Raw genomic sequence first — 43,615 nt, 5'->3', positions numbered from 1 at the left:
GGGCCGCTTCACGGTACCTCCGAACACTTACAGACGGTACGGACCGAACAGCCGCATAACGTCCCGCGCGCCACCCTCACCCACAGCCGTACGAACGGCCCGGGAGCAGCTGCTCGGGGCCCTTTCGTCGTACATGGCGCACGCTCGGCGCACACGAGCGGTTACCGGTGGCCACGGATGATCGCGAACGGTCACCAGTGGTCACCGGCGGTGGTGCTCAGGCGGCGATGATCAGGCCGCCGCACCGCCACGGCCGCCCACCAGCCGCGGCAGCACCCGGAAGCCGACGCCGCCCACGATCATGGTCGCGGCGCCGATCACCAGGAAGGTGGTCTCCATGGCGCCGGTCTCGGCCAGCTCGTCGCCACCGCCCTGCGGGACGGTGCTGCCGGCCGGCACCTGCGTACCGGTGTCGGTCAGCGACGAGGTGCCCTGGTTCTGCGCGGACTGGCCGGAGCCACCGTTGAGGTCGGTGTTGTCACCGCCGCCGCCCCCACCGGTGCCGTTGTCGTCGCCGTCGTCACCGGGGTCCTCGGTGGGCTGCTCCGTCGGCTCCTCGGTCGGCTCTTCCGTGGGCTCCTCGGTGGTCGGCTCCTCCGTGGGCTCCGTGGGCTCCTCGGTCGGCTCCGTGGGCTCGTCCGTCGGCTCCGGCGGGTCGGTCGGGAGACCCGTGTCCGTCGGGGTCGGGTCCACGGGCGGAGTCGGGTCCACGGGCGGGGGCGTCGTCTCGTTGCTGCCGCACAGGACACCGACCACGCATTCCTCGTCCGCCGCGGAGGCCACCCCCGCGGCGGTCAGCGAGGCACCGGCGGCGATCACGACGCCCGCCGCCACCCGTGCGACACGCATCCGTGTCTTCTTCGTCATGTAGTTGCTACCCCCATGCAGTTCATCGTCCACAGTTCATCGTCACGTGAGGCGGGCGCTCGGGGCCGTGATCGACAGGGGTCGCTGTGCGAGAACCCCCAGTTCACATGCGCCCCAGAGAAAACGCATGCCACGATTCACCCTTCCGATTTTTCACAGCAACGTCAAGGCCGTTGCGTACGCGATGTCCTGATACGGCGTGAATGCCAGGCGGAGCGGTGTGTGAGTGTGATGTAAAAGCCAGACATCGAGGGCAAACGAAAGGCAACTGCCACCGGAAAGGCGGCAGTTGCCTTGTCGACAAAGCGGCGTTCAGAAGCGCGCCGCGCGCGACGCTACTTCTCCTGCTGCTTGCGCCAGCGAATCCCGGCCTCCAGGAAGCCCTGGATCTCGCCGTTGAACACGGCCTCGGGATTGCCCACTTCGAATTCGGTCCGCAGATCCTTGACCATTTGGTACGGGTGCAGAACGTACGAACGCATCTGGTTGCCCCAGGAATTGCCGCCGTCGCCCTTGAGGGCGTCCATCTTGGCCTGCTCCTCCTGGCGGCGCCGCTCCAGCAGCTTGGCCTGGAGGACGTTCATCGCCGTGGCCTTGTTCTGGATCTGCGAGCGCTCGTTCTGGCAGGAGACGACGATGCCGGTCGGCAGGTGGGTGATGCGCACGGCCGAGTCGGTGGTGTTCACGCCCTGGCCGCCGGGTCCGGAGGACCGGTAGACGTCGATCCGCAGCTCGGACTCGTCGATCTCGACATGGTCGGACGACTCGACCACGGGGAGCACCTCGACACCCGCGAAGGAGGTCTGGCGGCGGCCCTGGTTGTCGAAGGGCGAGATCCGCACCAGCCGGTGCGTGCCCTGCTCGACGGAGAGCGTGCCGTACGCGTACGGCACCTGGACGGCGAAGGTGGTCGACTTGATGCCGGCCTCTTCGGCGTACGACGTCTCGTAGATCTCCGTCTTGTATCCGCGCTGCTCCGCCCAGCGCAGGTACATGCGCTGGAGCTTCTCGGCGAAGTCGGCCGCGTCGACGCCGCCGGCCTCCGCGCGGATGTTCACCAGCGCCTCACGGGAGTCGTACTCGCCGGACAGCAGGGTGCGGACCTCCATCTCGTCCAGCGCCTTGCGCACCGCGGTCAGCTCGGACTCGGCCTCGGCGCGGGTGTCCGGGTCGTCCTCCTCGTCGGCCATCTCGAACAGCACCGCAAGATCGTCGATCCGCCCGCGCAGCGTGTCCGCCTTCCTGACCTCGGCCTGGAGGTGGGAGAGCTTGCTGGTGATCTTCTGCGCCTCGTCCGGGTTGTCCCACAGGGACGGCACCGCCGCCTGCTCCTCAAGCACGGCGATATCTGCCCTCAGCTTGTCGAGGTCCAGGACGGCCTCGATCGACTCCATGGTCGAGGAGAGGGACTTCAGCTCTTCGGAAATATCGACGACTGCCACGTACCCCAGCGTAACGGCTCCGCCGGGAGAGCAGCGCCGGGCGTACGGGCCCGGTCTGCCCGGGGCGGCGGGCACCTGGGGGCGGCGCCCCCAGACCCCCCTTCGGCACTGAAGGGGCCTTGTCCCCAAACGCCGGACGGGCTGGTGGTTGAGGCCGAGGAGGAGGGGAGGATCAAGGGGTCGCGGGGGCCGAGTGCTCGGTGTCGCCCGGGGTGGCGTCGCTGTCGGCGGTGGCCAGCCACGTACCGACACCCACCGCCGCGACCACCGCCACGGCCGCCGCGCCCAGAGCGACCCGGCGGCGGCGTGTGGCGACCCGGTTGCGCGCGGAACCGGGCCGGGGCGCGCCCGGCGCCCTGGGCACCCGTGCCGTACCGTGCGCGCCCCCCGCCAGTTCGTCGGGCGCCGGTACCCGCATCGAGGTGTGGGTGTCCCGGTTGGAGTCCGGCTTGGCGCCGGGGACCAGCGGTACGGCGCCCCGGCGCTCCCGCGCGGCCGGTGCCGGCCGATCCGCCGCCGGGTCGGGCGCGGGCGGCTCCTCCGCCTCGGCGTCCGGCTCGTCCACGTCCAGCGGCGGCAGCCCCGCCAGCGAGGGCAGCTGTTCGTGCAACCGCGCCGCCAGCTCCGAGGCGCGCAGCCTGGACGCCGGGGCCTTCGCCAGGCACTGGACGATCAGCTGCCACAGTTCCTCGGGGATCCCCGGCAGCGGAACGACCGTTTCCGTGACGTGCCGGCGCAGCACCGCGCCGGGGTGGCCGCCGCCGAACGGGGTGAAGCCCGCCAGCAGCTCGTACAGGACGGTCGCGAGGGCGTAGATGTCGACGGCCGCGCGCGGCGGCAGGCCCTCGACGATCTCCGGGGCGAGATAGTCCGGCGTGCCGATGATCTTCGTGGCGCGGGTGCGGCGCGGGGTGTCGATCAGCTTGGCGACGCCGAAGTCGGTCAGCAGCGCGCGGTGCGAGCCACCGGGGCCGAGCGGCCCCTGCATGTCCAGCAGGACGTTCTCGGGCTTGACGTCACGGTGGACGACGCCGGAGGCGTGCGCCGCCGCGAGGCCCTCCGCGACGTCCGCGACGATCGCGACGGCCGCCACGGGGGCCAGCCGCCGCTCGCGCTCCAGCCGGGTGCGCAGATCGGTGCCGCGGACCAGGTCCATGACCAGCGCGAGGTCGTTGCCGTCGACCACGAGGTCCCGTACCGAGACGATGTTCGGGTGCTCCAGACCGAGCAGCGCGGTGCGCTCCTGGACGAAGCGGCCGACAAGCTCCTGGTCGGAGGCGAGATCCTCGCGGAGCATCTTGATGGCGACGGGTCCCTCGGGCCCCTCGCCCAGCCACACCGTGCCGGCGCTGCCCCGCCCCAGGATCTGGTTCGCGGTGTACCGGCTGCCGATCTTCCGTGCCAAGACTGCTCCTACGGACGCGTGTTGTCGCCCAAAACTACGCGTCCGACGAGCCAACCTTCACCGCGGAGGCGGAAATCACCCACCAGATGTCGATAAAGAGATGGACTCGTGTGTGGCGGAGGCGTGGCCGGGGTTGGGGCCGGGGGTTGGGGCGGGAATCGAGGCTGGGGCCGGTGGCGGGACGTCGGGGCTCTCGCCGGTCGCCCTGGGGTCTGTCGCGTTGCCCTTGTGCGCCCGGGCCGGGGGGCGGGACGGGGCGGGCGGCGTCAGGTGCGTTCGCCAGAGGGGGGCCCGCACGGCGAGAGTGTGTGGCGGGCGACAGTCCCCTCTGCTTGGCGTCGCCCGGCAGAGGGGAGGGTGACGACCGGTCCTAGCCCGAGCTGCCGCCGCCCAGGTCGCCGATCCAGCCCGTCACCACGGTGAACCAGTCCGTGAGCTGGTCCCAGTAACCCTTGCCGGTGCCGATCCAGTCCTGCAACGGGCTCAGTTCCCAGACCAGCCAGCCGGCCACGAAGAGGATGACGACCGTGAAGAGGCAGCCCTTGAGGCAGCCCAGGCCGGGGATCCGCATCGGGCTGGAGCTGCGCCGGCGCGGCTCGCGCGGCGGGCGGGTCTGCTGCGGCGGGGAGGGCGGGGCGTACCGCTGCGGCTGGGGCTGCTGTGGCTGGGGAGGCGGGGGTGCGTACTGCTGGGGTGGGTGCTGAGGCTGGTGCTGGGGCAGATGCTGCTGCTGGGGCTGGTGCTGCTGGGGGTAGCCGTATCCGGGCGGCGGGGCCTGTTGCGGCCGGGGCTGTGGCTGGTGAGGCTGCTGGTGGGGCTGTGGCTGGTGAGGCTGCTGGTGGGGCTGCTGCTGCGGGCGGGCGACCTGTCGCTGGGGGCGGCGGCGCAGCGGGTCCTGGCTGGGGTCGAGGTACTGGACCTGCGTCTGTTCGTTGCGGTCCCGCGCGGCGCGCATCTGGTTCTGCCAGGGGTGCGGCTGATCGCCCTGCGGCGGGGTGCCGGGCTGGTTCGGTGGCATCGGCGGCATGACGGCCGTCGGGTCGGCCGCGCCGGTGCTCGGGAGTACGGCGGTGGGGTCGGCGGCGCCGGACGGGCCGCCGGTGTGCGGCAGCACGCTGGTCGCGGCGGCGGGGTCGTAGGCGCCCGCCGGGCTGTGCGGCAGCACCTGGGTGGGGTCCGCCGCGCCGGGCGTGCCGGGCACGGCCGCCGGGGACGGGTCCGGGGCGAGCAGCGCGGCGACGCCCTCGGCGGCGGCGATCTGCGCCGAGTTCGCGTGCACCCCGATGCCGTCGGCGACCGCGCGCAGCCCGCGCGCGAGGCTCACGGCGCTGGGCCGTTCGTCGGGGTTCTTGCGCAGGCAGCGCTCTATGACCGTCCACAGCGGTTCGGGAACGGTCGAGGGGCGGCGCGGCTCGGCGCTGAGGTGCTGGTGCAGTACTTCGAGCGCGCTGCCGCCGGAGAACGGCGGACGGCCCGTGACCAGCTCGTACAGCAGGATCCCGGCGCCGTAGATGTCGACGGCGGAGGTCTGCGGGCGGCCCTCTGCGGACTCCGGCGCGACGTACGCGGGCGTGCCGACGAATTCATGGGTGCGGGTGAGACCGGGCGAGTCGGCCAGCCGGGCGATGCCGAAGTCGGTCAGCATCGGGTGCATCTGGGCGTCGTACTGCTTGAGCAGTACGTTGGCCGGCTTCAGGTCGCGGTGGACCACGCCGTCGGTGTGGCTTGCGGCGAGCGCGTCGGCGATCTGGGCGGTCATCAGGGACGCGGCGACCGGTGTCAGCGGGCCGTTCTCACGCAGGTAGCGGTGCAGGTCGGGGCCGTCGACCAGGTCCATGACCAGGGCCAGCAGATCGCCCTCGACGACCAGGTCGCGCACCCGGACGATGTTCGGGTGGGTGAGCCGGAGCAGCACGGAGCGCTCCCTGAGGAAGCGCATCACCACGTCCGGGTCGCCGGCCAGCTCCTCCTTGAGGACCTTGATCGCGACGGTCTCCCCGGGCTGGCCGGGCACAGCCGCCTCGGCACCCGCTGTCTCACGCTGGCGGGCGCGCCAGACGGTGCCCGTGGCGCCGCGTCCGAGCGGCTCCTCCAGGAGGTACTTGCTGCCTACCGGCCGCACGTCATGCGCTCCCTGCTGCTTGCTGGCTGCTACTTGCCTGCTTGCCTGGTCCGTACACCGTGGTGGGGTGTGCTACGGGTGTTCCGACCCACTGTAGTGCCGCGCTGCCCGCCGCCGGGCTGTCGTGCGTGCTCTGGCCGGTCGGCCTGGAGGTCGGTCGGGTCGGCGTCCTGTGGTCGTCAGGTCGTCGCGTGGTCGTCCTATGGTCGTCTTGTTCGGTCGTCATGGAGGCTCTGAGCGGTTTCGAGGCTGTGCTCTGAGCGGTTTCGAGGCTGTGCTCGGAGCGGATGGAGGCTGTGCTCGGAGCGATTCGAGGGTGTGATGCTCGGAGCGGTTCACGGGTTGTGGTGCTCGGAGCGGTTCGCGGTTGTGGTGCTCGGAACGGTTCGCGGGGCCCGACGGAGATTCCCGGTCAGGAACGGAGATTCCCGCTCGTGTTCGACGGAAAGACGCTCGGGTCGGTCGCTTGGTTGCCGAAGGCGGACGTGACCGATCTCAAGTCGGTCCCAAGCCGACCTCAATCGGTCCAGGGCCGGGCATTGGTCAGGCACTTTTGCGGGCAGAGCCGACCAATCAAGATCACTTGACGGTGGGCGGCGGGCGCGTTGTCAGTGGCAGGTGCGAGGATGCGGGTCAGTACTGGCCGACGTGCTCGTGCGGTGGGGGGAAGTCCGCGGTGGGGGACCGCGGTTCGGCCCGACCCGTCCCGTGGGCGCCCGCGCAGAAGGGACCGCTGACGGCGATGCAGATCCGGCTGACCGTCGTAGACCCGCTCGGCCCGCCCTCCGAGGCCCGTGGCCGCGCCGCGCGCTGCGACGTGCTGGTCACCGCACCGGCCGGGACGGCCCTGTCGGCGGTCGCCTCGGCCCTGGCGTCGGCGGTCGCGGGGGAGGCGGGCGCCGATCGCGGTCCGGTGGTGCTCTTCGCGGGCGCGGAGCGACTGGACGCCCAGCGCTGCACCCTGGGCGAGCCGCCGTTGGTCGACGGCGCCGTGCTGTCCGTGGGCGCCCCGGCCGACCCCGAGCCGCATCCCGAGCTGGACGACGCCCCGGCCCGCCTGGACGTCATCGCGGGCCCGGACGCGGGCGGCGTCCATCTGCTGCACGGCGGACAGGTCACCGTCGGCCGCTCCGCCGGTGCCGACGTGCCCCTCGACGACCCGGACGTCTCCCGGCTGCACTGCGCGGTGACCCTCGCCGCCGACGGCCGCGCGGCGGTCGCCGACCTGGACTCCACGAACGGCACGGTGCTGGACGGCCGCCGGGTCGGCACGCGCGCGGTGCGTTTCGCGCCGGGCGCGCTGCTGCGGATAGGCGAGTCGGCCCTGCGGATCGCTCCGCCGGGCGGACCGGGCGCGCGGCTGCGCACGGAGCCGGATGGGGAGGGGTACGTGCGCGTGTCGCCCTCGACGACTCCGGACCCCGGGACGCCGGCTCCGGGACGCGTGGGGAGCGCGCCGCCCGTCGCCGGGGCGGCCGTCCGGGCCGGTGACACCCCGGTGACGCATACCCCGGCCGGATGGGACTCCCCCGGCGCCCAGGAGCACGCGCCCGTGGCACCGCCGATCGTGCCGGGGCAGAGCGGGGCACCTCGGATCGAGAACCGCCGACGGGGTGGGGATGCGGGGGGATCGACGGGTGGAGCTTCGGGCAGGCTCCCGGGCGGGGCCTCTGGCGGTGAGCGCGGCTACCGCGCTGGTGAACGCCCCGGTGGCCCTTCTGCCGGAAACGCGGGCGACACGCACGGGGCAGGGCTGGGGACGGGCACGCGCGCGGGGGCGCCGGGCTATGGCGGCGGTGCCGGAAGTGGCGCCGGAAGTCCGGTCCGGGACGGGCGCGGGGACTTCACCGCGACGTACGACGACGCCGCTACCGGGTACGCGGGCGGGCACGACCCCGCGACGGGCGGACCCGGACCCGATCCGGACCCGGGGGACGACCCCGTGGGCGGACGCAGGAACACGCCGCTCCACGGCACCGACACCCCCGCACAAGGCGCACGCAGGCGCGGCGGCCTCTCCGCATGGGCACGGCGGCTGGCCGGAGGCAAGGGCGAGCCGCAGCCAGGTGGGATCGACGGGATCGATCCGTACGGCGACGAGGCGCCCCACGCGCGCGGGACATCCCCGTACGCCGCCTCAGCCGCCCACGCCTCCGCCACCACCGTCACCTTCCCGTCGCCGGAGACCTGGCCGGACCCGGCGGCGCTGCTGCTCACCGCGCTGGGACCGGGCCCGCGCCTGTGGGAGCGTTCGCCGGGCCACCCCGAGGCGCTCACGGTCCGGCTGGGCACGACCGACCGTCCGGCGCCGGACGGCTCCGGCCTGCTGCCCGCCGTACCCGTGACCGCCGATCTGCGCGAGGCGGGCGCGCTGGGCCTGGCCGGGCCGCGCCCCCGGCTGGCCGGGCTGGCCCGCGCGGTGCTGGCCCAACTGGCCGCGCTGCACTCGCCGGACGGCCTGGAGATCGTCCTGATCAGCGCGGACCGCGCACGCCCGGTGCGCGACCGCATCGCCGAGTGGTCCTGGCTCGGCTGGCTCCCCCACGTCCGCCCGCGCCACGGCCAGGACTGCCGGCTCCTCCTCGCCTACGACCGTGAACAGGCCACCGCGCGGACGGAGGAACTGCTCCGGCGACTGGAGGACCGGCTCGCGGACGGCACGGTCGGGTACGACGTCCCCGCGCGCGGAGGCGACGGAAACGGTGACCGGGGTGCGGCCAGCCGGCCTTCCTGGGCGAGGGACACGCCGTACGCCGGCGAGGGCGGTGTGCCAGGCCCGTACACGGTCGTCGTGGTGGACGGCGACCCCGGCGGTTCCGGGCTCCAGGAGGCGCTCGCGCGGCTGTCGGTGGAGGGGCCCCGGGCCGGTGTCCATGTCCTGTGCCTGGCGGAGACGGCGGCGGCGTCACCGTCGTCGCCGGTGACGGAGACGTTCGAGGCGGCGTGCGCGGTGGTGCCGCTGTTCCGGGAGTGCGGGGCGGTGGCGCTGCTCGGCGGGGACGTGGCGACGGCGTTGCGGCTGCTGCGAGTGGCGTCGGGCGGCCAGGGGCGCGGCCCGGTGGGTCAGGGCGCGCTGGGCGCGGTGGACGCGGTGTCCCCGGCCTGGTCGGAGCGGTTCGCGCGGGCGCTGGCGCCACTGCGTCCGGAGGGCACGGGCGGTGAGCGGCACGCGCGCGTGTCGGCTCCGCTGCCGCAGACGGCACGGCTGCTGGACGAACTGGGGCTGGCGCGGGCCACCCCGGCGTCCCTGATGGCCCGCTGGGCCGACGCGGCCGACGACGGACAGGCGGTCGGCGGGCGCGCGTGGGCGGTACTGGGGGCGGGCCCGCGCGGGCCGGTCGGCGTGGACCTGGTGGCCGAGGGCCCGCATCTGCTGATCGAGGGGCCGGCGGGCAGCGGTCGTACGGAGCTGCTGCGGGCGGTCGTGGCCTCGCTGGCGGCGGCCGAGCGCCCCGACCGGCTCGGCATGATCCTGATAGACGGGCGCGACGGGGTGGGGGCGGGCGAGGGGCTCGGGGACGGGCTGCGGGTCTGCACCGAGTTGCCGCATGTCACGACCCATCTGACGGCCAATGACCCGGTCCGCATGCGGGCGTTCGCCCAGTCACTGTCGGCGGAACTGAAGCGGCGGGCGGAACTGGTGGGCCGTACGGACTTCACGGGCTGGCACGCGGGGGAGCGGGGGCAGGGCGGGCGGGCCGGGCACGCGATGCCGGGCCGGATCGTGCCCCAGCGCACCCCGGAGACCGGCGACGCGGGGTCGGGCGCCCTGTCCGCGCCGGGGCCTGCGTACGGGTCCTCGCCGGGGTCCGAGTCCGGGTCCTCGCCGGGGTCCGGATCTCTGTCGGGGGCAGGGTCCTTGTCTGGGTCCGGTTCCTCGCTGGGGTCCGGATCTTTGGCGGGGTCCGGATCTTTGGCGGGCTCCGGATCTTTGGCGGGGTCCGGGGACATCGACACGCCGCCCAGCCGGACGCTGCGGCTGCGGCCCGCGGCGGCGCGCAGACGGTCGGAGCCCCCGCCGCCGCTGCCCCGGCTGGTGGTCGTGGTCGACGACCTGGACGCGCTCGTGTCCCCCGCGCTGGGCTCACCCGGCCGCCCGGCGGCGGGCTCGGTGATGCGCGCGCTGGAGGCGGTGGCGCGGGAGGGCGAGCGGCTGGGGGTGCACCTGGTGACGGCGGCGCACCCGGGCGGCCGTACGGCGGAGACCGAACCGGTCCGGCGGGCGGCCCTGCGAGTGGAGCTGGAGGCCCCCGTGGCGGGCCCCGAGGAGCCCGCGCCGGGGCGGGGCGGTCTGATGGCGGGCGACGGCCGGGTCATCGCCTTCCAGGGCGGCCGGGTGACGGGCCGTATCCCGCGTACGGCGACCCTGCGCCCGACGGTCGTACCGGTGGAGTGGGAGCACGCGGGCGACCCGCCGACCCGCCGCCCGGTCCGGGAGTTGGGGAACGGGCCGACGGATCTGGCCCTGCTGGCCAGCGCGTTGGAGCGGGCGGCACGGGAGGTGTCGGCGGCGGAGGTGCCTTCGCTGCTGTAGTGGCGGTGCATTCGGGGTGACGGGAGGCGGGGCGGGGGCGATGGCTCTCGCCACGGGCCGTCGTCGCGGCCGGGAGCTGGGGCGGCCCGCGTCTCAAGGCCGGTCACTCCCACAGCCAGTCGCGCACGGCCGGAGACACCCGTACACGGGCCGCGACTCCCGCTCATGGCCCGCGACGCCCGCCCGCAGCGAGGGTCATCGCCCTCGCCGGGCCTCAATACGCCGCCCCCTCAGGCCGGTTGTCCCCGCCCCGCCAGACCCCATCACCCCCACTGTCAAGCCCCGTAGCCCGCACAGTCACGACGCGGTCACGATCGTGCTCTTGGCACTGCGCCCGCTCTTGCCGACCTCTGGTGCCCGGCGTAAACCAAACCGCACGTAGCGAACGTTCGACGAGATCCGAAGAACGGGGCCGTGATGCACAGCAGGAGCGACACCATCCGCCACCTACGGACGTCCCGCACACGCACTGCCGCCCGTCTCTGTGCCGCCTCCCTCGCGGCGGCGCTCGCCCTCTCGCTGACCGCCTGCGGTGGCGACGACGACCCGGAGTCCGGTGACGAGAACCCCGGCGGCGGGGAGACGGCCGCCACCGTCACCCTCCCGCAGCTCGACGGTCAGAGCCTCGAAGTCGCCGCCGTCTGGACCGGCCCCGAACAGGCCAACTTCAGGAAGGTGCTGGAGGAGTTCGAGAAGCGCACGGGCGCCACGGTCACCTTCGTGCCCGCGCAGGACCCGATCATCAACTTCCTCGGCTCGAAGATCGCGGGCGGTGCCCCGCCGGACGTGGCGATGCTGCCGCAGGTCGGAGCGATCGAGCAGGCCGTGGACAAGGGATGGGCCAAGCCCCTCGGACCGGAGGCCCAGGAGCAGCTCACCGAGCACTACTCCCAGGGCTGGCAGGACCTCGGCAAGGTCGACGGCGAGCAGTACGGCGTCTTCTACAAGGCGGCCAACAAATCCCTGATCTGGTACAACAACCAGGTTTTCGAGAACGCGGGCGCCACCGAGCCGCAGACCTGGGACGAACTGCTCACCGCCGCGCAGACCGTCTACGACTCCGGCGTCACCCCGTTCTCGGTCGCCGGCGCGGACGGCTGGACACTGACCGACTGGTTCGAGAACGTCTATCTGTCGCAGGCCGGTCCGGAGAAATACGATCAGCTCGCGGCGCACGAGATCCCGTGGACCGACCCGTCGGTCACCGACGCGCTGACCACGCTCGCCGAGATCTGGGGCAAGGACGACTACATCGCGGGCGGCGCCGACGGCGCGCTCCAGACCGAATTCCCGGCCTCCGTGACGCAAACGTTCACCGGAGGCGATCAACCGAAGGCCGGGATGGTCTTCGAGGGCGATTTTGTTCAGGTGAACATCGCGGAGACGGACGCTCAGGTCGGGACGGACGCCAAGGTGTTCCCCTTCCCGGCGGTCGGCGACACCGCGCCCGTGGTGTCCGGCGGCGACGCGGCCGTGATCCTGGAGGACTCCGAGGCCGCGCAGGCGCTGGCCACCTTCCTGGCCTCCCCGGACGCGGCGACCGTCCAGGCGAAGCTCGGCGGCTATCTGTCGCCGAACAAGAACGTCGACTCCTCGGCCTACCCGAACGACGTGCAGCGCAGGACGGCCGAGGCGCTCGTCGCGGCCGGTGACGACTTCCGCTTCGACATGTCCGACCAGGCCCCACAGGCCTTCGGCGGCACGCCCGGCAAAGGCGAGTGGAAGATCCTCCAGGACTTCCTGACGGACCCGACCGACATCGCGGCGACACAGGAGCAACTGGAGGCGGAAGCGGCCAAGGCGTACGGGAACTGAGCCGCGATGAAGTCGCCTGCGGTGGCGGGGGGCGGCGCGCCTCCTGCCGCTCCCCGTGGTCGCAAGAGCGTGACCGGGACCCGTACGACGGTGGTGGTGCTGTTCCTGCTGCCCGCCGTGGTGCTGCTCGGGGCGCTCGTGGTCTACCCGATCGGGTACTCGGTCATCCGCAGCCTCTACGACCAGTCCGGCGACGGCTTCGCCGGATTCGACAACTACCGGGCGCTCTTCACGGACGACGGCATCCGCGCGGCGCTGAAGAACAACATCATCTGGATCGTGTTCGCACCGACGGTCGCGACCGCGCTCGGACTGGTCTTCGCGGTGCTGACCGAACGCGTCCGCTGGGGCACCGCGTTCAAGCTGATCGTTTTCATGCCGATGGTGATCTCGATGCTCGCGGCAGGGATCATTTTCCGGCTGGTGTACGACCAGGATCCGGACAAGGGCGTGGCGAACGCGATCTGGGTGGGCGTGCACGACACGTTCGCCGAGTCGTCGGCGTTCCCCAAGGCGCATCCGGGGCGGGAGTCGCCGCTGATCGCCGATCCGGCGTCCAAGGGCGCTTTTCTCACGCGTGAGCCGGTCCGGGCGGGCGAAGTGATCAGCCTGCCCCTGGTAGGAGTCGCCCCCGACCAGCTGCCCGACGCCGCCGCTCCCGCGGCGACGGCACGGGCCGAGCCGGACAAGGTCACCGGCACGGTCTGGCAGGACTTCACCCGTGGCAAGGGCGTCGGCACCCTGGGCGCCCCCGATCCCGCCGAACTCGGCTACGCCGGGATGACGATCGAGGCGGTCGAGGACGGCCGGGTGGTGGCCTCCACCGAGGCCGGCGACGATGGCACGTTCACGCTGCCAAAAGCGGCCGACGGCGCCCATTTGCGGTTGCCCGCCGACAACTTCAAGGAGCCGTACAACGGCCTGGACTGGCTCGGCCCGTCCCTGGTCACCCCGGCGATCATCGGCTCGTACATCTGGATGTGGGCCGGTTTCGCCATGGTGCTGATCGCGGCGGGGCTGGCGAGCGTGCCGCGCGAACTGATGGAGGCGGCGCGGGTCGACGGGGCCGATGAATGGCAGGTGTTCCGGCGGATCACGGTGCCGTTGCTGGCGCCGGTGCTCGCGGTGGTGACCGTCACCCTGATGATCAATGTGCTCAAGGTGTTCGATCTGGTCTTCATCATCGCGCCGGGCTCGTCGCAGGACGACGCGAACGTGCTCGCGCTGGAGCTGTACCGCAAGGGCTTCTCCGAGGACCAGCCGGGCATCGCGAGCGCGATCGCGGTGTTCCTGCTGCTTCTGGTGATCCCGGTGATGTGGTTCAACGTCCGGCGGCTGCGGCGGGAGGGCAGGCGATGACCGTTCAGTCTGAGCGAGTGAACAAAACGTCACCCGCGCGGACGGTGGTCCGGCCGTCCCTGGGCGCACGGATCGTGGGGCGGCTGAGCGGCGGCGTGGTCAGGGTGTTCCTGATCGTCGTCGGTCTGTTCTGGCTGGTGCCGACGTTCGGGCTGCTGCTGTCCTCGCTGCGCTCCCCGCAGGACATGGCGGCGGACGGCTGGTGGCATGTGTTCACCGAGCCGTCCCAGCTCACCCTCCGGTCCTACGAGACGCTGCTGAAGAACGACGACATCACCGGCTCGCTGCTGAACACCATCACCATCACGGTCCCGGCGACCGTGCTGGTCGTGGTGATCGGTTCGCTCGCGGGCTACGCGTTCGCCTGGATGGAGTTCCCCGGCCGCGACTGGTGGTTCCTGGCCGTGGTCGGGCTGCTGGTGGTTCCGGTGCAGGTGGCGTTGATCCCGATCGCCGAACTCTTCGGCGGGATCGGTCTGTTCGGATCGATCCTGGGCGTGATCCTCTTCCATGTCGGTTTCGGGCTGCCGTTCGCGGTGTTCCTGCTGCGGAACTTCTTCGCCGAGATCCCCAGGGAACTGCTGGAGGCGGCACGGCTGGACGGCGCCGGCGAGCTGCGGCTGTTCGCCACCGTGGTGATGCCGCTCGGCGGGCCGGCGATCGCGAGCCTGGGCATCTTCCAGTTCCTGTGGGTGTGGAACGACATGCTGGTCGCGCTCGTCTTCACGGACGCCGACAGCCAGCCGATCACGGTGGCGCTCCAGACGCAGGTGCGGCAGTTCGGCAACAACATCGATGTGCTGGCGCCGGGTGCGTTCATCTCCCTGGTGATCCCGCTGGTGGTGTTCTTCGCGTTCCAGCGGCAGTTCGTGTCGGGGGTGATGGCGGGCGCGGTCAAGTGATCATCGAAGGTCGATCACCCAGCCGGTGATCAAGTCACCACCGGCTCCATGGCGTTGGGGCGGGTCGAAAACGGCCCGTTCCTGTCCCTCGATTGCCGTACTCCGCGTAACTCCCGTGCCCCGCGGGCCGTTCCCGGGCAGAACGCCCGCGACGACCCATGGATGCCCCCTTGCCCAGGTTCAGTGTCATCGTCCCCGCGTACCAGGTCCAGGCGTACCTGCACGAATGCCTGGATTCGGTGCTCTCCCAGTCGTGCAGCGATCTCGAAGTGATCGCGGTGGACGACGGTTCGCCGGATGCCTGCGGCGAGATCCTCGACGAGTTCGCGGCCCGCGACGCGCGCGTGCGTGCCGTACGGCTGCCCGAACACACCGGCCGCGCCCGTACCGCGGGCCTGGAGCGGGCGACCGGTGACTATCTGCTCTTCCTCGACGGTGCCGACACCCTCGCTCCGCACGCGCTGCGCACGATCGCCGACCGGCTGAAGGAGACCGACGAGCCGGACGTCCTGGTCCACGCGCACGCCCGCCTCGACCGCTCGGGCGAGCCGCTCCAGGCCACGGGCCCTTCCGTGCTCGGCGAGCGCGGCCCGGCGCCCTTCGCGCTCACCGATCGCCCCGAACTGCTCGGAACACCGGCCTGGAGCGGGGCGTACCGCCGCGAGTTCACCGAAGCGCTCACGGAAACGCTCACCGCTCCCGCGCCCGCTGATCTGCCCTGCGTCTGGTCGTACGCGACACTCCTCAGCGCCGGGAGCCTCGCCACACTCGATCAGGTCTGCGTGCACCGCAGGAGGCCCCGCCCCGCCGACACGCCCGGCCGAACGAACATCTTCGATCAGTACGATCGCGTCTTCGCGTTCCTCGAAGAGCGCCCCGAACTCTCGCCCTGGCGGCCGGCGTTGTACCGCCGCATGCTCACCCACCTCACGGCGGAGTCCGCCCGTCTCCCGCGCCGCGCGCACGCCGACTTCCTCCGCCGCGCCCACGCCTGCTGCCGCCGTCACCGCGCCCGCGGCATCCGGGTCGCCCCTCGTCACCTCCTGCTCCGCTTCGGCGCGCACCGCACCCTGCGCACACTGCGCCGGATCACCCACGGCACCCACCGCACGGCGAAGCTCACCGCCCGCCTGACCCGCGCCCTGCGCACCGGCGCCCTGCGGCTGCACTACGGCATCCAACGCCGCCTCCCGCTGCGCGCGCACCGGGCGGTGTTCACCGCGGAGGCTGGGTACGGGTGCGAGCCGGGCGCGCTGGAAGCCGCGTTCCGTTCCCTGACCCCGCACTTCCGGACCGCGTGGATCGCCCGCCCCGAGCAGCAGTACACCGTGCCACCGGGCCCGCGCCGCCTCACTCCGGACACGGCCGCCTATTGGAGCGCGCTCGCCCGCTCGACGTACATCGTCACCAACACCGATCTGGACCCCCGACTGATCAAACGATCAGATCAGGTCGTCGTGCAGACCGGCCAGGGCACCCCGCTCGGACATCTCGGCCTGGACCTCCTGGAACACCCGGCAGCAGCCCACGGCACCGACTTCGGCCGACTGCTCCGCGCGGTCGATCAATGGGACTACGTCGTCTCCGCGAACCGGCACTCCACCCTCACCTTCGAGCGGGTCTTCCCCGGCAGCTACCGGACGCTGGAGTACGGCCGACCGCGCAACGACATCTTCCAGCAGGCGGCCTCGGCGGACGTGGCCCGGCTGCGCGAGTCGCTCGGCGTCCCTGGGGACGCGGTGGCGCTCCTGTACGCGCCCGCCCACCGCGACTACCGCCGCGCCCAGCACGCCCGGCTGGACCTGGAGCGGATCCTGCGCCGCCTCGGCCCGCGCTTCGTCGTCCTGACCCGCACGCCTGCGCACGGCCTCGGCGACCGACTGCCCGATCGACTGATCGACGTCAGCGCTCACCCGAACATCCAGTCCCTGTGTCTGGCCTCGGACGCCCTAGTCACCGACTACGCGCCGCTGATGTTCGACTATGCGGGACTCGATCGACCGATCGTGCTCCACATGGACGACTGGGCGGCGTACGACGCGGCCCGCGGCACCTACTTCGATCTGCGCGCCTTCCCGCCGGGCGCGATCGCGCGCGGTGAGGACGAACTGATCGACATCTTCGCCTCCGGCCACTGGTGCGGCTCCCGTTCGACACAGTTGCGCGCGGCGTTCCGTGAGCGTTTCTGCCCGTACGACGACGGACACGCCGCCGAACGGGTCGTACGGCATGTGGTGCTGGGGCAGACGGGCGAGACGGCGGGGTGGCCGGTGGTGGTGCCGCCGCGGGACCGGCATCCTGTGCCCGCGGCGGTCTCGCTCACCCGGCCTCCGCTGGCCACCGTGGCACGGCCCTCGGCTGCCCGCGCCGCCACCGCCACCGCCACCGACGACAGCCGCTGAACCGCTGATGTCCCACCCACTCCGGGAGTCCGTATGAGTACTTCGCGGCCCACGCCGAGCCGACCGTCCACCTGGCGACCGGCCGGACGCCCCGGCCGTCGCCGCGCGGGCGAAGACGCCGCCGGCCCTCCCGAACGGGCTCGGCCATTGCGGTGACAAGGGATCGGTCCGGGTGCCCGGCGGGAAGGTACGGCCAGTGCCCCCGCCTCCGTCGTTCTCCCCGGCCGCCCGGTGAACGCCCCCGTCCTCGCCAGGCGATCCGTGCGCGGCGCGACCGCCCTGCGCGGTGGACGTCCTCGGCGCCCGACGCCGTACCAGGTGTTCGGACTGTTCTTCTGGCTGGTGGTGTCGCTGGCGTTCTGGCGGATCCCGCTGTGCTGCGACGCCGGGCTGGACGCGGCGGTCGTCGAACGCCTCACGGCTGATCTGCTGCACCCGCGCCACCCCACGGCCGCGCTGCCGGGCGAGGGCAGCCCGTTCTATTCGCCCTACACGGTCGCGCAGAGCGTTTTCGCGCGCTTGACCGGACTGGGCGGCTGGGAGGTCGTACGGCTGGCCGGGCCACTGAATCTGCTGGTACTGCTGACGGGCCTGGGCCGTTTCGTGCGGATGCTGACTGCGCGCCCCTGGGCGCCCGTCCTCGCGCTCGCCACGACGACGCTGCTGTGGGGCACCGAGCCCGTGCCGGGCAGCGGATCGCTCGCGCTGCTGCCGCTGACCGGCGGTCTGGGGGACCCGTCGGTGTGCGCGGTCGGGCTGACGCTCTGGGCGTGGGCGCTGACCGCGACACGGGCACGGAACGCCGGGCGGATGCGGTTCGTCGGACCGAACGGGCTGCCCGGTCCGTTCGGATACGCGGCTCTGGGCATGCTGTACGGCACGATCATGCTGATCGACCCCATGGTCGGCGCCGGTGCCGGCGTCGGGGCGGTCGCACTGATCGCGGGGGGACGGGCATGCGCGCTTCTGTACTGGGGGTGGGCTGCGGCGGGCGCGGGGGTGGTGATCTGGAGCTGGCCGTACTACGACGCGTTCGCCGACGGATTCGATCACGCCGGCGCTGATCGGTTCGCCGGGGATCTGCTCGGCGGGTGCTGGCTGGCGCTGCTGACCGGGTTGCCCGCGGTGTGGCTGCGGGCGCGGCGCGGGTCGTGCCGGGATCCGCTGGTGCTGATGACGGTGGCGGGGTGCGCGGTGGTGGCGTACGGCCTGCTGGACGGTGCTCCGGTCGGCGGCGGGGTGCTCGCCCTCGCCCTGGTGGTGCCGCAGACCGCGCTCGCGGTGGAGCTTGCGGCGCCCCGGCCCTGGCCGTCCTGGCGGCGGGCGCTGGGAGTGGTGGTGGCGGGCGGGGCGTGCGCGGGGTTTCTCATGGCTCAGGGCGGGGCGCTGGTGCCGCGATCGTTCGATCAGATCGGTTTTGCGCAGCCGCCGCGCGGTGTGTCGTACGCGTGGGCGGCGGCGCACATCGGCCGCGGTGAGGTGGTGCTCGCCGAGGGGCGCGACACCGTGCATGGTCTGGCCGGGTACGGGGTGGATGTGGCCGCCCCGGCCGTACCGGACCCGGCATTGGACGAGGCCGCGCGAAACGATCGGCTGGCGGATGTTCGTACGTACCTCTCCCCCGGCTCGACCCGCGCCGAGCGCGCTGCCGTCGTCCACCGGCGGCACGTGCGCTGGGTGCTGCTGACGCGGTGGCGCACGGTGCCGGAGGGGGCGGTGGTGGTGGCGTGGAGCGAGCGGACGGGGGAGGTGCTGGCCCGGGTTCGCTGAGGCCGGCTCGGCGGGGGCGCTTGCCCCGGCTCGGCGGGGGCGCTTGCCCCGGCTCGGCGGGGGCGCTTGCCCGTCCGGATTACTCGACGACCAGTTCGACCGGGATGTTGCCGCGGGTGGCGTTGGAGTACGGGCACACCTGGTGGGCGGTCTCGACCAGCTTGCGGCCGGTGGCCTCGTCCACGGTGTCGGGCAGCTCGATGCGGAGCGTCACCTTGAGGGCGAAGCCCTCCCCCTGCTTGCCGATGCCGACCTCGGCGGTGACTGCGGCGTCGCTGACGTCGACCTTGGCCTGGCGGCCGACCACGCCGAGGGCGCTGCCGAAACAGGCGGCGTATCCGGCGGCGAAGAGCTGCTCCGGGTTGGTGCCCTGGCCGTCGCCGCCCAGCTCGACGGGCGGGGCCAGCTTGACGTCGACCTTGCCGTCGGAGCTGACGGCGCGACCGTCGCGGCCGTGGGTGGCGGTGGCGACGGCGGTGTAGAGCGCGTCCATGGGTGAACCATCCCTCTCGAAGTCTGTGCGGTGCCGGGTCCGGCACCGGGCGACCTGCTCGGCCGCCGGCAAGAGCAACTCAAGCACACAATTCAATTGCCCGCAACTCAATGACGGGCAAGAGGTATGCTGGCGGCATGACCCCGCCATCGACACCGTCCCCAGCCACCACCACGCCAGCGACCAATGGGTCCGGCCAGGATCTGCTCCTGCTCGACCGCCAGATCTGCTTCTCCCTGCACGCGGCCTCGCGCGCCTTCAACGGCCTCTATCGCGTGATCCTCAAGGACCTCGGCCTCACCTACCCCCAGTACCTGGTGCTGCTCGTCCTCTGGGAGCACGGCGAGCTGCCCGTCAAACAGCTCGGCGAACATCTGCGCCTGGACTCCGGCACCCTCTCCCCCCTGCTCAAGCGCCTTGAGGCGGCCGGTCTGGTCCGCCGCGAGCGCAGCACCCGGGACGAGCGTTCGGTGGAAGTTCGACTGAGCGAGGAGGGCCAAGCCCTGCGCGAACGCGCACTGGACGTGCCGCGCCGGATCGCCACCGCCACCGGCTGCGACATCGCCGAGATCCGCGACCTGAAGGCCAGGCTGGACGACCTGACGGCCCGGTTGGACGCGGCGGTGACGGACTGAGAACAACCAATGCGTGATCGATCGATCACGGAGCGGGCCATGACCGGTGCGCCCACTTCCGTCCCGACCTCCGCCCGACGCCTTCGCGCCACGTCCCCGGCGCACGGCCGTCCGCCGCCTGCTTCACTGTGTGGCGAGACCGACTGACGAGGGGATCGCGGCAGATGACCTGGCTGATCACCGGCGGCGCCGGATACATCGGGGCGCACGTGGTTCGCGCGCTGACCGAGGCGGGCGAGCGGACGGTGGTGTACGACGACCTGTCCACCGGCATCGCCGAGCGGCTGCCGGACGACGTACCGCTGGAGGTCGGTACGGTCCTGGACGGCGTGCGGCTCAGCAAAGTGATCGCCGGGCACGGGATCACCGGCGTCGTCCATCTGGCGGGGAAGAAGCGGGTCGGCGAGTCGGTGGACATGCCGCTGCACTACTACCGGGAGAACGTCGAGGGCCTGCGGGTGCTGCTGGAGGCGGTGACGGCAGCCGGGGTGACGTCCTTCGTGTTCTCCTCCTCCGCGGCCGTCTACGGCATGCCCGACGTGGAACTCGTGACGGAGGACACGCCCTGCGCGCCCCTGTCCCCGTACGGCGAGACCAAGCTGGCGGGCGAGTGGCTGGTCCGCGCGACCGGCCGGACAACGGGCCTGGCCACGGCCTCGCTGCGCTACTTCAACGTGGCCGGCGCGGCCCGCCCCGAACTGGCCGACCTGGGCGTCCACAACCTCGTCCCGATGGTCTTCGAGAAACTGACCGAGGACGCGCCCGCACAGATCTTCGGCGACGACTACCCGACCCCCGACGGCACCTGCGTACGGGACTACATCCACGTCGTCGACCTGGCCGACGCCCATGTGGCCACCGCCCGCGCGCTGGCCGCCTCCCCCGGCCGCGACCTCACCCTCAACATCGGCCGCGGCGAGGGTGTTTCCGTCCGCGAGATGATCGACCGCATCAACGCGATCACCGGCCACCACCGCACCCCCAGCGTCGCCCCCCGACGCCCCGGCGACCCGGCCCGCGTGGTCGCCTCCGCCGACCGCATCACCGCCGAACTGGGCTGGACGGCCAAGCGGGACGTCCAGGACATGATCACTTCGGCGTGGGAGGGATGGCTTCGGAGGTTCCCGGGGGCGGCACGGCTCTGATCGAACGATCAGACCGGGTCTGATCATTCGGGTGCACCCCAATCCGTGCGGTCTGATCGTTCGGGCATACCCGGCACACCCTTAGCCTGCTCGAATGACCTCACCGTCATCCCCGGGACGCCCCCGCCCTCCTGCCCCTTCCGCCCCTCCCTGCCCCCCGTCCCTCTCCCGCGCCACGGGAGCCGTGCTCGGTTCGGCGGTCGGCGACGCTCTGGGCGCCCCCTTCGAGTTCGGCCCCGAGGGCGCGTTCAGCGCCCGCTTCCCGGTCGCCGGGCACGGCGGGGAGATGCGCGGGGGCGGTGGCTGGGACCCCGGAGAGGCGACGGACGACACCCAGATGGCGGTCCTGGTCGCGGAGTCACTGCTGGAGCACGGGGGCCTGGAACTCCCTGACGTGTTCCACCGGTTCCGGCGCTGGGCGGCGGGCGATCCGAAGGACATCGGCCTCCAGACCGAGGCGGTGCTCACCGGCGGCGACCCCTGGAACACGGCCGCCGCCGCCCACTTCCGGGTCAGTCAGCGCGCGGCGGGCAACGGCGCGCTGATGCGGGCCGCGCCCTCGGCCGTGTACTTCGCGCCCGAGGGCCGCGACGCCACCATGGCCGCCGCCCGCCGCCTGTCCGCCCTGACCCACGGAGACCCGGCGGCCTGGGAAGGCACGGCGATCCTCCACGAGTTGATACGCCTCGCCCTGGCGGACGCCGACCCGCTCACCGTGCTCCCGGCGACCCTGGCCGCCGTACACCCCGATCACCGCGCCCGCTATGCCACCGTCCTTGCTCCCGACTGGCATCCCGATCTCGCCACGGAGTTCAACGGCGCGGTCTGGCCCTGTCTCGGTTCGGCGGTCTGGGCGGTACGGACGACATCCTCGTACGAACAGGCCGTCCGCGCGGCGATCGACCTGGGCGGCGACACCGACACGGTGGCGGCGGTGACAGGCGCTCTGGCCGGCGCGCTGTACGGCGCCGAAGCGATCCCCGCGCGCTGGACGGCCCCCTTGCACGTCCCCCTGCCAGGCTTCGACCGAACCCTGCGCGCGACGGACCTGACGACCTTGGCGAGAAATCTGGCGTCCCGGCGCCGTCCCTGAAAGAGCGCGGGGAACCCGCGCGCCCAGCCACACACAACCCGCACCGGCAAACGATCACGCGCCACCTGATCACCTGATCACCTGATCATCGCCAACCCCCACAACGCCGAGGCGTGCCGACGCCGCCTCACAGCGCCTGCAACGCCACCGCCGTCCCCCGGGCCAGCGCCCCCAGATAGCCCTTCGGCAGCTTCGGGCTGCGGATCACCACGGACCGCCAGTACAAGGGCCCGGAGATCAGATCGAGCGCCAGTTCGTGATCGAACCCGGCGCGCAACTCCCCCCGCTTCGCCGCCGCCGCGATGATCGTGCTGGCCACGCCGTCCTGCCCTTCCCGCAGCGCCTTCTGCATGGCCTGGGCGATGTCGGGATTGCGCGCGGCCTCGGCCTGGAGGTCAGGAATGATCTGCGAGGCGATCGGATGCCGCAGCGCACGGGACATGACCTCGTACAGCAGCCGCAGATCGCCCTCCAGGGAGCCGGTGTCCGGCGCGGGCAGCCCCTGCACGGCGATCGCCGAGACGATGTCCAGCACCAGGTGCAGCTTGGAACGCCACCGCCGGTACACCGCCGTCTTGCCGACCCCCGCCCGCCGGGCGATGCCCTCGATCGACATGCGCGCGTAGCCGACGGCCGCGAGTTCCTCGAACACGGCCGCCCTGATCGCCTCCGTCACGTCCTCGCGCAGTACCGCCGCGCCCGCCGGAGGCCGGCGGCGCGGTCGCGACTGTGGTCCGTCGGCGTTGCTGGTCATGCCGTCCAGCATAGGGCGTTACGACGATACGGTTGCGTCCCGACGCCGATTGGCCCTACGCTCGCGTTACGACGATACGGTCCCGTCCCGACGTAAGAGAACGTGAAGAGACGCGTAAGAGAAGGCGCGTCGAGGAAGTCCGCGGAACGCACGCGCCCGTGCGACCTGCGCGCGCCGGAGCACAGCGCGTACGGAGACGTCGAGGACCGGGCCCGCGTACCCCCACCCCCCGAGCGAAAGCAGCGGATGTGAGCCAGGTCCTCGACACACCGCCCCCGACGGCACAGGCCGCCACGGCCCCCACCGCCGTCACCGTCACCCCCGCCGACATCGACCTCTCGGCGCTCGCCAGGCGTCACGGCCTCGCCGTCAGCGGCGCCCGCCCCACGCTGCCCGCGTATGTGCGCGGTCTGTGGGGCCGCCGCCACTTCATCCGGGCCTTCTCCACCGCCAAGCTCACCGCGCAGTACAGCCAGGCGAAGCTCGGCCAGCTCTGGCAGGTCATGACCCCACTGCTCAACGCGGCGGTGTACTACTTCATCTTCGGTGTCCTGCTCCAGACCAAGAAGGGCGTCCCGGACTACATCCCCTTCCTGGTCACGGGCGTGTTCATTTGGACGTTCACGCAGAGTTCGATTCTCGCGGGCACGCGCGCGATCTCCGGCAACCTCGGTCTCGTCCGCGCCCTGCACTTCCCGCGCGCCGCGCTGCCGATCTCGTTCTGCCTCCAGCAGCTCCAGCAGCTGCTGTTCTCCATGGGCGCGCTCGTGGTGATCCTGCTCGCTTTCGGCGTGCCGCCGGCCGCGTCCTGGGTACTGGCGATCCCGGCGCTGGTGCTCCAGTTCACCTTCAACGCCGGGGTCTCCATGATCCTGGCCCGGGTCGGCGCGAAGACCCCGGACATCGCACAGCTGATGCCGTTCGTGCTGCGCACCTGGATGTACGTTTCGGGCGTCATGTGGAGCATCGATCATCTGCTCGCCCAGCACGACAGCCTGCCGTCCTGGATCGGCACCGCACTCCAGGCCAACCCCGCCGCCATCTACATCGACCTGATGCGCTTCGCCCTGATCGACAGCTTCCACGCGAGCCAACTGCCCCCGCACGTATGGGCGATCGCGACGGGCTGGGCGTTGCTCGCCGGAGTCGGCGGCTTCATCTACTTCTGGAAGGCTGAGGAGACGTACGGCCGTGGCTGATCACTTGAACACCGACACCGAGATCGGTACCAACGCCAACACCCATGCCAACACCAACGCCGGCACTGGCGCCGACGCTGGCACCCGCACCGGCACCGACATCAGCAAGGGCACCGGCACCGGCACCGACGAGCGCATCCCCACCGTCGTAGCCGATGCCGTCGACATCATCTACCGGGTCAACGGCACGGGCGCGGGCCGCGGTTCGGCCACCGCCGCCCTGAATCGCATCCTGCGTCGCAAGCAGGCCGAGAAGGCGTCCGGCGTCCGAACCGTGCACGCGGTGCGCGATGTCTCCTTCGTCGCCTACCGGGGCGAGGCCGTCGGCCTCATCGGCACCAACGGCTCCGGCAAATCCACCCTGCTCAAGGCGGTCGCCGGACTGCTCCCCGTGGAGAACGGCCGGATCTACACCAACGGCCAGCCCTCGCTGCTCGGCGTCTCCGCCGCCCTCATGAGCGACCTCACCGGCGAGCGCAACGTCCACCTCGGCGGCCTCGCCATGGGCATGTCCCGCGAGCAGGTCAAGGAGCGCTACCAGGAGATCGTCGACTTCTCCGGCATCAACGAGAAGGGCGACTTCATCACCCTGCCCATGCGCACGTACTCCTCCGGCATGGGCGCCCGGCTCCGCTTCGCCATCGCCGCCGCCAAGGACCACGACGTCCTGCTCATCGACGAGGCCCTGGCCACCGGCGACCGCTCCTTCCAGAAGCGCTCCGAGGCCCGCATCCGCGAACTGCGCAAGCACGCGGGCACGGTGTTCCTGGTCAGCCACAACAACCGGTCCATCCGCGACACCTGCGAACGTGTCCTGTGGCTGGAGCGCGGCGAACTGCGCCTGGACGGCCCGACCGACGAGGTCATGAAGGAGTACGAGGCGTTCACGGGCGACAAGACACCCAAGCCGAAGCCCAAGCCCAAGCCGGTGGCGAAACCGCAGCCCAAGCAGGCGGCGCCGACCCCACCGGAGGCGAAGACCGACGCCCCGGCCACGGAAGCCACGCCGAACCCCGCCGCCCCGAACCCCGCCTCCCCGGCGAAGGGGGAGACCCCGGCGAAGCCCGACGCGCCCGCGAAGTCCGACACCCCGGCGAGGACTGCCGCCCAGGCGAAACCCGCCACCTCGGCGAAGACCGAAACCCTCGCCGAGCCCAAGACCCCCACCGAGCCCGACACCCCCACCAAGACCGACCCCCCGGCCAATCCCACCCCCGACACCGGCCCGACTACCCCGGCCCCCCCGGCCGACCCCAAGGTCCCCCAGCCCTCCTGAGCCCCACCCCACCCCACCCACGTACGCGCAAGCCACACCTCCAGCCCCCCAGCCAGCCCCACACAAACAAAGGCGCCCCGAGCCAACCGGCCCAGGGCGCCTTCACCGTCGTACCACCACGTCAAACCCGCACGTCAGGCCCTCACTTCAGCCCCCACGGGCATCCGCGGAGCCCACCGCCCCGGCACTCACATGAGGCCACCGGTGGCCCCACCCCCACCTCAGGAATGCGACCGCAACAACGTCCGCATCGTCCGCATGGCCACCGACAGATTCGCCAGATCGAACGTGTCCGACGACTGGATCTCCTCCAGCGTCGACCGCGCCCGCCCCAGGATCGCCAGGTTCTTCTGCTCCCAGAGCTTGAACCGCTGCTCGGGCGTCGAGGAACCGTTGCCGACCGCTAGGACATCCGCGGCGACGGCCGCGTGGGCCGCGTACAGGTCCTCGCGGATGGCGGCGCGGGCCATGGACTGCCAGCGGTCCGCGCGGGGCAGTTCGATGATCCGGTCCATGAGGCGGGTGATCCGCAGCCGGTCGGCGAGGTCGTAGTACACCTCGGCGACGGCCAGCGGGTCCTTGCCCGTGCGGTCGGCCACCGACACGATGTCGAGCGCCGGGAAGGCGGAGGAGAACCCGGCGACCCGGGACGCCACCTCGTCGGGGACACCCGCGCCGGTCAGCTCGTCGTAGATCTGCTGCCACCACTCCAGGTCCGCGCCGCGCATGAGCTTCGGCAGCTGCTGCCAGACCTGCTCGACCCGCTCGACGAAGAACTCGACCGTCTCGGCCAGCTCCAGCGGCTGCGGCCGGTTGTTGAGCAGCCAGCGCGTGCCGCGCTCGACGAGCCGGCGCGAGTGCAGCCGGATCCGGGTCTGCACCTCGGCGGCGACCTGGTTGTCGAGGCCCTCCACCGCGTCCCACACCGGAGCGGAGCGGAAGATCGCGCGCGCCGCGGTCTGCGCCCGCACGATCTCCTCCAGCGAGGCGCCGGTCTCCTCGCGCAGCCGGTGCAGATACGTTGTACCGCCCGTGTTGACCGTGTCGTTGACCAGCACGGTCGTGGTGATCTCGCGGCGCAGCGGGTGGTTGTCGATCTGCTCGGGGAACTTCTCGCGCAGCGCGCTCGGGAAGTACGCGTAGAGCAGCCCGCTCAGATAGGGGTCGTCGGGCAGCGAGGTGTGCAGCAGTTCCTCGGCGACCGTGATCTTCGTGTACGCCATCAGCACGGCCGTCTCCGGGCTGGTCAGGCCCTGTCCGGAGGTGAGGCGTTCGCGGATCTGGCGGTCGGTCGGCAGGAACTCCAGCGCCCGGTCGAGGTGCCCCTCGCGCACCAGGTGGCGCATGAAGCGCTGCTGGGCGTTGAGCATGTCCTTGGACTGGGCGAGGGCGTTGGCGATGGCGGTGTTCTGCGCGTAGTTGTTGCGCAGCACCAGTCGGCCGACCTCGTCGGTCATCGTGGCGAGCAGCTTGTTGCGCTGCTTGACGGTCATGTCGCCGTCGGTGACCAGGCCGTTGAGCAGGATCTTGATGTTCACCTCGTGGTCGGAGGTGTCCACGCCCGCGCTGTTGTCGATCGCATCGGTGTTGATCTTGCCGCCGTTGCGGGCGAACTCGATCCGGCCGAGCTGGGTCAGGCCCAGGTTGCCGCCCTCACCGACCACGCTGACCCGCAGATCCTCGCCGTCGACCCGGATGGCGTCGTTGGCCTTGTCGCCGACGTCGGCGTGCGACTCGGTGGTGGCCTTGACGTACGTACCGATGCCGCCGTTCCACAGGAGGTCCACCGGGGCCTTGAGGATCGCCTTCATCAGATCGGCCGGGGTGACCTTGGCGATCTTCCCCTCGATGCCGAGGGCCTCGCGGATGTGCGCGTTGATCGGGATGGCCTTGGCGCTGCGGGGGAAGACGCCGCCGCCCGCCGAGAGCAGCTGCGTGTCGTAGTCGGCCCAGCTGGAGCGGGGCAGCTCGAACAGCCGGCGGCGCTCGGCGTAGGAGACGGCCGCGTCGGGGCGCGGGTCGATGAAGATGTGCCGGTGGTCGAAGGCCGCGACCAGCCGGATGTGCTCGCTGAGCAGCATGCCGTTGCCGAAGACGTCGCCGGACATGTCGCCGACGCCGACGACCGTGAAGTCCTCGCTCTGCGTGTCCACGCCCAGCTCGCGGAAGTGCCGCTTGACGGACTCCCAGGCGCCGCGCGCGGTGATGCCCATGCCCTTGTGGTCGTACCCGGCGCTGCCGCCGGAGGCGAAGGCGTCACCGAGCCAGAACTGGTAGCTGCCGGCGACGTCGTTGGCGATGTCGGAGAAGGTCGCGGTGCCCTTGTCGGCGGCCACCACGAGGTACGTGTCGTCCTCGTCGTGCCGTACGACGTCGGCGGGCGGGACGACCTCTCCGGCCACCATGTTGTCGGTGATGTCGAGCAGCGCCGAGATGAAGGTCTTGTAGCTGGCGATGCCCTCGGCGAGCCACGCGTCCCGGTCCACCGACGGATCGGGCAGCTGCTTGGCGACGAAGCCGCCCTTGGCGCCGACCGGCACGATGACCGTGTTCTTCACCATCTGCGCCTTGACCAGGCCGAGGATCTCCGTACGGAAGTCCTCGCGCCGGTCCGACCAGCGCAGCCCGCCGCGCGCGACCTTGCCGAACCGCAGGTGCACGCCCTCGACACGCGGGGAGTAGACCCAGATCTCGAACGCCGGGCGGGGCGCGGGCAGGTCCGGGATGGCCTGCGGGTCGAACTTCATGGACACGTAGTCGTGCGCCCGGCCGCCGACGGCCTCCTGGAAGAAGTTGGTGCGCAGGGTGGCCTTGATGACGGTGAGGAAGGCCCGCAGGATGCGGTCCTCGTCCAGGCTGGCGACCTGGTCGAGCGCCGCGTCCAGCTCCTCCAGCAGCGCGTCCACGATCTCGCGGCCGGCGCGCTGGCGGTCCGGCGACATCCGCGCCTCGAACAGGGAGACGAGCAGCCGGGTGGTGTGGACATTGTTGCGGAGGGTGTCCTCCATGTAGTCCTGGCTGAACGTGGAGCCCGCCTGGCGCAGATACTTCGCGTACGCCCGCAGCACCATGGCCTGGCGCCAGCTCAGCCCGGCGCTGAGCACCAGCGCGTTGAAGCCGTCGTTCTCCGCCTTGCCGGTCCAGCTCGCGGCGAACGCCTCCTGGACCCGCTCGCGCGCGTCGTCGCCGAGGAACTCGCCGTTCTTGAACTTCGGCAGGCGCAGCCCGAAGTCGTAGATCCAGGCCACGCTGCGGTCGGCGCAGCGCAGTTCGTACGGCCGTTCGTCCACCACCTCGACGCCGAGGCGGTTGAGGACCGGCAGCACCGCGGACAGGGAGATCGCGTCGCCCTTGCGGTAGATCTTGAAGCGGCGCTCCTCGGGGGCGGCGCCCACCGGCTCGTAGAGGCTGAGGGCGAAGCTCTGCTCCTCGGTCAGCCGTTCCACGTTCACCAGGTCGGCGACCGCCGCGCGCGGGGTGTGGTCGGCCTTGTAGCCCTCGGGGATGGAGTTGCCGTACTTGCGCAGCAGTTCGGCGGCGCGCTCCTCGCCGCACTCGGCGTTCAGCGCCTCCGCGAAGCCGTCCGCCCAGGAGCGCGCGGCCTCCACGAGGCGGGCCTCGATCCGCTCCCGGTCGCTGTAGGACAGCTCGGGCAGATCGGTGCCCTGCGGGACCCGGACCACGAAATGCAGCCGGGACAGGATCGACTCGGTGTTCCAGGCGGTGAAGTCGACGCTGATCCCGTCCAGCTCCTCCTTGAGGATGTCGATGATCCGCAGCCGGACGCCGGTGGTGTAGCGGTCGCGCGGGAGGTAGACGAGGGCCGAGTAGTAGCGCCCGTACTCGTCCTGGCGCAGGTAGAGCCGCAGTCGCCGGCGCTCCTGGAGGTAGAGCACGGAGGTGACGATGCTCTGGAGCTCGTCGACCGGTGTCTGGAACAGCTCGTCGCGCGGGTACGTCTCCATGATCTGGAGCAGATCGCGCCCGTCATGGCTGTTGGGCGAGAAGCCGGCGCGCTTGAGGACCGCCTGGACCTTGCGCCGGATCACGGGGACACGCCGCACGGACTCGGTGTAGGCGGCGGAGGAGAACAGGCCGAGGAACCGGCGCTCCCCCACGACATTCCCGTCCTTGTCGAACTTCTTGACGCCGATGTAGTCGAGGTAGGAGGGCCGGTGGACGGTGGACCGGCTGTTGGCCTTGGTCAGGACGAGGAGCTTGTGCTCCCGGGCCTTGGCGCGGGCGTCGGCGGGCAGCCGCTCGAAGGACGGGCTGACCGGGTGCGCCTCGTCACCGGAGTGGTGCGGATCGGCGCGCAGAATGCCGAGGCCGGTGCCGGGGACGGCGGCGAGGGAGTCGTCGTCACGCAGCTCGTACTCGCGGTAGCCCAGGAAGGTGAAATGGTCGGCGGCGAGCCAGCGCAGCAGCTCGCGGGCCTCCTCGGTCTCGTCGTCGCTCAGATCGGCGGGGGCGGGTTCCGCGGGCAGCTCCTCCGCGAGCCGCACGGCCGCGTCCCGCATCTTGCCCCAGTCCTCGACGGCCTCGCGGACGTCGGAGAGCACCCGCAGCAGATCCGTGGTGATCTGCTTGAGGTCGGCGCGGTCGGTCTCGCGGTCCGTCTCGACATGGATCCAGGACTCGATGTGCGCGTCATGGGGAAGATCACCGACGGGCGGGCCGGTGAGCACCTCGATGAGCTTGCCGGTGACATCACGCCGCACCACGATCTGCGGGTGGATGACGACATGGATGCCGCGTCCCTGCCGGGTCAGCTCATTGGTGACGGAGTCGACGAGGAAGGGCATGTCGTCCGTGACGACTTCCACGACGGAGTGACTGCACGTCCACCCGTTCTCCTCGACGGTCGGGGTGTGCACGCGCACATTGGCCGTGCCCTGCGGGCGGTTTTCGGCCAGCCGGCAGTGGGAGTAGGCGGCTCCGAAGATGTCGACCGGGTCGCGGTCGGCGAGATCCTCCGGGGCGGTGTGCAGGTAGTAGCGCTGGAGGAACGCGAGCACGGCGGCCCGGTCAGGGGTGCCGCGGTCCGTCGTCCCAGTCGGTAGGTGCCCCCCGACCGGGCTGTTCTCAGCTACCCGGGCAGCCCGATCGAGCAGCTCGGCCTTGGCTTCGTCCAGCTTGGTCTGCATTGTCCTCTGGCTCCTGTCGCGCGCCGTTGCGTGACGTAGAAGGAAGTACGTGGAAGTACGGTCTCCACCCTTGCGGGGTCACGCCGAGACGCGGGGTGTCCGGTCTGTTCCGACGCTATGCCGCCAGGGGAGAGGGGCGGGGGGATATCAGCCATTCCCGACGCGCCCGGGGGATGTGACGCTGCTCTCGGCGACGCCACGGCCCGAGGTACCTCCGGGGATATGTCCCGGGATGTAAGGGGCGCCGCGAAGCGCCCGCGAGGACCAGCGACCGTCGCCCGACCACGGATGTCGTCCGTGCACCTCGGGCGCAGAACGGAGGCACGAGGGCCCCCGCGAACTATCGCGCTGATCACGCCACCCAGGCTATCTCGCCCTACCGGCCCCCCGTCATGAGCCGTATGTGTACAAAACCACACCCGGAACTTTGACGTTCTGCACAGATGTGGAGCACCCGTGCCGTGTGAGCGTGGCCGCCGTACGGTGATCGGCGTAGGAAGGCCGGGTGGGGGCGTGCGGGGCCGGAGGGTGTTCGGCGTATCGCCTGCGCGCGGACCGGCGCACCACCCCCTGCCCGGAAATCGGCGCGTCCCCTTGGCAAGCACCGCAGGACACGGCACGTTCTCGACAGTACGAACCGATCCGAAGGAGCCCTCATGTCCCCCGCTTCCACCGCGTCCCCGCATTCCCCCACACCCCCCAAGATCCTGATTCTCACCGGCGACGCCGCGGAATCCCTCGAAGTCCTCTACCCCTACCAGCGTCTTCTGGAAGAGGGCTACGAGGTCCACATCGCCGCCCCGACCCGCAAGAAGCTCCAGTTCGTCGTCCATGACTTCGAACCCGGCTTCGACACCTACACCGAGAAGGCCGGCTACACCTGGCCCGCCGACCTGGCGTTCTCCGAGGTGGACCCCGGCCAGTACGTCGCGGTGGTGATCCCGGGCGGCCGGGCCCCCGAGTACCTGCGCAACGACGCCGAGCTGCGCAAGATCCTCAAGTCGTTCTTCGACGCCGACAAGCCGGTCGCCCAGATCTGCCACGGCCCCCTGCTGACCGCCGCGATCGATGGCCTCCGGGGACGCCGCGTCACCGCGTACCCGGCCCTGGAGATCGACATGCAGTCCGCCGGCGCCACCTTCCAGGACACCGAGGCGGTCGTCGACGGCACCCTCGTCTCCTCCCGCGCCTGGCCCGACCACCCGGCCTGGATGCGGGAGTTCCTGAAGGTCCTCCGCGCGAAGTCGCCGGTGACCTGATCCGCGGGGCGGCGGCGCGTCGCAACAGGCGCGCGGCACCTCACGCAGGTACGCGACGCGTCACGCACCTGCCAGGTATCGCACCTGCCGCCCGTCACGCGTCTGCCGCTCGTCACGCACCTGCCGCCCGTCACGCGCCTACCACGGCGTCAGGCACCCGCCGCGCGTCACGCACACCCGGGGCACATCAGGTCACCCCGCGCACAACGCACGACGCCCTGCATCGCTACGTCGCTATTCGGCCCGCCTCCGCGACAGCCTCCGCCAGCGTGTCCACCACCGGCACCCCCGTCTCCTCCAGGCTGGCCCGGCTGTGCGACCCCCCGGTGTAGAGCACGGCCCGCGCCCCCGCGTGCCGTGCCGCCACCGCGTCGTCCGCGGCGTCCCCGATCACCACCGTGCGCCCCGGCTCCACCCCGCCGAGGGCGGCGAGATGCCGCACCATGTGCTCGGCCTTGCTGCCCCCGGACGGCCCGGTCCGCCCGTCGACCCGCAGGAAGTGGCTCTCGATCCCGAACCCGCGCACCAGCGGGACCAGGTCGTCATGCCCGTACATGCTCAGGATCGACTGGCTGCGCCCCGCCGACCCCCACCCGGTCAGCAGGTCCCCGACCCCGTCGGTCAGCCCGCACCCGACCCGGTGCTCCGTGTAGTACCGCTGGAAGGTCACGTCCATGACCTCCCACTCCGCCTCGGTCGGCAGCCGCCCCATCAGCCGCTCGTAGAACTTCGGCACCGGCACGCAGTACAGCGCCCGGTACTCCTCCATCGTGAGCGGTTCCAGGCCCAGCTCGGCGAACGCCGCGTTCGTCGCCCCGATGATCGCGTCATTGTCGTGGAACAGCGTGCCGTTCCAGTCCCAGACGATGTGCGCCCCTGTCTGCATCCCCATGCCAGAAAACGTACCCCCCGCCACTGACAATCATGAGAACCCCAGCTCAGAGGCGATCCGGTGGCATCCGGTGACAGCCCGTGGCACGGGACCCCACCGCAGAACGGCCCGGCCCAGCCCCGCCCGCACCCACCGAAAACCCCTCAGTCCCCCGACCCCACCAGCTGAGCGATCTCCTGCGTGGCGAACCACAGCAGCTCATGGTCCTCCGCCCCGTCCACCACGAACTGCGCGTCGTCGTCCCCGCCGTCCGCCGCGGCCAGCGCCTCCGTGGCCGCGGCCACGTCCGCCACCGCGTCCCCGGCGTCGACATGCACGGCCGCCGCCCTGTCCAGCGCCACCGCCCCGGCGATCCGCACCTCGCCCAGCACGGCCGGATCCAGCCCCCGGTCGGGATCCGCGACCGCCGTCCCGTCCGGTACGTCCACGGCGACCACGACCCGCCGCCGTACGGCATCCGGGTCGGCCGCGATCAGCCGCAGCGAGGCCAGCGCCGCCCGGTTCAGCGCCGCGTACTCCAGTTCCTCGATGTCGTCGGAGAGGTACCACTCCCGCAGACCGGGCGTCACCGCGTACGCGACGACCGGCCCGGCCCCCAGCTCGCCCGCTTTGTACGCCTCGGCGAGACCGGGGAGGGTCAGGGGGACGTAGACGCGCATGGCTGGCCGCTTTCATGGTCGAAGGGCTCACAACAAGCTCACAGCACCCCGGCAAGAGCCCGAAGAACCACCGGCGCGCCCTTCAGGATACGTCCGGGGAGTCCCCTTTCGAGTCCCTGCCCACCCACCCGGAAGCGTCAACCCGACGCCGCAAAACCACCACCCCACACCCACCCCACCAGGCATGACGCCCCAAAGATCACCCTGATAGGTGACTTGCGAGACGCCCGAGCCCGGCGAGAGGCCCGCTTGCCGCCCCGGCCTCATCCGCACAAGATCCCCAACAGGAAGTTACCGCCCAGTAAGAGACGGGCGGCCGACCGAACGGGGATCACCATGAACAAGGTCATGACCAGGGCCCAGGCACACGCACAGCGCCCCTCACGCACCCGCCCGCCGGGCCGCCGCGACTCCCGCCGCCCCGGCACCGCCCCACCCCGCTTCCCGGGCGTCAGGCGCCCGGGCCCGGGCACACCGGCAGGCACCACCACCCCGACCACACCACCGGCCTCACCCCTGACCCCCATGCCGACCTCACCTCCGGCCCCCATCACCACCCCTGGCACAGGCACGGGAGCCACGCCCACCACCCCCACAGTCCCCCACCAGGCCCCACGCGGGCCCCGGCCCGCCCTCCCCACCGAACCCTTCGCCGAGCGCCTCCTGGCCGTCCTCAGCGGCGCCCGCCCCGTTCACTACATGCTCGGCCTCACCTCCGGCCGCGCCTACGACGAACTGGCCTGGCTCGCCGAACGCGGCCCGTTGCGCACCACCCGAGGCGTCCGCCCCGTCCTGCGCGAGATCGGCTGGTACGAGGCCGGACCGGGCGCCATCGAGGTCTTCGCGCGGATCGGCGCCGGCGACCGCCTGCGCGCGATGGCCTTCCGCCTGGAACTGGGCGACGACCGCCGCTGGCGCTGCACCGCGGTCGACCTCGGCGGCCCCCCGCTCCCCCAGAACCGGAGCGACTGACCACACCCGGCACCAGAACGGCTAAGGGCACCCCGCCCCATCACACGAGCCGGACCAAGACCGGCCGACGCGGAAGAAGGTGATTGGCAAGGAGCCGATGACAAAGGCCCCGAACAGGCCGACGGCAAAGGGGCGATGACGCCCGACACAGAAGGGCCGGCCTCCCCAGGAGACCGGCCCACCCATTCCGCTACGACGCTGTGCCGCTACACCGCCACGACGCCCCAGGCGCCGCCACGATCACGCCGCGCGGCGCCTACTTCTTCCGACGCCGCCCACCCCGCGCCTGCTTGCGCCGCTCCGCGCGGGTGAGGCCGTCGGCCTCCGACCGCACCGGCTCGTCGTCGTTGGTGAAGTCACCCTCGATGGTGCCGCCCTCGCCGTCCACGGTCGGCGCCGAGAAGTGCAGGTTCCGCCGCTGCGGGGCGTCCAGGCCCTTGGCACGGATCTCGGGACGCGCGCCCGCCTGTGCCGGCACGGCGTCCTGCTTCTCCAGGGACGGCTTGGCGTCCTCGACGGGGACCTCCTCGACCTGCTGCTCGACCTGGACCTCCAGGTTGAACAGATAGCCGACGGACTCCTCCTTGATGCCCTCCATCATGGCGGTGAACATGTCGAAGCCCTCGCGCTGGTACTCGACCAGCGGGTCCTTCTGGGCCATCGCGCGCAGGCCGATGCCCTCCTGGAGGTAGTCCATCTCGTAGAGGTGCTCACGCCACTTGCGGTCCAGCACGCTGAGCACCACCCGGCGCTCCAGCTCGCGCATGATCTCGGAGCCGAGCTGCTCCTCACGCGCCTCGTACTGCTGGTGGATGTCGTCCTTGATGGAGTCGGCGATGAACTCGGCGGTCAGCCCGGCCCGGTCCCCGGCCTCCTCCTCCATCGCGTCGACGTCGGCCTTCACCGGGTAGAGCTGCTTGAAGGCGCCCCACAGCCGGTCCAGGTCCCAGTCCTCGGCGAAGCCCTCGGCGGTCTCGGCGCCGACATAGGCGTCGATCGTGTCGTCCATGAAGTGCCTGACCTGCTCGTGCAGGTCCTCGCCCTCCAGGACACGGCGGCGCTCGCCGTAGATGACCTCACGCTGCCGGTTGAGGACCTCGTCGTACTTCAGGACGTTCTTACGGGTCTCGAAGTTCTGCTGCTCGACCTGTGACTGCGCGGACGCGATCGCGCGCGTGACCATCTTGTTCTCGATCGGCACGTCGTCCGGGACGTTCGCCATGGACATCACGCGCTCGACCATCTGCGCCTTGAACAGCCGCATCAGGTCGTCGCCGAGGGAGAGATAGAAACGGGACTCGCCCGGGTCGCCCTGACGGCCGGAACGACCGCGCAGCTGGTTGTCGATACGGCGCGACTCGTGCCGCTCGGTACCCAGCACATACAGGCCGCCGAGGTCCTTGACCTCCTCGAACTCGGTCCGCACCGCCTTCTCGGCCCGCTCCAGGGCGGCCGGCAGCGCGGCGGCCCACTCCTCGATGTGCTCCTCGGGGTCGAGCCCGCGCTGACGCAGGTCGGCCTCGGCGAGGTCGTCGGGGTTGCCGCCGAGCTTGATGTCCGTACCACGGCCGGCCATGTTGGTCGCCACGGTCACCGCGCCCTTGCGGCCGGCCTGGGCGACGATCTGCGCCTCCCGGTCGTGCTGCTTGGCGTTGAGCACCTCGTGCTGGATGCCGCGCTTGGACAGCTGCTGCGAGAGGTACTCGGACTTCTCGACCGAGGTGGTGCCGACCAGGATCGGCTGGCCCTTCTCGTGCTTCTCGGCGATGTCGTCGACCACCGCGTCGAACTTGGCGACCTCGGTGCGGTAGATCAGGTCCGACTGGTCCTTGCGGACCATCGGCTTGTTGGTCGGGATCGGGACCACGCCGAGCTTGTAGATCTGGTGGAACTCGGCGGCCTCGGTCATCGCCGTACCGGTCATGCCGGAGAGCTTGTCGTAGAGGCGGAAGAAGTTCTGAAGGGTGATCGTGGCGAGCGTCTGGTTCTCGTCCTTGATCGGCACCCCTTCCTTCGCCTCGATCGCCTGGTGCATGCCCTCGTTGTAACGGCGGCCGGCGAGGATACGGCCGGTGTGCTCGTCGACGATCATGACTTCGCCGTCGATGACGACGTAGTCCTTGTCCTTCTTGAACAGTTCCTTCGCCTTGATGGCGTTGTTCAGATAGCCGACCAGCGGCGTGTTCACCGACTCGTAGAGGTTGTCGATGCCCAGCCAGTCCTCGACCTTGCTGACGCCGGACTCGTGGATGGCGACCGTGCGCTTCTTCTCGTCGACGTCGTAGTCGCCGGTCTCCTCAAGGCCCTTGAGGGGCTGGCCGGCCTCGCCGCGCTTGAGGCGCGTGACCAGCTTGGCGAAGTCGCCGTACCACTTGGTGGCCTGGTCGGCCGGGCCGGAGATGATCAGCGGCGTGCGGGCCTCGTCGATGAGGATGGAGTCGACCTCGTCGACCACCGCGAAGTTGTGACCGCGCTGGACGAGTTCGTCCTTCGACCAGGCCATGTTGTCGCGCAGGTAGTCGAAGCCGAACTCGTTGTTCGTGCCGTAGGTGATGTCGCAGTTGTACTGCTCGCGGCGCTGGGCCGGCGTCATGTTGGAGAGGATGCAGCCCACGTCCAGACCGAGGAACTTGTGGACGCGGCCCATCATCTCGGAGTCGCGCTCGGCCAGGTAGTCGTTGACCGTGATCAGGTGCACGCCGTCGCCCGACAGCGCGTTCAGATACGTCGGCAGGGTGCCGACCAGGGTCTTGCCCTCACCGGTCTTCATCTCGGCGACATAGCCGAGGTGCAGGGCGGCACCGCCCATGATCTGCACGTCGTAGTGGCGCTGGCCGAGGACGCGCTTGGCGGCCTCGCGCACGGTGGCGAACGCCTCGGGCAGCAGGTCGTCCAGGGTCTCACCGTCGACGTAGCGCTGCTTGTACTCATCGGTGAGGGCCCGCAGCTCGGCGTCGGAGAGGTCGACGAAGTCCTCTTCGATGGAGTTGACCTGGTCCGCGATGCGGTGCAGCTTGCGCAGGATCTTGCCTTCGCCTGCACGCATGATCTTCGAGAGGACGGACACGGGGGTTGGTCTCCTTGCCGGTCGGGCCTGGGACGGTCGGTTTCCATTGGACATGACGGAGCAACGGCCATCGTATGCGAGGACCCGCCCGCACCGGGAGGCCCGCAGAACCGACGGCGGCCATCGTCTTCACTTCCGCAGCTGAAGCCGGGCGCGGATCCCGCCATGACCCGGTCCGGCTGTGTCCCGGATCCGTCGGCGATCCACCCGTTCACAGGGCACAACGGTCGGGATTCGCGGATGGTGCCGGATCACGGCGGGCATTTTCGCGGATGGTGATCACCCGATCACACACGGCAAAGCGATGGCGGCCCTTCCGCCGCCGCGCGCAGAATCTGCCCATGGAACCCGTCACGCTGAGCACCGACCGGCTGCGGCTGCGCGCGGTCGGCCCGGACGACACGGACGTGGTGTACGCCGCGTGCCAGGACCCCGACATCCAGCGCTGGACCACGATCCCCTCGCCCTACCTCCCCGAACACGCCGAGAGCTTCGTCCGGCAGGCGTCGCCGGACGGCTGGGCGGCCGGCTCGATGTTCACCTTCGGCGTCTTCCTGCCCGAGGGCGGCCTGACCGGCATGCTCGGCATCACCATGCGCTCCCTGGGAGTCGGCGAGATCGGCTACTGGGCGGACAAGGACCACCGCGGCCACGGCTACACCACCGAGGCGACCGTCGCCGCGTCCCGCTGGGCGTTCGTCCACGCGCGCGTGGACCGTGTCGAGTGGCGCGCGGAGGTCGGCAATCACGCCTCCCGCGCGGTCGCCGAGAAGGCCGGCTTCACCATCGAGGGCGTCCTGCGCTCCGGCCTGAACAACAACGGCGTACGCCGTGACTGCTGGATCGGCTCCCTGCTCCCGTCGGACCTGGGCCTGCCGTCGACGGCGCCCTACCTCCCGGCCCCACGCACCTGACCTCCACGGCCATACGATCCCGACGCCCGCACCGGCCCGGTTCACGCGCTCCCGGATCAGCCGGTCCGGAAGCACGCGCCATCCCGCAGCCGCCCGATCCCTCGGCCACCGGATTCCGCGGCCACCGGATTCCGCGGCGGCCGGGGTCCCAAAGCGCCGGATCCGGGCGCCTCCGCCCACGAACCCGCAGCTCAGCCCGCGTTGTCAGACCCACCGTCTATCGTGCGGAGGCATGACGACCCCGCGCCCTTTGGCAGAGCTGTCCGCGGCAGAGGCCCGCCGTATCGTCCTGCGCGCCCAGGGCTTTCTCGGCTCCCCCGACCGCAGGGCCGGTGTCCGTGGCATCCTGCGGCACCTCGGCGCGGTCCAGCTCGACACCATCTCCGTCCTCGCCCGTTCCCACGAACTCGTGCCGTACGCGCGCCTGGGCGCGGTCGGCCGCAAGACGGTGGAGCGGGCGTACTGGACCGACACCCACTCCTTCGAGTACTGGTCGCACGCGGCCTGCATCCTGCCCATCGAGGAGTGGCCCCACTTCGCCTTCCGCCGCCGCGCCTACCGCGAGCGCCCGCACTGGGGCCACGACCTGCCGGACGGCGTCTACGAGCAGGTGATCAAGCAGCTCCGCGCGGAGGGCCCGCTCACGGCGACGGAGCTGGGCGGCGCCAAGCGCACCAGCGAGTGGTGGGACTGGTCGGGCGCCAAGGTCGCCGTGGAGCGCGCGCTGATGTACGGCGAGGTGGTGTGCGTCGAGCGCCGCGGCTGGAAGCGGCTGTACGACCTGGCCGAGCGCGCGGTCCCCGAGGCACTGCTGCACGACGATCTGGACGACGCGGAGTGCCTGCGCCGTCTGGTCCGCCTGGCCGGCGAGGCCCTCGGTGTCGGCACCCGCGCGGACATCGCCGACTACCACCGTCTCAAGGGCGAGCAGGTGGACGCGGTGATCGCCGACTCCGGCCTGGTCCCGGTCTCGGTGGCGGGCTGGGGCAAACCGGCCTGGGCGGACCCGGCGGCCCTGGCGACCACACCGCGCGGACGGCACCGTACGACGCTGCTGTCCCCGTTCGACTCCCTGATCTGGGAGCGGGCGCGCACGGAGCGGATCTTCGGCTTCACCCACCGCCTGGAGGCGTACGTCCCCAAGCAGAAGCGGATCCACGGCTACTTCGCGATGCCGGTCCTGTCCGGCGGCACGCTCGTCGGACGCGTCGACCCGGCCCGCGAGGGTCAGACCCTGGTCGCCCGACAGATCACCCTCGACGGCCCCAAGGCCGTCCCTGCGGTCGCGCAGGCCCTGGTGGAGGCGGCGAGCTGGGTGAACTGCACGGACGTACGCGTGGAACGCGTCGACTCCCCGGACCTGCGCGACGCCCTCACCAGCGAACTGGCGGTACTGCTCGGCTGACCACCAGGAAGCGGACGCGGACCTGGTGACCCCGCGCCACCAGGTCCGCAGTCATCGAGTCCGCAGATCACCGAGTCCGGATTCGCCAGTCACCGACTCCGGACTCGCCCAGCCCGCAGAACCCATGAGATCCGCGAGGCCCACCCGTCAGCGGATCTCCAGGATCTTCTCGCGCATCGCGTACACCACCGCCTCCATCCTGGAGTGCAGCTGAAGCTTCTCCAGGATGTTGCGCACATGGTTCTTCACGGTGTTCTCGGAGATGAACAACTCCTTGGCGATGTCCCGGTTGTTCATCCCCGTGGCGACCAGCTTGAGCACTTCCAGCTCGCGGTCGGTGAGCCGCGGCGCGGGCACCAGCCGCCGCTCGTCGGTGCGCTGGATCATCGACTTGAACTCGGTGAGCAGCTTGGACGCCATGGACGGACTGATCTGGGACTGCCCGTCGGCCACCGCGCGGATCGCCGTGGCGACCTCGTCCGTGGAGATCTCCTTGAGCAGATAGCCGGTCGCGCCCGCCTTGATCGCGTCGTAGAGATCCGCTTCCTCATCGCTGATCGTCAGCATGATGATCTTCGCGCTGGGTGCCACCTCCTTGATGGAGGTGCACGCCTCGATCCCGCCGCGCTTGGGCATCCGTACGTCCATCAGCACGATGTCGGGCAGCAGATCGGCCGCTTTGTCGACCGCCTCGGCGCCGTCCCCGGCCTCTCCGATGACCTGGATGTCCTCCTCGGCCGCGAGCACGATCTCCAGTCCGCGCCGGAAGAGGGCATGATCATCGACGACCAGGACACGGATCGGCTCCTTGCGTGACCCGCCCGTGTCCGGGCTCTCGGCGGCGACGCCGACGTGGGCGCCCCCGTCCTGCATGGGTCCGAAGCTGTCCGCCATCGTTCCTCCCCCTGAAGGCTGTGGCCTGTGGTCCTGTGCCATCGCCAACCCAAGGCAACGACCCACCGGTTGAGCCGTTGCGGCCATGATTTCATGCCTGAACGACACCGCGGTCACCCAGCGGGGCGCGAACCGGTCGCACCGGTGCCCCTGGGGGCGCACGCGCACTCCAGGGGCACCGGCATCGCTGCCGTCCGGGGAGGTCAGCGACCCAGCGACCCGCCCGCGTCGGGCGCGGGCGCCTGGGTGACCATCGTGTCCGTACGCAGGTGGATCACGCCGTAGTCGTAGGCGTGCCGTCGGTAGACGACGCTGGGCTCCTTGGTCTCGGAGTCGACGAACAGGTAGAAGTCGTGCCCGACCAGCTCCATCTCGTAGAGGGCCTGGTCAAGGGTCATCGGGGAAGCGACGTGGGTCTTCTCACGGACCACCAGGGGCCCGTCGCCTTTCACTTCGAGCGAGCCGAACTTCTTCGTGGGCACCTCCGGCTCGTCCGCCTCGAAGATGCTGTCGTTGCCGTTGAGTGTCGCCGCGCCCGGAACATGGTCGGCGACCTCCGCCGCCGTGAGCCGGCGGACGCCTCGGCGTGTGTGACGCTTGTCGTGCTCCCTGCGCAGCCGCGCGTCCAGCTTCTCCGCCGCGAGGTCGAGCGCGGCGTACGGGTCGCTGGCCGCCGCCTCCGCCCGGATCACCGGGCCGCGGGAGCGGAGCGTGATCTCCACTCGGTCACTGCGGTCGGCCTGTCGGGGGTTGGGCTCCTTGGACACCTCGACGTCGAGGCTGATCACCTTGCCATCGAGCTTCTGGATCTTCTCCAGCTTCAGCTTCTCGGCCACGTGCTTGCGGAACCGCTCGGGCACCTCGGTCTTGCGGCCCTTGACGACGATGTCCACGCAGAACTCCGTTCCCGGATCGCTCCGCTTCGGTGGCGGAGCATCTCCCTTGTGCACCAGATCCCGGGAGGCCCCGGAACCTCGGACTCGGTGACTTCCACCTCCTCCTCCCCCATGGGCGAGATCTCCACCCGCAGGCCTCGGGTCATTGCAGAAAACCCGCAGCACGGCATTCGGATATGCGAGGGAGGGCCCGCGCCTTTCTCTCACAACCGAACATATCTCGCCCGGACGGATGTCGTCACCCTCTACTGCCGCGTACCCCCGTTCTTTGGAATTGACCCCTTCACTACCTGCAACGATGCAACTTTGCGGTCAGTTCCTGTTTATTTCGAAAGAATCAGGCGGCGCCGCGACCACAGCCGCGCAGATCGTCTCTCCGGCTCCTTTCCCTACCGGCCTTCCCTGCCCCATCGACTTCCCACCCACACCCACTGTCATGCCCCCCGTTTCGGTCCGGACGGCCCTTGCCCCCAGCGCCACCCGCACCGCGCGGGCCGCCTCCGCCAGCGACGCGCCCGTGGTGATCAGGTCATCCACCAGCACAATCCGGCCATCCACGAGCAGCTCACCCGCCCCTCGCGCCACCGTCAGCGCCCCCGCGAGGTTCTCCATCCGCCGTGCCGCGCTCAGCGCCGCCTGATCGGCCACCGGCCGCCGCTGCCGCAGCACCGAGAGGACCCGCGCCGCCGTCCCGCCCCGCCGCAACTCACCGGCCGCCGCGAGCGCGATCCGCCTCGCGGGATCATGCCCCCGGGCGCGCACAGCCCGCCGCGCGGACGGCACAGGAACGAGCAGCACAGGCACCTGCGGCCCACCCCACGTCCCCCGCGCACCCCATACCGCAGGCTCACCCCACGCCCCCGACTCGCTCCACACCTCGGGCTCGCCCCACACCCCACACCCGCCCCCGACCACTCCCCGCACAGCCCCCGCCAGCGCCACACCGAGCGCCCCGGCCAGCGCCAGCGCACCCCGCTCCTTGTGCGCCAGCAACGCGGCCCGCACCTCGTCCTCGTACCGCCCCGCCGCGTACACCACCGGCAGCCCGCGCGGCTGAGGCACCGGCCGCACCCGCCTCGGCACGCCCCCGCTCAGCGCCGTACGGCACCGCGCGCACAGCACCGCACGAGGCGCCCCGCAGCCCCCGCACTCGGCGGGCAGCACCAGATCCGTGAGATCCCGCCACCAGCTCCGCATACGCACCACTGTGCCCACCCCGAAGCCGACCCGCCACCCCTGTGGACAACACCTGTGGATAACTCGACACGGACGTCACACCCAGACCCCGCGCCGGGCCGGTCCCACGCCCAGACGCCGCCACGGCCCCGGGCCGGTCCCATACCCAGATCCCGCCCCAGGTCGTCTCATCCCCAGACCCGCCCAGTGACGGGCCACTCACGCCCAGACGCCACCCGGCCTCAGGCCGCCCTCACGCCCGGACCCCGCCCCCGGCCGTCCCACACCCAGCCCCCACCCGCCCCGGCCGCATCTCACCCCGGATAAACCGGCGAAGACCCCTCCTTGACCACCTTCTGCCACTGCGCCCCGCTCGCCATCCGCACGATCCCGTCCTCCGAGAACGCCACCAGCGGCAGATGCTCGTCCTCGGACGCGGCGATGTCCTCCACCCCGCTCAGGGCGTCGGGGGCGGCCACCTCGGGCGTGGAGCCGTCGACCTGGACGTACGACATCTGCTGGACGCCGTCCTGCTCGCGCCCGACCACGACGAGCCGGCTGTCACCCGCCCAGGACATGGTGGTGATCTGCGACAACTGCGGGGTCGCGGACCGCATCTCCCGCACCGTCACGGAAGGCGGCTGCCCGGCCTCGCCCTCCCGCTCGATCCGCCCGATGACCAGGGACTGCTCGCCGTCCTTCTCCACGACCAGCGCGACGCGCACGCCGTCGGCGGCCACCCGCACGGACTCGATGCGGCCGTCGAGGCCCGGCGTCGCCACCGGAATCGGGTCGCCCTCGCCGTCCTGGAGGAGCAGCAGTCGCGGGTTCGCCGGGTCACGGTCGGCCACCCACAGGTCGCCGTAGATGTCCCAGCTCGGCGCCGTGAGGCGGTCGTTCTCCGTCTTGCCCTGGCTGACCACCACGGGCTCGGCGAGCGGCTCCTGCGTGGTCAGGGAGCCCACGTAGAGCCCCTTGCCGTCGCTGCCGACCCCGGCCGCCGTGTCCTCGTCGCGCGAGACGGCCACCGAGCGCAGTGCGCGGCTGCCCTCGCCGAGCGCGCCGGGCACGGGTTCGGCGGTGGTGGTCTTGCTGCCGCTCGGGATGCGGACGAGCCGGTC

The 43,615-nt window shown here is 71.3% G+C and carries 28 protein-coding genes and 1 pseudogene; 15 read left to right on the top strand and 14 right to left on the bottom strand.

Going from position 1 to position 43,615, the window contains the following annotated elements:
- Positions 1 to 231: 231 nt before the first annotated feature.
- The 4 genes from ACFXAZ_RS28305 to ACFXAZ_RS28290 form a co-directional block, all read right to left on the bottom strand.
- Positions 232 to 867, bottom strand: a complete 636-nt coding sequence (locus ACFXAZ_RS28305; protein ID WP_384596945.1) for a hypothetical protein — start codon at positions 865 to 867, stop codon at positions 232 to 234.
- 335 nt (positions 868 to 1,202) lie between these two features.
- Positions 1,203 to 2,309, bottom strand: a complete 1,107-nt coding sequence (gene prfB / locus ACFXAZ_RS28300) for a peptide chain release factor 2 (protein WP_384596943.1) — start codon at positions 2,307 to 2,309, stop codon at positions 1,203 to 1,205.
- A 172-nt stretch (positions 2,310 to 2,481) separates the two neighbouring features.
- Complete coding sequence (locus ACFXAZ_RS28295) at positions 2,482 to 3,714, bottom strand: serine/threonine-protein kinase (RefSeq protein ID WP_384596941.1); 1,233 nt, start codon at positions 3,712 to 3,714, stop codon at positions 2,482 to 2,484.
- 370 nt (positions 3,715 to 4,084) lie between these two features.
- Positions 4,085 to 5,836, bottom strand: coding sequence for a protein kinase (locus ACFXAZ_RS28290; RefSeq protein WP_384596939.1), 1,752 nt, complete (start codon positions 5,834 to 5,836; stop codon positions 4,085 to 4,087).
- A 742-nt stretch (positions 5,837 to 6,578) separates the two neighbouring features.
- Here ACFXAZ_RS28290 and ACFXAZ_RS28285 point away from each other — a divergent pair.
- The 6 genes from ACFXAZ_RS28285 (at position 6,579) to ACFXAZ_RS28260 (ending at position 18,618) form a co-directional block, all read left to right on the top strand.
- Positions 6,579 to 10,370, top strand: a complete 3,792-nt coding sequence (locus ACFXAZ_RS28285) for an FHA domain-containing protein (RefSeq protein ID WP_384596937.1) — start codon at positions 6,579 to 6,581, stop codon at positions 10,368 to 10,370.
- Positions 10,371 to 10,787: 417 nt separating this feature from the next.
- On the top strand, positions 10,788 to 12,185 hold the full coding sequence (locus tag ACFXAZ_RS28280; RefSeq protein ID WP_384596947.1) for an ABC transporter substrate-binding protein: 1,398 nt from the start codon (positions 10,788 to 10,790) through the stop codon (positions 12,183 to 12,185).
- Positions 12,186 to 12,254: 69 nt separating this feature from the next.
- Positions 12,255 to 13,544 (top strand): carbohydrate ABC transporter permease, encoded by a 1,290-nt coding sequence (locus ACFXAZ_RS28275; protein ID WP_384596935.1) that lies wholly within the window; start codon positions 12,255 to 12,257, stop codon positions 13,542 to 13,544.
- A complete protein-coding gene (locus ACFXAZ_RS28270) occupies positions 13,541 to 14,446 on the top strand; it encodes a carbohydrate ABC transporter permease (RefSeq protein ID WP_384596933.1) in 906 nt (301 codons plus the stop codon). Before ACFXAZ_RS28275 ends, ACFXAZ_RS28270 begins: the two co-directional genes overlap by 4 nt.
- A 170-nt stretch (positions 14,447 to 14,616) precedes the next feature.
- The gene (locus ACFXAZ_RS28265) at positions 14,617 to 16,848 is read left to right on the top strand and encodes a CDP-glycerol glycerophosphotransferase family protein (protein ID WP_384596931.1); all 2,232 of its coding nucleotides are present in this window, start codon (positions 14,617 to 14,619) and stop codon (positions 16,846 to 16,848) included.
- A gap of 231 nt (positions 16,849 to 17,079) precedes the next feature.
- Positions 17,080 to 18,618, top strand: a complete 1,539-nt coding sequence (locus tag ACFXAZ_RS28260; protein ID WP_384596929.1) for a hypothetical protein — start codon at positions 17,080 to 17,082, stop codon at positions 18,616 to 18,618.
- A 79-nt stretch (positions 18,619 to 18,697) separates the two neighbouring features.
- On the opposite strand, the gene ACFXAZ_RS28255 is transcribed toward ACFXAZ_RS28260, so the two are convergent.
- The gene (locus ACFXAZ_RS28255; RefSeq protein ID WP_384596927.1) at positions 18,698 to 19,111 is read right to left on the bottom strand and encodes an organic hydroperoxide resistance protein; all 414 of its coding nucleotides are present in this window, start codon (positions 19,109 to 19,111) and stop codon (positions 18,698 to 18,700) included.
- A 137-nt stretch (positions 19,112 to 19,248) separates the two neighbouring features.
- Between ACFXAZ_RS28255 and ACFXAZ_RS28250 the strand changes: the two genes are divergently transcribed.
- The 3 genes from ACFXAZ_RS28250 (at position 19,249) to ACFXAZ_RS28240 (ending at position 21,984) form a co-directional block, all read left to right on the top strand.
- Complete coding sequence (locus tag ACFXAZ_RS28250; RefSeq protein WP_384596926.1) at positions 19,249 to 19,746, top strand: MarR family winged helix-turn-helix transcriptional regulator; 498 nt, start codon at positions 19,249 to 19,251, stop codon at positions 19,744 to 19,746.
- Positions 19,747 to 19,910: 164 nt separating this feature from the next.
- Positions 19,911 to 20,891, top strand: coding sequence for a UDP-glucose 4-epimerase GalE (galE, locus tag ACFXAZ_RS28245; RefSeq protein ID WP_384596924.1), 981 nt, complete (start codon positions 19,911 to 19,913; stop codon positions 20,889 to 20,891).
- 184 nt (positions 20,892 to 21,075) lie between these two features.
- Entirely contained in the window at positions 21,076 to 21,984 is a 909-nt protein-coding gene (locus tag ACFXAZ_RS28240) for an ADP-ribosylglycohydrolase family protein (protein ID WP_384596922.1), read from the top strand.
- A 127-nt stretch (positions 21,985 to 22,111) separates the two neighbouring features.
- On the opposite strand, the gene ACFXAZ_RS28235 is transcribed toward ACFXAZ_RS28240, so the two are convergent.
- The gene (locus tag ACFXAZ_RS28235) at positions 22,112 to 22,738 is read right to left on the bottom strand and encodes a TetR/AcrR family transcriptional regulator (RefSeq protein ID WP_384596920.1); all 627 of its coding nucleotides are present in this window, start codon (positions 22,736 to 22,738) and stop codon (positions 22,112 to 22,114) included.
- Positions 22,739 to 22,986: 248 nt separating this feature from the next.
- Here ACFXAZ_RS28235 and ACFXAZ_RS28230 point away from each other — a divergent pair, with 248 nt between their 5' ends.
- Both ACFXAZ_RS28230 and ACFXAZ_RS28225 read left to right on the top strand, forming a co-directional pair.
- Positions 22,987 to 23,937, top strand: coding sequence for an ABC transporter permease (locus ACFXAZ_RS28230; protein WP_384596918.1), 951 nt, complete (start codon positions 22,987 to 22,989; stop codon positions 23,935 to 23,937).
- A gap of 100 nt (positions 23,938 to 24,037) precedes the next feature.
- Positions 24,038 to 24,865, top strand: a pseudogene (locus ACFXAZ_RS28225) (ABC transporter ATP-binding protein); the annotation flags it as partial.
- Positions 24,866 to 25,434: 569 nt separating this feature from the next.
- Here ACFXAZ_RS28225 and ACFXAZ_RS28220 read toward each other — a convergent pair.
- Positions 25,435 to 30,360, bottom strand: coding sequence for an NAD-glutamate dehydrogenase (locus tag ACFXAZ_RS28220; protein ID WP_384596916.1), 4,926 nt, complete (start codon positions 30,358 to 30,360; stop codon positions 25,435 to 25,437).
- Positions 30,361 to 31,016: 656 nt separating this feature from the next.
- On the opposite strand from ACFXAZ_RS28220, the gene ACFXAZ_RS28215 reads away from it, so the two are divergent.
- Complete coding sequence (locus ACFXAZ_RS28215; protein WP_384596914.1) at positions 31,017 to 31,619, top strand: DJ-1/PfpI family protein; 603 nt, start codon at positions 31,017 to 31,019, stop codon at positions 31,617 to 31,619.
- Between the two features lie 226 nt (positions 31,620 to 31,845).
- On the opposite strand, the gene ACFXAZ_RS28210 is transcribed toward ACFXAZ_RS28215, so the two are convergent.
- Entirely contained in the window at positions 31,846 to 32,511 is a 666-nt protein-coding gene (locus ACFXAZ_RS28210; RefSeq protein ID WP_384596912.1) for an HAD family hydrolase, read from the bottom strand.
- A 143-nt stretch (positions 32,512 to 32,654) separates the two neighbouring features.
- The gene (locus tag ACFXAZ_RS28205) at positions 32,655 to 33,170 is read right to left on the bottom strand and encodes a DUF6912 family protein (RefSeq protein WP_384596910.1); all 516 of its coding nucleotides are present in this window, start codon (positions 33,168 to 33,170) and stop codon (positions 32,655 to 32,657) included.
- 336 nt (positions 33,171 to 33,506) lie between these two features.
- Between ACFXAZ_RS28205 and ACFXAZ_RS28200 the strand changes: the two genes are divergently transcribed.
- Entirely contained in the window at positions 33,507 to 34,142 is a 636-nt protein-coding gene (locus ACFXAZ_RS28200; protein WP_384596908.1) for an Rv3235 family protein, read from the top strand.
- Between the two features lie 256 nt (positions 34,143 to 34,398).
- Here the strand turns inward: ACFXAZ_RS28200 and secA are convergent, their stop codons facing one another.
- Entirely contained in the window at positions 34,399 to 37,209 is a 2,811-nt protein-coding gene (secA, locus tag ACFXAZ_RS28195) for a preprotein translocase subunit SecA (protein ID WP_384596906.1), read from the bottom strand.
- A gap of 341 nt (positions 37,210 to 37,550) precedes the next feature.
- Between secA and ACFXAZ_RS28190 the strand changes: the two genes are divergently transcribed.
- Both ACFXAZ_RS28190 and ACFXAZ_RS28185 read left to right on the top strand, forming a co-directional pair.
- Positions 37,551 to 38,123: a GNAT family N-acetyltransferase gene (locus ACFXAZ_RS28190; protein WP_384596904.1), complete on the top strand. Its 573-nt coding sequence runs from the start codon at positions 37,551 to 37,553 to the stop codon at positions 38,121 to 38,123.
- Positions 38,124 to 38,355: 232 nt separating this feature from the next.
- Positions 38,356 to 39,528 carry a winged helix-turn-helix domain-containing protein gene (locus ACFXAZ_RS28185; RefSeq protein WP_384596902.1) on the top strand — a complete coding sequence of 391 codons (1,173 nt, stop codon included), beginning with the start codon at positions 38,356 to 38,358 and terminating at the stop codon, positions 39,526 to 39,528.
- Positions 39,529 to 39,675: 147 nt separating this feature from the next.
- On the opposite strand, the gene ACFXAZ_RS28180 is transcribed toward ACFXAZ_RS28185, so the two are convergent.
- From ACFXAZ_RS28180 to ACFXAZ_RS28165, 4 genes are all read right to left on the bottom strand, one after another.
- Positions 39,676 to 40,422, bottom strand: a complete 747-nt coding sequence (locus ACFXAZ_RS28180; protein ID WP_384596900.1) for a response regulator — start codon at positions 40,420 to 40,422, stop codon at positions 39,676 to 39,678.
- Positions 40,423 to 40,625: 203 nt separating this feature from the next.
- Positions 40,626 to 41,315 (bottom strand): ribosome hibernation-promoting factor, HPF/YfiA family, encoded by a 690-nt coding sequence (gene hpf / locus ACFXAZ_RS28175; protein WP_382681153.1) that lies wholly within the window; start codon positions 41,313 to 41,315, stop codon positions 40,626 to 40,628.
- 315 nt (positions 41,316 to 41,630) lie between these two features.
- On the bottom strand, positions 41,631 to 42,515 hold the full coding sequence (locus ACFXAZ_RS28170; RefSeq protein WP_384596898.1) for a ComF family protein: 885 nt from the start codon (positions 42,513 to 42,515) through the stop codon (positions 41,631 to 41,633).
- 293 nt (positions 42,516 to 42,808) lie between these two features.
- The coding region (locus tag ACFXAZ_RS28165; RefSeq protein ID WP_384596896.1) for an LpqB family beta-propeller domain-containing protein at positions 42,809 to 43,615 on the bottom strand (807 nt) is incomplete at its 5' end.

It is taken from the genome of Streptomyces sp. NPDC059477 (assembly GCF_042749375.1).
Classification (GTDB): domain Bacteria; phylum Actinomycetota; class Actinomycetes; order Streptomycetales; family Streptomycetaceae; genus Streptomyces.
Note: the sequence above shows the minus strand (reverse complement) of the source record. Positions and strands in the feature narration are given on the sequence as shown.

Bases quoted from the DNA above. Each gene is read 5' to 3' on its own strand.
- ACFXAZ_RS28305 (WP_384596945.1), bottom strand. From the start codon at position 867: ATGACGAAGAAGACACGGATGCGTGTCGCACGGGTGGCGGCGGGCGTC.
- ACFXAZ_RS28285 (WP_384596937.1), top strand. From the start codon at position 6,579: ATGCAGATCCGGCTGACCGTCGTAGACCCGCTCGGCCCGCCCTCCGAG.
- ACFXAZ_RS28280 (WP_384596947.1), top strand. From the start codon at position 10,788: ATGCACAGCAGGAGCGACACCATCCGCCACCTACGGACGTCCCGCACA.
- ACFXAZ_RS28270 (WP_384596933.1), top strand. From the start codon at position 13,541: ATGACCGTTCAGTCTGAGCGAGTGAACAAAACGTCACCCGCGCGGACG.
- ACFXAZ_RS28255 (WP_384596927.1), bottom strand. From the start codon at position 19,111: ATGGACGCGCTCTACACCGCCGTCGCCACCGCCACCCACGGCCGCGAC.
- ACFXAZ_RS28250 (WP_384596926.1), top strand. From the start codon at position 19,249: ATGACCCCGCCATCGACACCGTCCCCAGCCACCACCACGCCAGCGACC.
- galE (WP_384596924.1), top strand. From the start codon at position 19,911: ATGACCTGGCTGATCACCGGCGGCGCCGGATACATCGGGGCGCACGTG.
- ACFXAZ_RS28235 (WP_384596920.1), bottom strand. From the start codon at position 22,738: ATGACCAGCAACGCCGACGGACCACAGTCGCGACCGCGCCGCCGGCCT.
- ACFXAZ_RS28220 (WP_384596916.1), bottom strand. From the start codon at position 30,360: ATGCAGACCAAGCTGGACGAAGCCAAGGCCGAGCTGCTCGATCGGGCT.
- ACFXAZ_RS28215 (WP_384596914.1), top strand. From the start codon at position 31,017: ATGTCCCCCGCTTCCACCGCGTCCCCGCATTCCCCCACACCCCCCAAG.
- ACFXAZ_RS28210 (WP_384596912.1), bottom strand. From the start codon at position 32,511: ATGGGGATGCAGACAGGGGCGCACATCGTCTGGGACTGGAACGGCACG.
- ACFXAZ_RS28205 (WP_384596910.1), bottom strand. From the start codon at position 33,170: ATGCGCGTCTACGTCCCCCTGACCCTCCCCGGTCTCGCCGAGGCGTAC.
- ACFXAZ_RS28200 (WP_384596908.1), top strand. From the start codon at position 33,507: ATGAACAAGGTCATGACCAGGGCCCAGGCACACGCACAGCGCCCCTCA.
- ACFXAZ_RS28190 (WP_384596904.1), top strand. From the start codon at position 37,551: ATGGAACCCGTCACGCTGAGCACCGACCGGCTGCGGCTGCGCGCGGTC.
- ACFXAZ_RS28185 (WP_384596902.1), top strand. From the start codon at position 38,356: ATGACGACCCCGCGCCCTTTGGCAGAGCTGTCCGCGGCAGAGGCCCGC.
- ACFXAZ_RS28180 (WP_384596900.1), bottom strand. From the start codon at position 40,422: ATGGCGGACAGCTTCGGACCCATGCAGGACGGGGGCGCCCACGTCGGC.
- ACFXAZ_RS28170 (WP_384596898.1), bottom strand. From the start codon at position 42,515: ATGCGGAGCTGGTGGCGGGATCTCACGGATCTGGTGCTGCCCGCCGAG.